The organism is Taklimakanibacter albus (assembly GCF_016595235.1).
Classification (GTDB): Bacteria; Pseudomonadota; Alphaproteobacteria; order Rhizobiales; family Aestuariivirgaceae; genus Taklimakanibacter; species Taklimakanibacter albus.
Genome location: NZ_JAENHL010000008.1, coordinates 1,336,131 through 1,392,077, shown reverse-complemented (window position 1 = coordinate 1,392,077; position 55,947 = coordinate 1,336,131). Strand labels below are relative to the sequence as shown.

53 protein-coding genes, 1 tRNA gene and 2 pseudogenes (2 of these 56 running past the window's edge) are annotated in these 55,947 nt (G+C 61.4%); 38 read left to right on the top strand and 18 right to left on the bottom strand.

Translation table 11 applies throughout. From position 1 onward, the window contains the following. A protein-coding gene (locus JHL16_RS29630) for an LLM class flavin-dependent oxidoreductase (protein ID WP_200188474.1) crosses the window boundary here: on the bottom strand, nucleotides 1-777 show its 5' portion. 300 nt of this gene lie to the left of the window's left edge; only the first 777 of its 1,077 coding nucleotides appear in the window; the start codon lies at nucleotides 775-777; its stop codon lies off the left edge, out of view. Further along, nucleotides 774-1,967, bottom strand: coding sequence for an acyl-CoA dehydrogenase family protein (locus JHL16_RS29625; RefSeq protein ID WP_200188473.1), 1,194 nt, complete (start codon nucleotides 1,965-1,967; stop codon nucleotides 774-776). Before JHL16_RS29625 ends, JHL16_RS29630 begins: the two co-directional genes overlap by 4 nt. A 224-nt stretch (nucleotides 1,968-2,191) precedes the next feature. Between JHL16_RS29625 and JHL16_RS29620 the strand changes: the two genes are divergently transcribed. The 7 genes and pseudogenes from JHL16_RS29620 (at nucleotide 2,192) to JHL16_RS29595 (ending at nucleotide 7,758) form a co-directional block, all read left to right on the top strand. After that, nucleotides 2,192-2,995, top strand: a complete 804-nt coding sequence (locus JHL16_RS29620; protein ID WP_420884575.1) for a MetQ/NlpA family ABC transporter substrate-binding protein — start codon at nucleotides 2,192-2,194, stop codon at nucleotides 2,993-2,995. Nucleotides 2,996-3,068: 73 nt separating this feature from the next. Next, a pseudogene (locus JHL16_RS29615) lies at nucleotides 3,069-3,809 on the top strand (methionine ABC transporter ATP-binding protein); the annotation flags it as partial. Between the two features lie 34 nt (nucleotides 3,810-3,843). Then, entirely contained in the window at nucleotides 3,844-4,497 is a 654-nt protein-coding gene (locus JHL16_RS29610; protein WP_200188471.1) for a methionine ABC transporter permease, read from the top strand. A gap of 62 nt (nucleotides 4,498-4,559) precedes the next feature. Then, complete coding sequence (locus tag JHL16_RS29605; RefSeq protein ID WP_200188470.1) at nucleotides 4,560-5,036, top strand: pyridoxamine 5'-phosphate oxidase family protein; 477 nt, start codon at nucleotides 4,560-4,562, stop codon at nucleotides 5,034-5,036. 75 nt (nucleotides 5,037-5,111) lie between these two features. Further along, nucleotides 5,112-6,362, top strand: a complete 1,251-nt coding sequence (locus JHL16_RS29600) for a putative DNA modification/repair radical SAM protein (protein ID WP_200188469.1) — start codon at nucleotides 5,112-5,114, stop codon at nucleotides 6,360-6,362. A gap of 14 nt (nucleotides 6,363-6,376) precedes the next feature. Next, nucleotides 6,377-7,174, top strand: coding sequence for a TIGR03915 family putative DNA repair protein (locus tag JHL16_RS35135; RefSeq protein WP_246771204.1), 798 nt, complete (start codon nucleotides 6,377-6,379; stop codon nucleotides 7,172-7,174). A gap of 5 nt (nucleotides 7,175-7,179) precedes the next feature. Then, nucleotides 7,180-7,758 (top strand): UdgX family uracil-DNA binding protein, encoded by a 579-nt coding sequence (locus JHL16_RS29595; protein WP_348647295.1) that lies wholly within the window; start codon nucleotides 7,180-7,182, stop codon nucleotides 7,756-7,758. 25 nt (nucleotides 7,759-7,783) lie between these two features. On the opposite strand, the gene JHL16_RS29590 is transcribed toward JHL16_RS29595, so the two are convergent. Beyond that, nucleotides 7,784-8,092: a hypothetical protein gene (locus JHL16_RS29590; RefSeq protein ID WP_200188467.1), complete on the bottom strand. Its 309-nt coding sequence runs from the start codon at nucleotides 8,090-8,092 to the stop codon at nucleotides 7,784-7,786. 21 nt (nucleotides 8,093-8,113) lie between these two features. Continuing rightward, nucleotides 8,114-8,893: a Crp/Fnr family transcriptional regulator gene (locus JHL16_RS29585; RefSeq protein ID WP_200188466.1), complete on the bottom strand. Its 780-nt coding sequence runs from the start codon at nucleotides 8,891-8,893 to the stop codon at nucleotides 8,114-8,116. 192 nt (nucleotides 8,894-9,085) lie between these two features. On the opposite strand from JHL16_RS29585, the pseudogene JHL16_RS29580 reads away from it, so the two are divergent. The 4 genes and pseudogenes from JHL16_RS29580 to JHL16_RS29565 all read left to right on the top strand — a co-directional run bounded on the left by JHL16_RS29580 (nucleotide 9,086) and on the right by JHL16_RS29565 (nucleotide 12,368). Then, nucleotides 9,086-9,801: pseudogene (locus JHL16_RS29580) on the top strand (DJ-1/PfpI family protein). Nucleotides 9,802-9,908: 107 nt separating this feature from the next. Then, complete coding sequence (locus JHL16_RS29575; protein WP_246771203.1) at nucleotides 9,909-10,688, top strand: glycoside hydrolase family 25 protein; 780 nt, start codon at nucleotides 9,909-9,911, stop codon at nucleotides 10,686-10,688. 94 nt (nucleotides 10,689-10,782) lie between these two features. Beyond that, complete coding sequence (locus JHL16_RS29570) at nucleotides 10,783-11,178, top strand: CopG family transcriptional regulator (protein WP_200188464.1); 396 nt, start codon at nucleotides 10,783-10,785, stop codon at nucleotides 11,176-11,178. A gap of 20 nt (nucleotides 11,179-11,198) precedes the next feature. Beyond that, on the top strand, nucleotides 11,199-12,368 hold the full coding sequence (locus JHL16_RS29565; RefSeq protein ID WP_200188463.1) for an extracellular catalytic domain type 1 short-chain-length polyhydroxyalkanoate depolymerase: 1,170 nt from the start codon (nucleotides 11,199-11,201) through the stop codon (nucleotides 12,366-12,368). Nucleotides 12,369-12,392: 24 nt separating this feature from the next. Here the strand turns inward: JHL16_RS29565 and JHL16_RS29560 are convergent, their stop codons facing one another. The 5 genes from JHL16_RS29560 to JHL16_RS29540 form a co-directional block, all read right to left on the bottom strand. Beyond that, nucleotides 12,393-13,916 carry an N-acetylmuramic acid 6-phosphate etherase family protein gene (locus JHL16_RS29560; protein WP_200188462.1) on the bottom strand — a complete coding sequence of 508 codons (1,524 nt, stop codon included), beginning with the start codon at nucleotides 13,914-13,916 and terminating at the stop codon, nucleotides 12,393-12,395. A gap of 169 nt (nucleotides 13,917-14,085) precedes the next feature. After that, entirely contained in the window at nucleotides 14,086-14,694 is a 609-nt protein-coding gene (locus JHL16_RS29555) for a hypothetical protein (RefSeq protein ID WP_200188461.1), read from the bottom strand. Between the two features lie 103 nt (nucleotides 14,695-14,797). Then, complete coding sequence (locus tag JHL16_RS29550) at nucleotides 14,798-15,070, bottom strand: hypothetical protein (RefSeq protein WP_200188460.1); 273 nt, start codon at nucleotides 15,068-15,070, stop codon at nucleotides 14,798-14,800. 472 nt (nucleotides 15,071-15,542) lie between these two features. Then, entirely contained in the window at nucleotides 15,543-15,809 is a 267-nt protein-coding gene (locus tag JHL16_RS29545; protein ID WP_200188459.1) for a DUF1488 family protein, read from the bottom strand. A gap of 930 nt (nucleotides 15,810-16,739) precedes the next feature. After that, nucleotides 16,740-17,003, bottom strand: coding sequence for a hypothetical protein (locus JHL16_RS29540; RefSeq protein ID WP_200188458.1), 264 nt, complete (start codon nucleotides 17,001-17,003; stop codon nucleotides 16,740-16,742). 209 nt (nucleotides 17,004-17,212) lie between these two features. On the opposite strand from JHL16_RS29540, the gene JHL16_RS29535 reads away from it, so the two are divergent. From JHL16_RS29535 to JHL16_RS29525, 3 genes are all read left to right on the top strand, one after another. After that, the gene (locus JHL16_RS29535; RefSeq protein ID WP_200188457.1) at nucleotides 17,213-17,890 is read left to right on the top strand and encodes a Crp/Fnr family transcriptional regulator; all 678 of its coding nucleotides are present in this window, start codon (nucleotides 17,213-17,215) and stop codon (nucleotides 17,888-17,890) included. A 504-nt stretch (nucleotides 17,891-18,394) separates the two neighbouring features. After that, nucleotides 18,395-18,751: a response regulator gene (locus JHL16_RS29530; RefSeq protein ID WP_348647327.1), complete on the top strand. Its 357-nt coding sequence runs from the start codon at nucleotides 18,395-18,397 to the stop codon at nucleotides 18,749-18,751. Between the two features lie 72 nt (nucleotides 18,752-18,823). Beyond that, on the top strand, nucleotides 18,824-19,936 hold the full coding sequence (locus tag JHL16_RS29525; protein WP_348647293.1) for a sensor histidine kinase: 1,113 nt from the start codon (nucleotides 18,824-18,826) through the stop codon (nucleotides 19,934-19,936). Nucleotides 19,937-20,216: 280 nt separating this feature from the next. Here the strand turns inward: JHL16_RS29525 and JHL16_RS29520 are convergent, their stop codons facing one another. Continuing rightward, on the bottom strand, nucleotides 20,217-21,023 hold the full coding sequence (locus tag JHL16_RS29520; protein ID WP_200188454.1) for a transglutaminase-like domain-containing protein: 807 nt from the start codon (nucleotides 21,021-21,023) through the stop codon (nucleotides 20,217-20,219). Further along, nucleotides 21,020-21,907 carry a transglutaminase family protein gene (locus JHL16_RS29515; RefSeq protein ID WP_200188453.1) on the bottom strand — a complete coding sequence of 296 codons (888 nt, stop codon included), beginning with the start codon at nucleotides 21,905-21,907 and terminating at the stop codon, nucleotides 21,020-21,022. Before JHL16_RS29515 ends, JHL16_RS29520 begins: the two co-directional genes overlap by 4 nt. A 534-nt stretch (nucleotides 21,908-22,441) precedes the next feature. On the opposite strand from JHL16_RS29515, the gene JHL16_RS29510 reads away from it, so the two are divergent. Further along, nucleotides 22,442-22,894, top strand: coding sequence for a DUF421 domain-containing protein (locus JHL16_RS29510; protein ID WP_246771202.1), 453 nt, complete (start codon nucleotides 22,442-22,444; stop codon nucleotides 22,892-22,894). Between the two features lie 208 nt (nucleotides 22,895-23,102). On the opposite strand, the gene JHL16_RS29505 is transcribed toward JHL16_RS29510, so the two are convergent. Then, nucleotides 23,103-23,178: transfer RNA gene (locus tag JHL16_RS29505), tRNA-Phe, on the bottom strand. A gap of 563 nt (nucleotides 23,179-23,741) precedes the next feature. Between JHL16_RS29505 and JHL16_RS29500 the strand changes: the two genes are divergently transcribed. The 9 genes from JHL16_RS29500 (at nucleotide 23,742) to JHL16_RS29460 (ending at nucleotide 33,071) form a co-directional block, all read left to right on the top strand. Next, a complete protein-coding gene (locus JHL16_RS29500) occupies nucleotides 23,742-25,271 on the top strand; it encodes an extracellular solute-binding protein (protein WP_137854182.1) in 1,530 nt (509 codons plus the stop codon). 126 nt (nucleotides 25,272-25,397) lie between these two features. Next, entirely contained in the window at nucleotides 25,398-26,396 is a 999-nt protein-coding gene (locus JHL16_RS29495; protein WP_200188452.1) for a carbohydrate ABC transporter permease, read from the top strand. Between the two features lie 4 nt (nucleotides 26,397-26,400). Then, nucleotides 26,401-27,279 carry a carbohydrate ABC transporter permease gene (locus tag JHL16_RS29490; protein WP_200188451.1) on the top strand — a complete coding sequence of 293 codons (879 nt, stop codon included), beginning with the start codon at nucleotides 26,401-26,403 and terminating at the stop codon, nucleotides 27,277-27,279. 12 nt (nucleotides 27,280-27,291) lie between these two features. After that, nucleotides 27,292-28,380, top strand: a complete 1,089-nt coding sequence (locus tag JHL16_RS29485) for an ABC transporter ATP-binding protein (RefSeq protein ID WP_200188450.1) — start codon at nucleotides 27,292-27,294, stop codon at nucleotides 28,378-28,380. A 263-nt stretch (nucleotides 28,381-28,643) separates the two neighbouring features. Then, complete coding sequence (locus JHL16_RS29480; protein WP_200188449.1) at nucleotides 28,644-29,243, top strand: transglutaminase domain-containing protein; 600 nt, start codon at nucleotides 28,644-28,646, stop codon at nucleotides 29,241-29,243. A gap of 9 nt (nucleotides 29,244-29,252) precedes the next feature. After that, nucleotides 29,253-30,818: an FGGY-family carbohydrate kinase gene (locus JHL16_RS29475; RefSeq protein ID WP_200188448.1), complete on the top strand. Its 1,566-nt coding sequence runs from the start codon at nucleotides 29,253-29,255 to the stop codon at nucleotides 30,816-30,818. A 27-nt stretch (nucleotides 30,819-30,845) separates the two neighbouring features. Further along, nucleotides 30,846-31,397 carry a VOC family protein gene (locus tag JHL16_RS29470; protein WP_137854176.1) on the top strand — a complete coding sequence of 184 codons (552 nt, stop codon included), beginning with the start codon at nucleotides 30,846-30,848 and terminating at the stop codon, nucleotides 31,395-31,397. 95 nt (nucleotides 31,398-31,492) lie between these two features. Then, a complete protein-coding gene (locus tag JHL16_RS29465; protein ID WP_200188447.1) occupies nucleotides 31,493-32,356 on the top strand; it encodes a class II fructose-bisphosphate aldolase in 864 nt (287 codons plus the stop codon). A gap of 1 nt (nucleotide 32,357) precedes the next feature. After that, nucleotides 32,358-33,071, top strand: coding sequence for an HAD-IA family hydrolase (locus JHL16_RS29460; RefSeq protein WP_200188446.1), 714 nt, complete (start codon nucleotides 32,358-32,360; stop codon nucleotides 33,069-33,071). Nucleotides 33,072-33,271: 200 nt separating this feature from the next. Here the strand turns inward: JHL16_RS29460 and JHL16_RS29455 are convergent, their stop codons facing one another. Beyond that, nucleotides 33,272-34,165, bottom strand: coding sequence for a MurR/RpiR family transcriptional regulator (locus tag JHL16_RS29455; RefSeq protein ID WP_171028160.1), 894 nt, complete (start codon nucleotides 34,163-34,165; stop codon nucleotides 33,272-33,274). 335 nt (nucleotides 34,166-34,500) lie between these two features. Between JHL16_RS29455 and JHL16_RS29450 the strand changes: the two genes are divergently transcribed. The 5 genes from JHL16_RS29450 to gph are packed head-to-tail and all read left to right on the top strand — an operon-like array spanning nucleotide 34,501 to nucleotide 39,673. Then, nucleotides 34,501-35,484, top strand: coding sequence for a thiamine pyrophosphate-dependent dehydrogenase E1 component subunit alpha (locus JHL16_RS29450; RefSeq protein WP_200188445.1), 984 nt, complete (start codon nucleotides 34,501-34,503; stop codon nucleotides 35,482-35,484). Between the two features lie 29 nt (nucleotides 35,485-35,513). Next, complete coding sequence (locus tag JHL16_RS29445; protein WP_200188444.1) at nucleotides 35,514-36,515, top strand: alpha-ketoacid dehydrogenase subunit beta; 1,002 nt, start codon at nucleotides 35,514-35,516, stop codon at nucleotides 36,513-36,515. Between the two features lie 18 nt (nucleotides 36,516-36,533). After that, entirely contained in the window at nucleotides 36,534-37,751 is a 1,218-nt protein-coding gene (locus JHL16_RS29440; protein ID WP_200188443.1) for a transaldolase family protein, read from the top strand. Between the two features lie 21 nt (nucleotides 37,752-37,772). Continuing rightward, nucleotides 37,773-39,008: an acetoin dehydrogenase dihydrolipoyllysine-residue acetyltransferase subunit gene (locus JHL16_RS29435; protein WP_200188442.1), complete on the top strand. Its 1,236-nt coding sequence runs from the start codon at nucleotides 37,773-37,775 to the stop codon at nucleotides 39,006-39,008. Beyond that, entirely contained in the window at nucleotides 39,008-39,673 is a 666-nt protein-coding gene (gene gph, locus JHL16_RS29430; protein WP_200188441.1) for a phosphoglycolate phosphatase, read from the top strand. The genes JHL16_RS29435 and gph overlap by 1 nt, the downstream gene beginning before the upstream one ends. Nucleotides 39,674-39,727: 54 nt before the next feature. Here the strand turns inward: gph and JHL16_RS29425 are convergent, their stop codons facing one another. The 4 genes from JHL16_RS29425 to JHL16_RS29410 all read right to left on the bottom strand — a co-directional run bounded on the left by JHL16_RS29425 (nucleotide 39,728) and on the right by JHL16_RS29410 (nucleotide 45,262). After that, a complete protein-coding gene (locus JHL16_RS29425) occupies nucleotides 39,728-41,347 on the bottom strand; it encodes an MFS transporter (RefSeq protein WP_246771201.1) in 1,620 nt (539 codons plus the stop codon). A gap of 218 nt (nucleotides 41,348-41,565) precedes the next feature. Further along, entirely contained in the window at nucleotides 41,566-43,572 is a 2,007-nt protein-coding gene (locus JHL16_RS29420; RefSeq protein ID WP_200188439.1) for an AsmA family protein, read from the bottom strand. Nucleotides 43,573-43,644: 72 nt separating this feature from the next. Next, on the bottom strand, nucleotides 43,645-44,265 hold the full coding sequence (locus tag JHL16_RS29415; protein ID WP_200188438.1) for a hypothetical protein: 621 nt from the start codon (nucleotides 44,263-44,265) through the stop codon (nucleotides 43,645-43,647). A gap of 7 nt (nucleotides 44,266-44,272) precedes the next feature. Beyond that, a complete protein-coding gene (locus JHL16_RS29410; protein ID WP_200188437.1) occupies nucleotides 44,273-45,262 on the bottom strand; it encodes a sugar-binding transcriptional regulator in 990 nt (329 codons plus the stop codon). A 403-nt stretch (nucleotides 45,263-45,665) separates the two neighbouring features. Here JHL16_RS29410 and JHL16_RS29405 point away from each other — a divergent pair, with 403 nt between their 5' ends. The 5 genes from JHL16_RS29405 (at nucleotide 45,666) to JHL16_RS29385 (ending at nucleotide 50,232) form a co-directional block, all read left to right on the top strand. After that, complete coding sequence (locus JHL16_RS29405; RefSeq protein ID WP_200188436.1) at nucleotides 45,666-47,243, top strand: ABC transporter substrate-binding protein; 1,578 nt, start codon at nucleotides 45,666-45,668, stop codon at nucleotides 47,241-47,243. A gap of 129 nt (nucleotides 47,244-47,372) precedes the next feature. After that, nucleotides 47,373-48,308, top strand: a complete 936-nt coding sequence (locus JHL16_RS29400) for a carbohydrate ABC transporter permease (RefSeq protein ID WP_200188435.1) — start codon at nucleotides 47,373-47,375, stop codon at nucleotides 48,306-48,308. Between the two features lie 3 nt (nucleotides 48,309-48,311). After that, nucleotides 48,312-49,157, top strand: coding sequence for a carbohydrate ABC transporter permease (locus tag JHL16_RS29395; protein ID WP_200188434.1), 846 nt, complete (start codon nucleotides 48,312-48,314; stop codon nucleotides 49,155-49,157). A gap of 8 nt (nucleotides 49,158-49,165) precedes the next feature. Beyond that, nucleotides 49,166-49,993 carry a hypothetical protein gene (locus tag JHL16_RS29390; RefSeq protein ID WP_200188433.1) on the top strand — a complete coding sequence of 276 codons (828 nt, stop codon included), beginning with the start codon at nucleotides 49,166-49,168 and terminating at the stop codon, nucleotides 49,991-49,993. An 8-nt stretch (nucleotides 49,994-50,001) separates the two neighbouring features. Beyond that, on the top strand, nucleotides 50,002-50,232 hold the full coding sequence (locus JHL16_RS29385) for an AbrB/MazE/SpoVT family DNA-binding domain-containing protein (RefSeq protein ID WP_200188432.1): 231 nt from the start codon (nucleotides 50,002-50,004) through the stop codon (nucleotides 50,230-50,232). Between the two features lie 12 nt (nucleotides 50,233-50,244). On the opposite strand, the gene JHL16_RS29380 is transcribed toward JHL16_RS29385, so the two are convergent. Then, nucleotides 50,245-51,294, bottom strand: a complete 1,050-nt coding sequence (locus JHL16_RS29380; RefSeq protein WP_200188431.1) for an ABC transporter ATP-binding protein — start codon at nucleotides 51,292-51,294, stop codon at nucleotides 50,245-50,247. 271 nt (nucleotides 51,295-51,565) lie between these two features. Between JHL16_RS29380 and JHL16_RS29375 the strand changes: the two genes are divergently transcribed. The 4 genes in view from JHL16_RS29375 to JHL16_RS29360 are tightly spaced (at most 3 nt apart) and all read left to right on the top strand, a layout consistent with a single transcriptional unit that may run on beyond the window. After that, nucleotides 51,566-52,915, top strand: a complete 1,350-nt coding sequence (locus tag JHL16_RS29375; protein WP_200188430.1) for an NAD(P)H-dependent oxidoreductase — start codon at nucleotides 51,566-51,568, stop codon at nucleotides 52,913-52,915. Further along, nucleotides 52,912-53,937: a thiamine pyrophosphate-dependent dehydrogenase E1 component subunit alpha gene (locus tag JHL16_RS29370; RefSeq protein ID WP_200188429.1), complete on the top strand. Its 1,026-nt coding sequence runs from the start codon at nucleotides 52,912-52,914 to the stop codon at nucleotides 53,935-53,937. The genes JHL16_RS29375 and JHL16_RS29370 overlap by 4 nt, the downstream gene beginning before the upstream one ends. Further along, nucleotides 53,937-54,929 (top strand): alpha-ketoacid dehydrogenase subunit beta, encoded by a 993-nt coding sequence (locus JHL16_RS29365; RefSeq protein ID WP_200188428.1) that lies wholly within the window; start codon nucleotides 53,937-53,939, stop codon nucleotides 54,927-54,929. The genes JHL16_RS29370 and JHL16_RS29365 overlap by 1 nt, the downstream gene beginning before the upstream one ends. A 3-nt stretch (nucleotides 54,930-54,932) precedes the next feature. Beyond that, nucleotides 54,933-55,947: the 5' portion of a dihydrolipoamide acetyltransferase family protein gene (locus JHL16_RS29360; RefSeq protein ID WP_200188427.1), read on the top strand. 233 nt of this gene lie beyond the right edge of the window; only the first 1,015 of its 1,248 coding nucleotides appear in the window; the start codon lies at nucleotides 54,933-54,935; its stop codon lies beyond the right edge, outside the window.

Sequence of the window (55,947 nt, the reverse complement as noted above, 5' to 3'; positions counted from 1 at the left end):
CTTGAAGCCTGAGCGTTCGATGACGGCGCGGGCACGGGCCAGCGTATCGTCGGCGCGTGCCCATGCCTTTTCTTCCGTGTCGGCGAGAATGGGCCGGAATGAGATGCTGAAGCGGATGCTGCGGCCGAGCGCTGCCGCTTCGGCGCGCACGCGCGCCGTCAGCTCCTTCACCTGCTCGAGCGATTCACCCCACAGCGCATAAATGTCGGCATGCCGGGCCGCAACCTTGATCGCGGCGTCGGAGGCGCCGCCGAAATAGACCGGCAGATGCGGCCGCTGCACCGGCTTGATGGTGCTGAATGTCCGCTCGCTGCGATAGAAGCGGCCGTTGTGATCGAAGGGGTGCTCCGCGGTCCACACCCGTTTGATGACCTCCAGATATTCATCGGTGCGCGCGTAGCGTTCCTCCTTGCCGAGGAAGTCGCCATCCTGGCGCTGTTCCGCATCATCGCCGCCGGTGATGATATGGATGCCGGCACGGCCATGAGTGAGATGATCGAGCGTGGCGAACTGGCGCGCCGTGACCGAGGGCGCCGTGAAGCCGGGCCGGTGCGCCACCATCAGCTTGAGCCTGCGGGTGACGGCCGCGATATGCTGGGAAACCAGCAGGCTGTCCGGTATCGTCGCATGATAGGCGACGAGCACACGGTCGAAGCCGCTCGCCTCATGCGCCTTGGCCGAGGTCTCGATGAAATCGACATCGATGGCGCCGCCGCGTGCAACGATGGTTTCCGAGGCCTCGCGCATTTCGACAAGCCCGATGAACTCGATACTCATGATCTCGCATCCTGGAGCGCGCCGCGGCCGGCGGCGATCCGCACCGAATCCTCTTGCGGCGAGTGCACGCGGCCGCAGAGCACATCGCGATAGTGGCGCTCGAGCGGGTTGTTCAGGCTGAGACCGGGATTGCCGGTCGCCTTGAGCGCCGCCTCGACCGCGCTGATGGCATTGCCGGTGACGGTCACTTTGATCGCGCCGGCCTCCTGCGGATCGGGTATCTCGCCGGCGTCGGCTTCGGCGGCGGCGGTGCGGATGAGGCGGCTATTGATGGCGAGCAGCGTTGCGATCTCGCCGGCGATCTCCTGAAAACGCGGCAGCGTCGCGAGCGGCTTGCCGAGATTGGCCGGCACGCGCTCGCGCAGGAAATCCAGGAACCAGCTCTGCGCCGAGCGGGCGATGCCGTCATAGACGGCCGCGATCAGCAGGCTGCTCCATATGGCCTGCTGGGAATCGCGCGCCGGAAGCTCATGGGCCGGCCGCAGCTCGCCGACATTTTCCGCCGGAATGAACACGTCCTGGAAGATCACGTCGTGGCTGGCGGTGGCGCGCATGCCGTGATGCCGCCAAGTCTCGACGATACGGATGCCCGGTGACGCGGCACGCACGAGCGCGGTGCCGATGCGCGGCTGTGGTTCATCCGTCGCCGCCCATACGGCAAGCCAGCTCAGGAGAGGAATGCCGGTCGAAAATATCTTGTGGCCGGAAAGCCGCCAGCCATTTTCGGCGGGTTTGAGCACCGTGGCGGGAATGCCGCCGCGCATCGGTGTGCCGAGCTCGGGCTCCACCCGCAGCGCATTGATGAGCGACAGCCCCATGATGGCGTCCTTGCGGATCCGCTCGATGATCTGGCCGGAGAAGCCACGCGTACCGATCGTGCCATGTTGCAGATAATGCATGGCGAGGATCAAAGCCGACGCGGGCTCCGCCTCGGCGATGCGGCCGATGACATCGCTCGCAGCACTGAGACCATAGCCATAGCCGCCGGCAAGGCGGGGAATGACGAGACGCAGGAGGCCCGCATCGGCGATCCGCGCGAGATTGGCGGCGGGAGGCTCGCCGGTCCTGTCATGCTCGGCCGCGCTCGCGGCGAGTTGTGGGAGAATGCCCTCGACGCGCGCGCGGATCGCATCGAGCGCGCTCTGATGCGGGCGGTCATTGACTCGTCTGGATTCGAACGGCAGCAGCATGGCCGGGATCATGACATGCGGGCGACCCGCGCCGGGCTTCGGAATTCTAATCTACGATGTGAGAAAATCTTCAGCGGCGGATGGTCGGACCAGGGCAGGCGGGTGAGATTTTCTTACGTAATGCGTAAGAAAAAATGGGTCGGCAGCTCTTTCCTCAGCCGCTAGTGCTCCCCACATATCTCAACCTTCGCTGGTCATCAGGACCAATCTCAGGAGTTACTGTCGTGTCTCTTCATTTTTCCCGCCGTGCGCTGCTGGCGGCTGCGCTGGCCATTTCCTCTCTCACTCTCGTCGATCGCGCCATCGCCGATCAGTCAATTCGCGTCGGCATCATGAGCGCCGAGGACGAGGATGTCTGGGCCGTCGTGTCGCAGGAAGCGGCGAAGAAGGGACTGACCATCGAGCTCGTCGTCTTCAACGACTATACTCAGCCCAACGAGGCTTTGGAGAACAACGAGCTCGATGCCAATGCTTTCCAGCACAAGCCCTATCTCGACAACCAGATCAAGACGCGCGGCTATCACATTGCGCCGGTGGGTTACACTGCCGTGTGGCCGATAGGCCTCTATTCGAAGAAGCACAAATCCCTGGCCGAGCTGCCCGACAAGGCAGTCGTCGGCGTGCCGAACGATCCGAGCAATGAAGGCCGGGCACTCCGCCTTCTGGAGGCGCAAGGCCTCATCAAGCTGAAGCCGGAAGCGGGGATCCTGGCGACGCCGGTGGATATCGTCGAGAATCCCAAGCAGCTCGAGATCCAGGAGCTCGATGCCGGCATCGTCGGCCGCTCGATCGATGATCTCGACGCCGCGGTCGTCAACACCGACTGGGCCATCAAGTCCAATCTGACGCCCGCGGACCGCGTCGCGACGGAAGCGGTCGACGACAATCCCTATCGTAACTTCATCGCCGTCAAGCAGGGCCGCGAGAACGAAGACTGGGTGAAGACGCTCGTTGCCGCCTATCAGAATGACACGGTGAAGGAGACCTTGGCGAAGGTTTATAAGGGTACGGCCTTGCCGGCCTGGTGAAACCTTCATTAATCGAATTGCTCTCGATCATGCGCCCGAATGGGCGCATGATTGTTTTCCGGATACCGATATCATGAACAATCCAACCATGCTGCGCTTGTCCGGCGTGACCAAGAAGTTCGGCGCCTATGCGGCGATCGAGGATATCTCGCTGGATGTGCGGCGCGGCGAGATCCTGGGTGTCATCGGCCGCAGCGGCGCCGGCAAGTCGACGCTGATCCGTTGCATCAACGGGCTGGAGAAGCCGGATACGGGCTCGATCGAAGTGCTCGACAGTGACGACGTGTTGCGGGACATCGTGCCGCTTGATGAAAGCGAGCTGCAGAAAGTGCGCCGGCGCATCGGCATGATCTTCCAGCATTTCAATCTGCTCTCGGCCAAGACGGTCGCGGATAATGTCGCCTTGCCGCTGAAGATCGCCGGCAGGAGCCGCGCTGAGCGGAAAGCCCGCGTCGAAGACCTGCTGCGGCTGGTCGGACTCGATGCCAAGGCGGATGCCTATCCGGCGCAATTGTCGGGCGGGCAGAAGCAGCGGGTCGGCATTGCCCGCGCCCTTGCCGCGTCACCGGCGCTGCTCCTCTCCGATGAGGCCACCTCGGCGCTCGATCCCGAAACCACCACCGCGATCTTAAGCCTTCTCAAGGATATCAACCGCAGGCTTGGTTTGACCATCCTGCTCATCACCCATGAGATGAGTGTGATCCGCGCCGTCACCGACCGGGTGATCGTGCTGGATCATGGCCGCATCATCGAGCAGGGGCCGACCGAGCGCGTCTTCGCGGCGCCTGAGGCCGACCTCACCAGACGTTTGCTCGCCGCGGCGCAGCTTGGCCTGGAGTAAGACTGAAATGATCGATCTTCCTTATCAGGCACTCCTCGTCTCGCTCGGACAGACGCTCACGATGACTTTCGTCGCGGGCGCCATCAGCTTCGTGCTGGGTCTGCCGCTGGGCCTCGTGCTCGTCGGCACCGCCGCTGGCGGCATCTGGGAGAACCTTTGGGTCAACAAGATATTGGGCTCGGTCGTCAATGCGGTGCGCTCGCTCCCCTTCATCATCCTGCTCGTCGCCTTGATTCCCTTGACGCGGCTGATCGTCGGCACGTCGATCGGCACCGCCGCCGCCATCGTCCCGCTCGCGATCTCGGCCATTCCCTATTTCGGGCGCGTCGCCGAGGTGGCGCTGCGCGAGGTCGATCGCGGCCTGATCGATGCGGTCAAGGCGATGGGCGGCAGCCGCTGGACCATCGTGCGCGAGGTCCTCGTGCCCGAAGCCCTGCCGAGCCTCGTTTCCGGCTTCACGGTGACGCTCGTCCTGCTGATCGGTGCGTCCGCGATGGCGGGGGCGGTGGGTGCCGGCGGCCTCGGCGATCTCGCCATCCGTTATGGCTATCAGCGCTTTCAGACCGAAGTGATGATCGCCGTCATCGTCGTGCTGATCGCCCTGGTTTCTCTCATTCAGGCAATCGGTGACCGGGTCGCGCGGTATTTCGATCACCGGTAACAGGAACCTGTCCGCGCGCCAAGGGTTAGACCTTACACACTCTTCAGTCTGCGAGGTCGAACATGGCGAAGGAACGGGAACTCAGGGAAAAACTTTGGCGCGCGCTCAAGTCGGACAGGACGGTCATGCTGGGGCTCGCGGGCGAGGACAGCGCCCGTCCGATGACGGCGCAGATCGAGAGCGAGGGCGGCCCGATCTGGTTCTTCACCGCCAAAGACACCGAGATCATGCACCGGCTGGCCGAGGATCACGAGGCACTGGCCACTTTCGCCTCCAAATCGCATGATCTCTTCGCCACATTGCATGGTTCCCTGCGTGAAGATACCGATCCCAAAGTCATCGAGCGGTTGTGGAACCCGTTCGTCGCGGCCTGGTTCGAAGGGAAGGATGATCCCAAGCTGGCGCTTCTGCGTTTCGACGCGGAACGCGCCGAGGTCTGGATCGATGCATCGAGCCTGATGGCCGGCATCAAGATGCTGCTCGGCTTCGATCCGAAACAGGAGTATCGCGACAAAGCGGGTGAAGTGACGCTCGGCTGACGATGCCGCGGGCGAATTACGGTTGCTCATCCAATAAGTCTTGAAAAGAACAAAAAGAGAACATAGACTGACGCAATGCCGTTGTCCCTGCTGCGTAAGCTCGAAATCCTCGCCGATGCCGCGAAATATGATGCGTCCTGCGCCTCATCGGGCGGCGCCAAGCGCAATGCCCGCGACGGCGGCATCGGGTCGACGACTGGTGCCGGCATTTGCCATGCCTATACGCCTGATGGCCGCTGCGTTTCCTTGCTCAAGATCCTGCTCACCAATTTTTGCCGCTATGACTGCGCCTATTGCGTGAGCCGCCGCTCCAGCAATGTCGAGCGCGCGAGGCTCTCCGTCGCCGAGGTGGTGCAGCTGACGCTCGATCTCTACCGGCGCAACTGTATCGAGGGCCTGTTCCTCTCATCGGGCATCGCCCGCAGCGAGGACGACACGATGAGCGATCTCGTGGCGGTGGCGAAAACGCTGCGCCTCGAGCACGGCTTCAAGGGGTACATCCATCTGAAGACCATTCCCGGCGCCGATGAGCGTTTGATCGGCGAGGCGGGGCTTTATGCCGACCGGCTGTCCCTCAATATGGAGCTGCCGACCGAAGCCGCGCTCAAGGCCTATGCGCCCGAGAAGGACGTCGGGGCGATGAAGAAGGGGCTCGCCACGACGCGCAGCTGCATCGAGGCAGCGCTTGGCGAAGCGAAGCCGGCGCGCGGCAGGATCGGTCGCGCCGCCCCGCGCCGTTTTGCGCCGGCAGGCCAGTCGACGCAGGTCATCGTCGGTGCCGACCGGAGCAGCGACATCACCATCCTGCGCAACAGTACGGCGCTTTATTCGTCCTATGACCTGAAGCGCGTCTATTATTCGGCCTTCAGCCCGACCGGGCATCCCTCTGCCGCGCTGCCCGACATCGCGACACCGCTTTTGCGCGAGCATCGCCTTTATCAAGCCGATTGGCTGTTGCGCTTTTACGGCTTCGATCTACGTGATCTCGAGCAGGCGACGCCCGAGGGCATGCTCAGCCTCGAAATCGACCCCAAGCTCGCCTGGGCGTTGGCGCATCGCGGCGACTTTCCGCTCGATGTGAACAAGGCGCCGCGCGAGAGGCTGCTGCGCGTGCCGGGGTTTGGCGTGCGTGCCGTGGACCGCATCATCGCGGCGCGCCGCTTGGCAGCGCTCGGCCTTGCCGATATCGCGCGTCTTGCCGGTGCGATCGGCAGAGCGCGGCCCTTCATCGTGACGAGGGACTGGCGCCCTGGAAGTCTTCTCGATGATGGCGCGCTCCGGCGCAAGCTTACGCCGCCGGCGAAGCAGCTCGAGTTGTTCAGTTGATGTATTGGGCGCCCATGCCGATCGATGCCCATGCGGTGCAGTTCCGTGCCATGGCGCGGCGCTGCCTGACGCTCGACATCGCGCCGGCCGGGGTGAGCTTTGCCTCGCCCGACGCGGCGCCCTTATTCGATCGCGTGCCCGAGGTGGACGCGCCAGCCTCTTTCTCGGTGCCCAAGGCCTATGCCGAATTGCTCAAACTTGCCATTTGCCATCAGGCGCCCGATCGCTTCAGTCTCCTTTATGACGTGTTGTGGCGCATTCGTCATGGCGAGGCGTCGCTTGCCGACAATCCGGCCGACGCGGCGGTGGCGCGGCTCAACGACTATGCGCACAATGTCCGTCGCGACATCCATAAGATGCACGCGTTTCTCAGATTCCGCGAGCAGCGGGTCGACGACCGGACGGTCTTCACCAGCTGGTTCGAGCCCAAGCATTTCATCTTGCGCCAGGCCATACCTTTCTTCGTCGATCGCTTCAGCACTATGGAGTGGTTTATCGCGACGCCCATCGGCACGGCGGCGTGGAACGGATCGGAGCTCGTTTATGGGCCGCCGGCGGAGCGCGCCCCGCAGCCCGCCGATGCCGTGCTGGATGAGACTTGGCTCACTTATTACCGCACCACCTTCAATCCGGCGCGCTTGCGGCTGAAGGCGATGGCCGCCGAAATGCCGCGGCATTATTGGGCCAACATGCCGGAGACCCGGCTCATCCCGGCCATGGTCTCAGGTTCCGGCCGCAGGCTCCAGGACATGGCGGCGCGGGCGCCGGATCCGGTGCCGGGAAGATCGCAGCGCGTCCGGCCGCGCCCGTGACTCCCGTGGCCGACGCGGTCTCGGCGCTCAAGGAAGAGATCGCGCATTGCCGCCGCTGTCCCTTGCATTGCGCCGCGACCCAGGCCGTGCCCGGCGAGGGGCCGGCTGATGCCGCGATCATGCTTGTGGGCGAGCAGCCGGGCGATGCCGAGGATCTTGCCGGAAGGCCTTTCGTTGGACCGGCGGGGCAGCTGCTCGACCGTGCTCTGGCGGAGGCCGGGCTCGACCGTGACCGGCTATATCTCACCAATGCGGTCAAGCATTTCAAATATGAGCCGCGCGGCAAGCGCCGCATCCATCAGAAGCCCAATGCCGGAGAAGTGCAGAGCTGCAAATGGTGGCTCAACCGCGAGATCGCGCTCGTCCGGCCGCGCCTGATCGTGGCGCTGGGCGCCACCGCTGCCGGTGCGCTTTCAGGCCGCGCGGTTTCGGTGACCAAGGAGCGCGGCCCGATGTCGTTTGGCGAGGCGCAAGGCTTCGTGACGGTGCATCCGTCCTTCCTGCTGCGCCTGCCGGATGAAAGCGCCCGGGAGCGCGAATATCGGAACTTCGTCTCTGACCTGGGGCGGGTGAGGAAAGAGTGACCGGCATGCGCGTGTCGTCGCCAGCCTAGCGCAGGCGTTCTCCCAGTTCGGCGAAGAGGGCGATCACCAATGCGGTGAACCACAGCAAGCTGGCAGCGGCCGCCATTGGCGCGAAGAGCATCGCTCCGGTCAGGGGCGATGCGGCTGCGCCCAGTGCTGTAAGGCCGATCGGAAGGAGGATCGAAGTCCCCAACAGGAGCAACACTTCGATGATCGGAAGAAGTCTTCCGGCGCGTGATACGTGAAGGAGAGGGATCAGCCATAGAAAGACGAATAATATGATTCCCGCTATGACCAGGGCGTCTTTACCCGGTGCGGTTCCAATAGTGTCCATTGCAATGCTCCCACGGCCCCCTCAGAAATTTTTTTGTCTGTTGGAGTTATCCTGCACTGAAGTGGCCGCTTGGGTCAAATGTATCAGGTCCGGCGGTCGCCGCGGATGTCCGGCCACGTCCATCATCGTATGAAAGCCGTTGGCCAGGCGCAGTTTGTTGGCCAGGTCGCGGCCCAGCAATTGATGGATGACCCCGGCAACCTGATTATCCGATTTGCACAGCTTGATGAGCCGCGCGCGGGAAATGGCCAGGACGCGGGATGGTTGCTCGACGATCACCGATGCGGTGGCCGGGTGTCCGGTCAGAAAGGCAACCTCGCCTGCAAAGGAGCCGCTTTCCAGATGCGCCACCGTTTTGCCGCCCACATCGACGCCGAAACGGCCCGAGAAGAGAAAGTAAAGCTCATTGACCTCTTGGCTTTCGCGCATCAGATGCGCCCCTGCGGAGAGCTCGCGCCACTGGCTGGCGTCGAGCAGCCGCGATATTTGCACATCGTCGAGCCCGGTCAGCACGCGCCTCAGTACTGATTTCTCTTCTTGCGGCAACCGCAGCCGCAAGCGGTCGCGGAGCAGCCAGAAGAGTTGATAGGCATTGATTGCAATGAAGATTACGCTCCAGGCGATGCCTGTATAGAGATCGGAACTCACCAATACGAAATAGACGACCTCCAAGGCGAGGCCGATGACGGCAAAGACGCGTAACCAGAAGATGCTCGTCAGATAGTATGAAACGGCGATAACAACATAGGCGACATGCCCTGGAATATCAGGGATGCTCACATACTGGGAAAGGGAATCCATGCGCCCGCCCCTTTATGTTTGTGTCTCGATCGTCGTTGAACGGAAACTCTATTCATTGCCGGGACGTGGCGTGGTGAGAAAACTCACTTTGATATCAAATCTGAATCAGGTGACCCATTGTGGAGCTTCCCGCTTCGCGCGATGATCTCCCCCGCACCGTGCCTGCGCATCTGACCCTGGAGGGAATGTGGCATGTCCGAATTCAATGTCGGTTTCGTGATTTTCCCCGCTATCAACCAGCTCGACTTCACGGGGCCATTCGAGGTCTTGAGCCGGCTTACGACGCCCGCTTCGCTCACCGTCCCGGCAAAATTCACTCAATCGAAAACCCATATCGTCGCAAAGAACATGCTTCCCGTTCTGAGCGACCGCGGTCTCGGCATCATGCCACCTGCACATTCGCGGATTGTCCGCCGCTCGATCTGATCTGCGTGCCGGGCGGCGCCGGGATCGTGCAGGCGCTTGCGGATGAGGAGACGGTCGACTTCATTCGCCGCCAGGGTGCCGGCGCCCAATTCGTGACCTCCGTATGTGTCGGCGCCTTTCTTCTGGGCGCGGCCGGATTCCTGAAGGGACGCCGGGCGACGACCCATTGGGCTTATGTCGATCTGTTGTCTTTTGTCGGCGCTAGGCACGAAAAGGCACGTATCGTGCGCGACGGCAATGTCTTCACCTCGGGTGGCGTCTCGGCGGGAATTGATTTCGCCTTGTCCATTGTCGCCGAAATTGCCGGACCGGACGTCGCCCGGGCGATACAGCTCGGCATCGAATACGATCCCGCCCCGCCTTTCGATGCCGGCCATCCTGACAAGGCATCCGAGGCGGCGGTAGCGCTGATGGCTCACCGAAACAAGACGGCCCATGCCGGCCTTCGGCAGGCGGTCGAAACCCTGGGCTATGCATATTGATTGCCCATAAGCTTCAACTTTGCCGGGATTCGATCTAATCTCCATCGAGTCGGGTTTGACGTTAGGAAAAGGTCGGGGCTTAGCCGATGATGCTTGATCGACGCCGCATGGCCGTTTTGGCCGTCGCCGTGGGAGTGCTTGCTGCGAGCTTGGGCGCGGGGCCGGCGCTTTCTCGCCCGCTCTCGGACAAGAAGCCGCATAAAGGCGTTGCCGCGGCCCACAAGATGCCGGTTCAGGGCATCGACGTCTCCTATTACCAGGGCGACATCGACTGGCGAAAAGTCCGCGATGCGGGAATCCATTTCGCGTACATCAAGGCGACCGAAGGCGGTGACCGCGTCGATGAGAAGTTCCTCGACAATTGGCGCGCGGCGAAAAAAGCCGGCGTCGCCCGCGGCGCCTATCATTTCATGTATTGGTGCAGGCCCGCGAGCGAGCAGGCTGCGTGGTACAAGTCGCATGTGCCGGAAGACGACGATGCGTTGCCGCCAGTGCTCGATGTGGAGTGGACCACTCATTCCAAGACCTGCGCGCGCCGCATTCCGCGCGCCGCCGCCATCGCCAAGATCAAGGTCATGCTCAAGGCGCTGGAGGCGCATAGCGGCAAGCGGCCGGTCATCTATACCGACCCGAAATTTCACCGCGAGGTGCTGGAAGGCGAGTTCACCGATTATCACTTCTGGCTGCGCTCGGTGGCGGCGAAGCCGGAAGAGATATACAGCGCGCGCAACTGGGCGTTCTGGCAGTTCACCACAACGGGACGGGTGAGCGGAGTCGCTGGGCCGGTCGACCGCAACAGCTTCAACGGCACGCGCGCCGATTGGAAACGCGTGCTGAAAGAGCGATGTCTCTGTGGGACCGCAACATCGACGTCCTTGAACGAGTGATGCCCGGATCCGCTATGACCGAAATGACTTTCTCCTTGAAATCGTCCAAACCTACTCCATATACCATCCAGATGGATGGTAGGAGGATGGCGGATTGGACAAATTTCCCGATAGTGAAAAGCTGACGCTCAATATCGGCTATGTCGATCTGGGGAAAATCGACCTTCTTGTTCGGGAAGGGTTTTACTCTAACCGATCCGACTTCATCCGGACGGCGATCCGCAACCAGCTGTCAGCGCAGGCAACCGAGGTCGAGCGTGTTGTCGTGCGCCAGATCTTTGATGTGGGCTTGCGTGATTTCAGCAGCGCTGAACTCATATCCAAGCGGAAGGCAGGAGAGCGCCTGTCCATAAATGTCGTCGGACTGGCAAGAATAGCGAGCGATGTGACGGGAGAACTGGCCGCCGCAACCATCGAATCCATCACTGTGCTGGGCTCCCTGCAGGCCAGTGCCGAAGTCAAGACGGCCCTTGCCGGACGTATCCGCTAATTCAGAAGGAAAAGATCGTCATGAAAGATGCAACGGCCATCGGCCGGGCGTTGGATGCCGTCAGGTCGTCAAATCCCCTGGAGGCAACCCGTCTGATTCAGGAAGCGCTTCGTGGATCGGGGCGCCCGGAAGCTCACGCATCAGAGCCGCCATTATTGACCTTCCGCGCCGCCGAAACCAAACGACGCGGTTCTGCAGAATTACACCCGAGCAAGTCAGAATGGCTCGCGGGACTCGGCAAGACGATCGCGGCTCTGCGCGCCTTCAAATCGCCGATCGATATCAAGTCTCATATCCCCGGCGTCAGTATTCCCGAAAGCCCCAACTTCGCGAAACGCCACTTCGCCTGTGCCAGCGGGCAGCGCGACTTCCGGCTGTTCGTCCCGGCCTGCGTCAAACCCCGCGGCCTGATCGTGATGCTACATGGATGCCGGCAAACCGGGGAAGACTTTGCCGTCGGCACCAATATGAATGCGCTGGCCGAAGCACATGATCTCCTGGTTGCCTATCCGCGTCAGACTTCGGCAGCCAATACGATGTCCTGCTGGAATTGGTTTCGTCCGCAAGATCAGGCGCGCCTGGGTGGCGAAGCGGGCATTATCGCGGGGCTCACCCGGGAGGTGTGCGCAGAATTCGAAGTCCCACCCGATAACGTATTTGTGGCGGGTCTGTCCGCCGGTGGCGCCATGGCCGCCGTCTTGGGATCCACCTATCCCGATCTCTATTCGGCAGTCGGCATACATTCCGGCCTGCCTTACAAATCCGCGCATGATGTCAACAGCGCCTTTGCGGCAATGCGGGGACAAAATAGAAATCGACCCCACGCATCCGAGGGGGACGGCTTTCGGCCAAGGCTGATTGTTTTACACGGCAGCGCCGATCAGACGGTTGATGCGGCGAACGCCACGCTTCTATGGAACGACGCGGTGCGATCGAAAGGTCAGGGCGAGGTTCTCGAACTGACTGTCTCGGCCGGAGGACGCACGGCCGACCGGCGAATATTCTCCGCATCCGCCACCAATGCCTCATCCGTGGAGCAGTGGATTATCCACGGGTTGGGGCATGCCTGGAGCGGCGGAAATCCAAACGGCTCCTATACAGATGGCGATGGTCCCGATGCCTCCGCGGAGATGATCCGTTTCTTTCTGGCCGGGGGGGCGTCACGCGCAAACAAAGAAGATGATGCGTGAGGAAGGATTTGTTGATCGCAACAGCTACGTCGGCGCGCTGACCAATCTCCTCATGGTCATATGGACGATCGATTCATTCGGACTTAGCTCGTTCTTGCACGCGAACTGGGCGCGGACAATCTCGTCATAAGTAAAATCGCCATAGCCGCGCCGGCCCAAGAGGATCTGCGTGTAGCGCGCAGCCCGGTCGATCAGCTTGCCGTTGGAGGGGTAAACCCAGGTCATCAGATTGCTTTCGAAACGGCCGAGCCGGCCCATGACCAGCGTCGAGTGCATGTTCAACAAGAGCTTCAGCGTCAGGTGATCCAAGAGCGCGACGGAACCCGGGAGATCGAAACGCTCGTCCAGCCCGGCGAACTTCAGTTGCAGGCGGGGTCCGGCGGTGGCGATCTGAAAGATATGATGCCGGCTATGCTCGATCATCCGCCGGCGGATATCCAGAGCCTGGCGGCTGAAATCAAACCCCAGCAAATATTCCAGGGTCGTTTTGGCATGGATGTCGGGCCATTCGAGGGGCCGCGGGTCGCGGGCCAGGAGATGGCGCCAGCTTTCCTCAGGCTTATCCGTGGAAGGGATCATCAGATAGGTGAGAGAATGGCGGTCGGTCGGATATTTGGGGCTATCGAACGGCGCCAGGTTGAAGGTAGGCGCCCGCTCGGTGGTGTCGGTGAGAACCGTGATGGCGTAGTCATCGCTGGTATAGATCGTGCGGTTATTGTCGCGATAGGTGTCCGCCTCAGCGATGACAAAGGGCTCCAGGGGCACGACATCCTGCCGGGCGAGGAAGTCGATCCATTGTTCGAGCACCGCGAAGGCGCCGTCGACATCTCGGCCGAATTCCAAGGCCAGTCCGATCACCAGCATCAGAACGGTGCTGGCCTGCATACGCGTACTGCCCGTCAAAGCCATCGGCCCGACATCAAGACTTAAAGAGTGGATGCGGGAATTGGTCAAAACCCGGCGCGAACGTTCCACCCGGTCGACGAGAATCTGCCGCGTATTGCAATAGAGGAACTGCGGCGGTCGGGTAGAGATCTCGGCCGCCTTTTCCACCGCGCCGATCACGTAAGGGGTTTCCCCGCCTTCCGTCGAACCGATCAAAAGGTCGTTGGGACCGAAACCGAGCTCGAGCAAGTGACGGGCGCCATAGTCGGGAAAGTCTTCGAAGCCTTCCAGGGAATGAACCAGGGCGACGTCGCCTCCAGCCATGAGAGAGCACACCTGCGTCGAGGCCGGATGTCTTTTCCGCCACAGGAATTCAAGCGATAGTGAAAGCCGTCCCGTGGCCCCGCAGCCGACCAGGAAGATCCGGTCGCCTTGCTCCAAGGCAGCGGCCACGGCGTGAAAGAAATCGCGCGCCTCCCGGCGCAGCCTGGTGATCCGGCGCAGCGCGTCCAGGTCCACTTCGCGTAAGACATTGAGGCCGCGGGCCACATCCTCTTTCGCCCAATCGGACAGATGGGTGGTCTTGGGATGCGGGGACTCGGTCGGCAAGTCGCCGAGCTGGAACTTTTCCTTTTGCTCTAAGAACTCGTCCGCCGTGGTCATGGGAAGTGCTCTATGCGGCCAGCGCGCGACTCAAAGACTGCGAGCGGCCGGCCATGTCCGACAATGGCACCCGGCGCGGGCCTTATGCAAGCTGCGAGGAGGGTGGTGCGGCGTTCCCCGCTCAGAGGAAAGGTGGCCCGACCTTCGGGCCACTTCGATTTGTCGCGGATCAAACTTCCTGGCGACCGACAATCCGTCCGGTGCGCGAATTCAGGAATACCTTGAACGTATCGCCGTTGCGGCGACCCAGATATGTGAATGTCCCGCCGCCGCATTCGATGGCTCGAACGCGGTTATAGCCGCTGTCGTCGACAATGCTGCGGCCTTCCCTGCAGCTGACCCTGTATGACTGAACGCCGTAGGTCTCGCCCGCCCAATAGGGCTGCGCATAGTAAAAGCCGCCGAAATAGAAGCGGAATTGCGAATTCTTGCTGCGCCGGCGATCATGCCGGTTGGAATCATATTTCCAGTTGCGGTTATCGTTCTGGGCCGACCGCCTCTTGTGCATCCGCATCGTTTCGGGCTGATCGCCGTCATTGTAACCCTGGCTGTTATTGTGCCGCAGCTTCTTGCGTATCTGCATATCGCCGGGCTGATCTTCGCCTTGGTCGTAACCCTGGTTATTCTGCGAGCGCTGCTTGCCGGAGTTGCGCGGTCCCTGATCGCCGCACTCCTGCTGATCGACGCAGTCATTGAGACCTCTGTAGTTTTTGCTGTTGTCCTGGGCGGCGGCCATGCCGGCGCCTGCAAACGCCATGAGGGCGATCGACGACGCCATGGCGGCATTTCGAAACATCATAGACATGCTATTTCCTTTCAAAACTTGGAGTGGATGTAATCCGGTAAGGCCGGACTACATCCATCGTGATGACGCGAAGCGATTACAGCTTCACGCTGTCGAATGTGCCGGCTTGGCAGCTTTTCAGAAATTCGCCGGACTGGAGGGACTTGCCCGTGCTGTCCATGGGCTTTTGCTTCGCAACGGTCATGGCTTCGATAAAGGGCTTGGCTTCCTTGCCATCCATCTTACCGTCGCTGTTGACGTCGGCCTTCTTCCAGGTCGCCTGGCAATCGGCTTGTGACATCTTCGCCATGGCCAAAGGCGCAAAGGAGATGCTGGCAACGAGCATGCTCGCTGCTAAGAACGTTTTCATGTATCCTGCTGGGTTGTGGCGCCAATGGGGTCAGATGCGCCGAATGGAAAGACCCTGTGACGTGAATTGCCGGCGAGCTGGAAGGTTCCTGCCAGGCACATATATATTTCTGGGCGTGATCTTTTCGAGATGAACGATGATGCACAGCCTACGCCTTATGAGCGAAATTGAACATCGCGCCGGGTGAAAACGGTGCAGCCTGTCGTCGGCAAGTCTCAAAATTCGCCTCGTATTATCATCCCACTGGCATGCACCTCCGGGAGCCGAACATGGACACCAACACTTTGCTCATCATAGTCCTTATCCTAGTATTGCTCGGCGGAGGCGGCTGGTATGGTCGCGGACGCTGGTACTGACGAATAAGGTCCAGACGAATAACAAGTAGATTCCCGCATCGGGTAATCGGACGCATCGAGCTTCACGACCGGTGCTCGCCAATGGCGGCGTGCCGTTCGATCGAACCTGAGCAGGATCAGGAAAAATGGGCGGCCGTTAATGTGTAGGAACCCTCACGGTGTCGTCCATAGGCCCGGGCTGCCACCGCGTATATGCGATCGCGATGACGATCGAATACCGCGAGAAGGGCCGCTCCGCCTCTCCGCGCCATGGCATCCAGGCCGCAAAGCGCCTCTTCCTCGATGAAGAACGGCCGTTCCAGCGCTCCGTCATAACCCGAGAATCGAACGCATCGGCGCGTCGCATCGTATCGGCGGCTGAGATTGGGGAATGCGATCGTCATTTTTCACCTGACCTTCATGGGCTTGCCGGCGCTGGTTTCAAAAGCCTGGTATGGGTCCCGTCGTTCTGAACTGGGCGCCAGTTGAGCTCAAACGGGTCAAAAGTACGGGGATGCGGCGTCCATCGCTGATCTGCAGTGTATGCTCGCTGTCCATGTAGGTTTCGCGCAGAAGATCGCCATCTCCCAGTAGGAACCCGTCTCCGACCTGAGTTCCGTGTGCTTGCCGGATCGGAAGATGGTAACGCATCGCGCCGACTTCTCCCGTGCTGGCGTGGAGAGTGCCGAGACCCGAAAGGGTGGGGAGCAGGCGCTTCAGCGATCTCCTCTGCCTGCCCATCCTGACCAAGGGATGAAGCGCAATTTCCGCTTTCGACGGGCTCGCGCGCCGCTGATAGCCGGGAAATTTCATTCCCCGATGCGAGCCGCCGGTGCCGCTCGTGGGTGGGTGAACCATTCTACCAACTGCCAAAAATAATGGCGGCGATGGCGATGGCCAGCGCCATTATGGCGAAGATCGTGATGTCATTGGCCTGCAGATTGAGCCAAGCGAGCGCCTGTTTCATTTAGGGTGATCCTTCTTCAATAGATATGGTCATGCTTGCGGGCACCTACAACGTAAAGTACGCGAGGGCGGAACAAACGATGGGTTTGTTGGCGTTGGTGTCGGCCATCAGCTGGCTAGCGATCCAACGATCAGTATTGCACAGCCAGGAACACCGGCAGATGCGATAGTCCGAATGGAACTCTTATAGAGCCAGGTTCCCGGGACAATTCCGTAGGCCGCCAAATGACGTCAACCGACAAATGGATCATGAAAGAGCATATCCTGCGCAAACGCGCATCCAGCTCTCCAGTTTTTATTCTCTCATGGATATTGGTGTTCGTGATCTTGGGTCTTGCATTTGGGTATTTCTGGGCATTCTGACATCGCTAGGCGAGGAATTGCCAAGGCATATTCCGCCGTAACCTCATCTCAGCGGGTCCGCGGCATTCAATAAGTCGAAAGGATGCTGCAAGGCGGACTCGTTTACTGAGAGCGTCGAAATCCTCCTCGCCCGTCTGTGCCAGCCCGACAATTCGAGCCGCCGCAAGTTCACGCTCGCTGTCCTCGACGATGCCCGCCTCCCGACAGGCGCACTCCAGAACCGCGGCCAGGAAGGTCAGTTCCCGAGGCTCGAAATATGGCTTGTACATGTGATGTCTCCTGGGGGCTTTAGCCCGTGGTGATCTCAAAGCCCAAGCACCAGCCTAACTCTTGGCACACGGACACATCGCAAGCTGTGCCACATTGCTCACATCACAGTTATGTAATCTCGCCGACGCTCGTATGTCGTGCGCTGCACCAATCGGAGAAACCTGTATAATAGGCTGTTTCACCCTCAGCAGCTGAGGCAAGGGACCGCATGGCACGTAAGCGGCAATCATTTGATCCCAAATCCTTTCTGGCCAGGATTGGCGAGGGCCGGACTATTGCCAATTATCCCAAGGATCAGACCATATTCCGGCAAGGCGACCCGGCCAATGCCGTCTTCTACATTCAGAAGGGCAAGGTCAAAGTCACTGTCGTTTCAGAGCAGGGCAAGGAAGCCATCGTTGCGTTTCTGGGAGTGGACGAGTTTTTCGGGGAAGCATGTCTTGCCGGCCAGGCACAACGTATAACGACGGTGACCGCGATCGCTGACTCGGTCATCATGCGCCTCGAAAAGGCGGATCTTGTCGACGTGATCCACAAGGAGCCGGCCTTCTCGGAGATGTTCATTGCCCATTTGCTGGCGCGGACCATCCGCGTGGAAGCCGACCTTGTCGATCAGTTGTTCAATTCCAGTGAGAAGCGGCTTGCACGACTTCTTCTGCTCTTGGCGAATTTCGGCAAAGAGGGGAAACCGGAGCCGATCATCGCAAAGATCAGTCAGGAGACGCTGGCCGAGATGATCGGCACCACCCGATCGCGGGTCAGCTTCTTCATGAACCGGTTTCGCAAGCTCGGTTTCATCGATTATAACGGCCATATCGAGGTTCATAGCTCGCTATTGAACGTCATCCTGCACGATCAGCCGGAGATCAAGAATGTGTTGGAGTAGGCGCCCAGGGAATCAGACGATGGCGTGCTAACTATTTGAATTATAAGGTTTAGTAGCGCGCAGCGCCGGAATCGAACCAACGATATGCAGATTTTCATCTATGATTAGCCGAGTTCCAGCTTTCCCTCTAAGCTTCATGATGTTGGGCGGAACTTTTTTACTACCAATTTCATGCCTTATGCCCCCAAAATCCCGTCCTCGCTGCTACCTGTTTGCTGCCTAGAATTCAGGATGCAGAAGCGTGGAGCGAAAGAAACGTACAAAGACCATGGTCGAAAGCATCAAAGCTTGCACGGCGAGTTCAAACGACGTCGCGATATTCTAACCAAGTTACAAGCGATTAGGGGGATAGCCAGCACCGCGTCTTGCTTACGCCTGGATGGTTCTACTTTGATTGTTTGATAGCCGTTTTCCGCCCGAATGGAACTATTCCTTCTGTAGCGCTTTAATCGCGGTTAGGCTTGCTCAAGGCGGTGCGCGGTGGTGGCCTCTCGATTGAAAATTGTGATCTTGCTGGTCGAAGACGAGCCCATAATTCGTATGGGCGTTGCCGATCACTTGGAAAGTATCGGCTATAAGGTCGTTGAAGCAGGAAATGGTGGTCAGGCAATACGAATACTTTCCGAGCGGCGAGATGTGCATGTTTTAGTAACCGATATTCACATGCCGGGAGAGATCAACGGGATAGACCTGGCTTTATGGACCCGGGATAACCTCCCATCCACCAAGATCATGGTGATGTCTGGTGCTCAATCCGATGCGCCGCGCCTGCGTCCTTTGGGTGACGAAGGTTACATATATTCCAAGCCAATCTCTAATGCTTCTCTGACAAAGCGTATCCGCGAATTGGTCGAAAAATGAAGTTCAATGTATCGGAGCTTCTGCAAAAGTGCGTCAGCGAGTCATGGGCGGGGCATTGTAGAGGACCACAGCGTGACTGAGTCAAATGATAGGGCTGCCCCGGTTGAGACGCTTCTTACGACGCCAGATTTGGCCGGTGCTCTGGAAAGCGAGCAGTTCAGGCAGTTTCTTGACCAGATACCTATCGCAATCGTCGTAGCGGAAATGAAAGCTGACGAACGTATCGTCTATTCTAACCCGGAGTTCGAGAAGCTGACCGGACAGACCAGCGCCGCCATTCAGAGCCAATCATGGTCTGCCCTTCATGGCGAGAGTATCGGCGAGAAACCTGGTCTGAAGCTGAGCGATGCGTTGGCAAATGCCAGCGAATATGTGGGCACCTTCCGAATTGAGCGGACTGAGAGTGAGCCATCATTGGTCGACGCATACTCCAACGTAATCGTTGACGACGATGGAACACCTGCATTCAGGCTTGCCGCGCTTGTTGACGTAACTGCCCACGATCAGCCCGCGCGTGATGAGCTTGAGAAGCAACTTCGTGATAAGGACACGCTTCTTCGGGAAATTCAGCATCGCGTTAAAAATAATCTTCAGATGATAACGGCGTTGATTCGACTTGAAGCTCGCAACGCGTCCAGTAGGGCGAATAGCAAGCCCTTCGATCGGCTTGCGGGTCGAATTGAATCGCTGCAACTTTTGTACAAATCCCTTTCGGAAGGCGACCAGCGCCAGGAGATCGACCTCGGCACTTATCTGAGCCAGATCGCCTCAAATGTGATGAGAACGCATGCCACCGAAGGCATACGCCTTGACTTGAAAGTTGATGCGTATCCGGTCTCGGTCAATGTAGCGATGCCCACAGGTCTAGTTGTGAATGAATTGCTGACCAATTCCCTGAAACATGCATTTGAAGGGCGGGATGGCGGCACTATCACCTTGCATTGTCTCACAGATGAGGTCGGCTGTCGCGTCCTTGTTGCTGATGACGGGGTTGGACTCCCTGCTGGCAAGGAATGGCCTGAAAAAGGTAAGCTTGGGGCGCTTATTATCCAGTCGCTCCGTGAGAACGCTAAAGCTCGTATCGAGGTCTCTTCGAACGCGCGAGATGGAACGCGTGTGACAGTCGTGTTCACGCGTGCCGCTGCTGCGGATAAGCACTCAATTCACGCATCCGCGCTGAATTAAGGGTGTCCACGGTGACCGCGATAGCCGACTGGGTCATCATGCGCCTCGAAAAGGCGGATATTGTCAATGTGATCCATGAGAAGCCGGCATTCTGCAAGCTCGGTTTCATGACTATAACGGCCATATCGAAGTTCATAGCTCGCGATTGAACGTCATCCTGCACGACCAGCCGGAGATCAAGATGTGATGGAGCACGTGCCCGGGGAATCAACAAGGGCGTGCTAACTATTTGAATTTTTAGATATAGCGGTGGGATTGGATGCAGGGTGATGTGAGCGGCTCAAAGAGCCTCGTCCGTCCACACTTTAAAACTCACCAGCGTGTTAGGCCCGAAGGTGAGTGTTATCGGCACATCCGCCGCATCGCGCCCCTGAGCGATGAGGACGCGCCCGATCCTCGGTACATTGTTGCGCGGGTCAAATGTGTACCAGCGTCCATCGAGATAGGCCTCGAACCAGCCTGCGAAGTCCATTGGTGCATTCGGCGGCGGCACGCCAATATCGCCCAGATAACCGGTGCAATACCGTGCCGGGATATTCATGCAGCGGCAGAATGCGATGGCGAGATGCGCGAAGTCGCGACACACACCTTTGCCTGCGTTGAAGACGTCGAAGGCCGTCATGGTCGAGCGCGCATGCTCATAGCCGAAGGTGATGTGATCATGGACGAAATCGCAAATCGCCTGGACGCGCTCCCATCCGGGCTTCGTTTTCTCGAATAGTTTCCATGCCGCACCCGACAACTGGTCGGTCTCGCAATACCGACTTCCGAGAAGGTAGACCAAGGTGTCGGCCGGCAGGTCTTCAACATTGTGCTGCTTGGCGGACAGAGCGGTGATATCAGGCCGTCCGCTGTCGCGTACCAGGCCGTCGGCCATGAGCTGCATGCGTCCCGCCGGTGCCACGATACGACTGCACCAATTACCAAACCCATCGCGATAGGGCGTCACCGGCACGGATGGTGTGGTGGTCAGATGATCCGGCGTGATCACGTCGGACGCCCGGGTGAAGTGAACGCCTAAGACCATGATCATCGGTGTCGGTTGTGGAAAATCGTAGATCAGTTCGTAACCGACGCGAATCTTCATGAAGCTTCCTCTTTGCCCGCGACCTCTTCGTCGCGGATCAGGCGAACATGTACGTCCATACCAAGGTGGTCGGCAGCAGCTCCGAAATAGGTGCCATGTAATGGTAACGCATGATGAGGGTCATGCGCCACAGCAACGGTAACGAGGGCGGCCGGGCCGGCAGTGCCGTTGGTCGGGTCGAAATCGACCCAACCAACGCCAGGCAGATAGACTTGAGCCCAGGCATGCGTTGCTCCACTGGCCGGATGGTCCATCGGGGCAGCAAGATAGCCCGAAGCGAAACGCGCGGCGAAGCCGAGGCTGCGCACGCCTTCGATCATCAGCATCGCAAAGTCGCGACAACTGCCTTGGCCTTTATGCAGCGTTTCCTGTGGCGTCTGGATACCTTTTTCTTCGCGGCGCCGATAGCGCAAGCCATCACGAATGCCGCGTGTCATCGCGACCAGAAGCTCGAAGTTCCCGATGCGGGCGTCGGTCGGCAGGAATCCGGACGCCCAGACGTCGATCATGTCGCAAGGATCGGAATAATAGCGTTCCATGAAGGTTGAAAGCTGGGATATCTCGGTCGCGGCATATGTGACCGGAAATACTCCGCTAGGCATGGCCTCGAGGCTTAAATTCGCTTGTGGTGAGCGTTCTATATCGACGACGCTTTCAAATCGTAGTTCCGCCGCGTTGGCCGAAAACCGCGCTACCCCGACCTGATTACCAAAAATGTCTTCAATGAAATCTAGGCTCGAGGGTGCCGGGCTGATCGCAAGATGAGTCGTTTTGACTTTCTGGTCATCGGTATCACGTGGCCGGAACATCAGGCGGTGTTCGCCGAAGGCGACGGGCTGGCGATAGCGATAGGTGGTCACGTGCCGGATCGTCAGAAAAGCCATTTGATCTCGCAACTGTTTCGCCCCTCTGTAATAGGCCTTTTGGCTCGCGATACAAGCGCTGGACGGCGTGGCGGCTGCACAGGAATTCATCAGCTTGCTGATTGACGGATCCCTTGAGCAACTGGCGTCAGAACACCTGCAGCCAATTCCCATGGCGCACCCGCGCCGGACTCTCAAATGGAACTTTTTACCTTGCCTGCCGCTTGAAAGACCGTGCGACAGACATCTTCAAATCTTGTGAGCCAGACCGCGGCGCTTCTGTCGCCCAGGGTCATAGACGCGAATGGGCGGATCGCTCAGAGCGAAGGATCGAGCAGCGCTGACGAATGAGAGGAAGACCAGTGCACGATGTGTGACACGGTGAGAATCCATTTTAATTCTTCTGATGAAAGACCATGAGGCTGATCGATGAGCTTCAGGTAATAACCCGCGACGGAAGGGGCCATTGAGGTGGAGAAGATATTCACAATAGATTGGGCCGAGCTTTGGATCCCAACTCATTCTATCGCTGAAATGATGCTCAGGGGGTCGCTGATGTATCTGGGCCTTTTCGTCCTGATGCGGTTTTTCATGAAGCGGCAGGCTGGATCATTCAGCCTTTCCGACCTTCTGCTGATCGTCCTGATTGCGGATGCGGCTCAGAACGCTTTTTCAAAGGAATACCAGTCACTCACTGAAGGTCTCATACTCGTCTTGACTATTGTTGCCTGGGATTTTGTGATCGATTGGCTTGCCTACAAATCACCGATTTTCAATAGGCTCATCAGCCCACCGCCCCTGTTGCTCGTGCAAGAAGGTAAGATGCTGAGACAAAATCTGCGGCAGGAGCTAATTACGCCCGAGGAGATAATGAGCCAACTTCGACAGCAAGGCGTCGGGGACCTTACGGATGTGAAGCGCGCCTACATAGAAGCGGACGGGCAGATTAGCGTCATCAAAAATGATGGCGCTGCGTCGGGTAAAAAGCGCAAGAAGCCGGCCGGCTGACTTGTTGTCTGGATCAAACGCACGCCCTCCAGAGACGTATTGGCTTGAGGCGATCTCTCAGAACAGGAGTGGGTGTTCGGGCTGCTCGGCGATCGCGGCTAGACGATGGCTTCCAAGCCCGACATGCGTTTTTGCCGCCCAGGAATGGCGCAGCGAGCGTGCGAAAGAATAAGCGCGTGCTATAACTTATTGAACAACTTGGGAAAAATGGTGCCCAGGGGCGGAATTGAACCACCGACACGCGGATTTTCAGTCCGCTGCTCTACCAACTGAGCTACCTGGGCGCCGAGGCCTCGCGGGAGCGGAGGCCGATATGAAGCGGGCCGGTTTATAGGCGAGGGTTTTTGCCTTGTCCAGTTTCAAAATCTCGCGTCGTCCGAAGCTCAAATCGTGTTGAAAAACCGGCTCCGCAACGCGGGTCTTCACGGCCGGCCGCTCCTCATCATGTCGCGGCGCGGCAGGCTTCGGGCCCGATAGCGGCCGGTCGATTCGTGGCGCCGCTCGGAAACGGTGCCGCGCAATTATGCGTGAGTTTAAGCTGGATCAGGAAGTGCACGCCAATTCTTGAAAATATTTGATCAAAAAAATCGTTGATAATCAATGTGATGAAATTTTCACCCTCCGAAATCGAGAAAAATAGGAAAAAGGAAAAAAATAATTTACACGATGGGATGTTTGCGGCTAGGTTTTCCTCGACGGGACAAAACCTCGTCACAGCACCATCGCGGGGTCATGTCGTCGTCGACCGGCCGCGCGATGGCGCAAAGGGGCGTCACTCGAATGCGCCCGAGGAACCGAAAACAGAACGCCGGAACCAGGTTCATAAGCTGCCGGATGGGAGGAATTCATGTTTTACGTGCCGAAAGACGCCGTCTTCAGCCGTGTAAGTCGCCGAAAATTTCTCGAGCTTGGCGGCGGTGCCGCCACGGCGCTGGGCGCCGGGTCGCTGACGCTCGGTCTCGGATCGACGGTCACCCGCAGCCGGGTCCAGGCTGCCTCGTCGGATGCCGCCAAATGGAAGCAATATGCCGGCTCCAAGCTCGTTTTCATGTCGGAGAACACGCCGCCGTCCTTTGCCATCCGTGACAATATAAAGGCCTTCACGGATCTGACCGGCATCGATGTCACCATCCTCACCGACGACCTGCCGGTCGTGCAGCAGAAAGTCGGCATCGATCTGCGCGGCGGCAAGTCGGACTATGTTCTCAACTATGTCCAGGACAAGCCGATCGGCGCCCCCTTCGCCGACTTCTATGCCGATCTTACCCCGATGTTCGGCGACGATACGTTGCCGCAGGATCCCGATGGCTATGGCGACGATGCCTGGTTCGAGAACTTCCTGTCGGCCTGCGGGCGCTTCTACAGCGAAGGCAAGATCATTGCCTTGCCCTATGACGCCGCCATCGCCTGCACCTTCTATCGCCAGGATCTCTTCGAGGCGAACAGCAAGGATTTCGAAGCCGAATTTGGCTATCGCCTCGAATTCACCAAGGACACGACCTGGAAGCAGGTGATCGATATCGCCACCTTCTTCAAGAAAGCGAAGGAGGCCGGCAAGGACGTGCCCTATGGCTATGCCCAGCATCAAGGGTCATTCGCCTGGACGACGCAGCTCGACATCCAGCGCATGCTCTTCGCCAATGGCCGCTGGATCGACTGGCCGGTCGACGACAAGCTCGGCTCCAAGACTCCCGGCAAGACGAACTGGGGCGACGAGCAGTCGATCGTGACCATGACCAAGTTCAAGGAGCTGGCGGATGTGTCGCATCCCGACAACCTCGCCAACGGCACCCTCGAGCTGAACACCGTCTACCAGTCCGGCAATATCGCGATGCAGGTCCAGTATCATGAATTTGCCGCCTCGATCGAGGACGAGACGAAATCGCGCGCGGCCGGGGGCAAGACCGCCTATGCCGTCTGTCCGAAAGGCGAGGCGAGCTGGATCAAGAATGGCGGCGAGGCCGTCAACGGCACCAATTGCGGCATCGGCGGCATCGGCATCAACGGCAATGCGTCCGAGGATCTGAAGCGCGCCGCTTATATCTTCGCCATCTGGTCGGTGTCGCGCGAGAACCAGTTCAACGTGCTGAAGGGCCTCGGCGGCACGCCGACCCGCAAGTCCGTGCTGGCCATGGATGAGGTGAAGAAGGCCACCGTGCGCCCGACCACCATGCCGAACGCGCTTACCTTCGATCCGGTCTACAACTACGGCATCAAGGACCCGCATTTCGTGCTTGGGCCTAAGATTCCGCAGGCCAACGAGTATCACTCGATCCTCGCCGCCGAGGTGCAGAAATGCGCATCCGGGGAGCAGTCGCCGGAGGATACTTGCAAGTCGCTCCAGTCGCAGCTCGACGAGCTGAACGGCGCGGGCTAAGTTTCCTCGACTGTGCCGGCCCGGCGGCCACATGGTCGCCGGGCCGGGCTCTCGGTCCGATGCTCAAGCAAGGACCTCTTGTCGCCGCGACCCGCCGCGCCGGTGACGGCTGCCGATACGAGATCGATGACAGACATTACGCTTTCACCCGAAAACTCCCTGCGGCATGGCGAAAGCCTCTTCCGCGTCCGCCAGCTCCAGGACAATGTCGAGGCGCGCCCGGCGCCCTCGCGCATCGCCGAGCCGGCCAGGCTCAATCCGCTGCCGTCCAAGGCTTATTTCTTCTGGCTGATGGCGCCGGCCATCATCCTGCTCGCCTGCATCTCGATCTATCCGTTCTTCTGGATGATCTATATGAGCCTCCACGAGGTGGATATCGGCTCGGCCACCTGGAACAACTTCGAGAACTTCACCAAGCTCTTCACCGACACGCGTTACCTCAAGGGCTGGGCGCTGCTCTTCCAATACAGCCTGATGTGTCTCGCCTTGCAGATCGGCATCGGCGTGTTCCTCGCCGTCGTGCTCAATGGCGCGCGCTTCGAGAAGGTCCTGGTGACCGCGCTGCTGATGCCGATGATGATGGCGCCGATCGTGGCCGGGCTCGTCTGGTACTTCCTCTATAACGGCACCTTCGGCTGGTATCATTGGCTGTTCCAGAGCCTGGGGCTGCTCGATGCCAAATCGATCCTCGCCAGTCCCAATACGGCGATGCTCGGCATCGTGCTCGTCGATGTATGGCAGTGGACACCGCTCATCACGCTCATCACGCTTGCTGGCCTCAAGCGCGTGCCGCAGGACCAGCTCGAGGCCAATATGGTCGACGGCGCCTCGCCCTTGCGCAATTTCTTCTCGGTGACGCTCCCCAATCTCTATCCCGTGCTGCTGATCGCGGTGATGCTGCGCTTCATGGACAATTTCCGCTTCATCGACTCGGCCCTCGTCCTCACCGGCGGCGGTCCCGGCAATGCCACCAAGATCCTGCCGATCTATCTGTTCGAAGTGTCCTTCAAGTTCTTCAAGCTCGGCCGCGGGGCGGCGATCGCCCTGACGCTTCTCGTCGTCACCATCATCTTAGGCATGATCCTGGTGAAGGTCTTCGATCGCCAGCAGACGAGGAAAATCTGAAATCATGGCCTCTCGTGACGTAGTCCAATATGAAACGCCGCTCACCCGGGGCTTCCGCTGGTTTTCGGGTGTGTTCATCGCGCTCTATCTCGTCTGGACGCTGCTGCCGATCCTCGTGATGTTCGTGTCCTCGTTCAAGGACCTGCTCGAGGCCTTCAAGATCCCGGCGGTCGGCGACTGGTCCGGCGTCGGCGTCTTCTTCGACTTCACCCCGACGCTGAAGCACTATCGCGATCTCTTCGTCAATCTCGACTTCAGCCGCTACATGGCGAACAGCCTGGTGGCCGCCGGCGGCTCGGCGGTGATCTCGGTGATCCTGGGCTCGATGGCCGCCTATTCGCTCTCGCGCATCGACTTCCGCGGCAAGAGCGACCTGTTCTTCTGGATCATCTCGACCCGCATGGCGCCGGTGGTCGCGGTGATGGTGCCGCTTTATGCGATCTTCCGCTCGCTCGATCTGGTCGGCACCTTGCCGGGCCTGATCCTCGCTTACACGACCTTCAACCTTCCCTTCGCCATCTGGATCCTCAAAGGCTTCTTCGACAACGTCCCTTACGCGATCGAGGAGGCCCAGATGGTTGACGGCGCCACGCGCTTCCAGGCCTTCGTGGCGATCCTGCCGCTGGTGGCACCCGGCATCGGCGCGTTCATCGTGCTGTGCATTCTCTTCGCCTGGAACGACTTCCTCTTTGCCGCGATCATCGGCTCGGGCGGCGCCAAGACGCTGCCGGTCGCCACGCGCGAACTCGTCCAGCCGCAGAATATCCAGTGGGGTTCGATCATGGCGGCGGGCGTCGTCACCACGCTGCCCATGATGCTCCTGGGGTTAGTCATCAGAAGATATCTCGTCACCGGCCTGACCATGGGCGCGGTCAAGGAATAATCGGAGAATACCATGGCCAGAGTAACGTTCCGCAATGTGTGGAAGAAATACGGCGACTTCGCCGCGGTGAAGGACTTGAACATCGATTGTCCGGACGGGACCTTCCTGTCGATCCTCGGTCCCTCGGGATGCGGCAAGTCTTCGACCATGCGCATGGTGGCGGGCCTCGAGCATATCAGCGCCGGCGATATCCTGTTCGACGACAAGCGCATCAACGACCTGGCGCCCAAGGATCGCGACGTCGCCATGGTTTTCGAGAACTACGCCCTCTATCCGCATAAGTCGGTCTTCGAGAACATGGCCAATCCCTTGAAGCTCAGGGGCCAGGACACGGGCCGCATCAAGGACCGCGTCACCCAGGCGGCGCAGCTCCTGGAGATCGGCCACTTGCTGGAACGCCGCCCGCAGGAGCTGTCGGGCGGCCAGAAGCAGCGTGTCGCCATTGGCCGCGCCATCGTGCGCGAGCCCAAGCTCTTCCTCTTCGACGAGCCGATCGCCCATCTCGACGCCAAGCTGAGGGCGCATATGCGCGGCGAGATCAAGCACATGCAGCGCACCCTCGGCACCACGATGGTCTATGTCACGCATGACCAGCTGGAAGCCATGTCGATGGCCGATCAGATCGCCGTCATGCATGAGGGCGAATTGCAGCAGCTGGGCTCTCCGCGCGAGGTCTACAACAAGCCGGTCAATGCCTGGGTGGCGGGTTTCGTCGGCGAGCCGGCAATGAATTTTCTCACCTGCGAGCTCTCGCGCGAGGCCGACCGGCTTTCGCTCTCCCATCCCAATTTTTCGCTGGCCCTCAAGCCTGATCAGGCCGGATGCCTGAACGGGACCACCGGCACCGTGCGCATGGGCGTCAGGCCGGACGCGCTCGCCATTTCGATGACGCGGCCGGCGGAGCCGGTGATCACCGGCGAGGTCTTCGTCACCGAGCTCTTGGGCGGCGACATGATCGTCGAGGTGCAACTCGCCGATGCGCGCATCAGGGTCAAGACGGCGCCCGAATTCGCCGGCTCTCCGGGCGAGGCTTGCTACCTTTCGGTCAATCGCGACAAATGGCACGCTTTCGACACTGGGACGGGCAGGGCCTATTTCTAACCTTCGTCTTCAGAAGGAAATTTTCAGGGGCTGCGATTGTGGGCGACTTCCTAACAGCAGTGGCAAATCTGCTTCCTAAAATATCAGCCGAAATCGTGAAAAGAATTTGCATGAATAGGTGAATCCTGCTGGACGCTGCATTGCCCTTCGTGCATAGTCTTCTCAAACACAGCCAATAAAAAAATTGCTTTCAGGGAGGCGCGTATCATGGGCAGGAACTGCCGGATATTCTGCAGGACAATCGCCGTGGCACCAGCACGGCCATGAGCGCATCCTATCCGGGGGATCTCGATGCCTTCCTCGCCCGTCATGCGGGCGGTGCCGCGCCGCCTTCGGTTCCGGCGATCTATCATGCGGTGCGCAATCTTAGCTACGCCTCCGACGGCAACCGCGATCCCGCCATCGTCCTGAAGAACGGCAGGGGAGCGTGCACCGGCAAGCATATCCTGCTGCGTGATCTTTTGCGCCGCGTCGGCCGCGGTGCCGAGGTGGAATTCGCCGCCGGCGATTTCGCCGCCGGCATGCCGGTTGTAGCCTCGATGCCGAAGGCGCTCGCCGACTGGGTGCGCTCGGGCGGCATTCGCGATTTTCATTGCTATGTGGTGTGGGATGACGACGGGCGTGAAGTGACGCTCGACGCGACCTGGCCCGACAGCTTGGCGCCGCTCGGCTTCCCGGTGAATGCCGGCTGGGACGGAACCGGCGACACACGCATCGCGCTCACCCCCGACGGCCACAAGTCACGTGCCGAGGATGTGATCGAACACAAGGCAAGGCTCGTGGCGACCTTGTCCGAACAACAAAGAAAAGATCGCAGGGGTTTTCTCGAGCTCCTGACGAAATGGATGCCAGAGGAAGCTTAGGGAGGAAACATGCCAGCGGGACGCGTCAACGCGTTTGTCGGCATCGATGCCGGTACGACCGGCTGCACGGTGATGATTTTCGACGAACGTGGCAATGCCTTGGGGCACGGATATGAGGAATATCCCTGTGTCTCTCCCAATCCGGGCTGGAGCGAGCAGGACGTCGAGCTCGTCTGGGCCGGCATCTGCGCGGCGTCGCGCCAGGCAGTGGCCAAGGCCGGCCTGCCGGCCGAGGCCTATCGCTCGGTCGGCCTGTCGAGCCAGCGCGGCACCTTCTGCGCCCTCGATGCCGACAAGAGGCCGCTTGCCAATTCGATTGTGTGGAATTGCGGACGCGCGCTCAAATATCGCGACATCTTCGCCAAGGAAATCTCGCCGGAGGAGCATCAGGTCCATACCGGCATGCAGCTGAGCCCATTATGGGCGGCGGCGAAGATCGCGTGGCTGCGCGACAATGAGCCGACCCTGTTCGACAGGACGCGCTGGTTCGCCAACGGCCAGGAATATTTCCTGCATCGGCTCGGCGCCGAGGAATGGGTCACCGATCCGGCCTCGCTGACGCTCAACGGCATGATGGATATCCGTAAGCTCGACTGGAGCGACCGTATCCTGGCGCTGTGCGGCATTGGACGCGACCGGCTTCCGCCGGTGGGCATACCGTCGGGCCAGGCCGGCGTGTTGTCCAAGGCGGCGGCCGAGGCGACCGGATTGCCGGCCGGCATCACTCTGTGCCGGGGCGCCGGCGATCAGCAATGCGCCGCCATCGGCGCCGGCGTGATCCGGCAGGGCATGGCCGAATTCACGGTTGGTACGTCGGGCGTTATGGTGGCGCATCTCGACAGCCTCGACCGCATCAAGGGGCGCAATCTGTGGTGGGGCGGCCACGGCGTGCCCGGCGCCTGGGACATCGAGGGCGCCGCATTCAGCCTCGGCGCCTGCCTCAAATGGTGGCGCAACAATCTCGGCCGCAACGAGCTCGATGAGAGTTCGCGCCAGGGCCGCAGTCCTTATTCGGTCATGGTCGAGCAGGCGGGCAAGTCGCCGCCCGGCGCCAAGGGCGCCATCTTCCATTCCTTCCTGACGAGCCAGGTCACGCCCTATTATGACGCGGCCTCGCGTGGCGGCTTCCTTGGTCTCGGCCTCTATCATGAGCGTCAGGACATGATCCGCGCTCTGCTCGAGGGCTGCGCGCATGAAATGCGGATGGTGGTCGATTCCTTCGAAAGCGACATCGACGGCGGTATCACCGATTTCCGCCTGACCGGCGGCGGGACGAAATCGGACGGCTTTGTGCAGATCATGACTGACATCATCGGCAAGCCGGCGCGCGTCACGCGGGAGCGCGAATGCACGGTGCTGGGCGCGGCAATACTCGGGGCCTATGGCTCGGGCGCCTTTGCGTCGATCGACGAAGCGGTCGACGCCATGGTCCAGGTCGAGGCCGAATTCGAGCCGAATGGCAAGACTGGCAATCTCTACAACGACCAGCACCAGATCTATCGCGGCTTCTACGAGGCGATCGCCGCCGCCGGACAATATCAGCAGCTCGCCGATTTCGTGGCGCGCCATTACTGAAAAATCGCAATTGAAGAGGAGATAACAATGCCAATTCCGGGAATGCGCGGCATGGAGCATATCGGCTTCACGGTGCCCGATATCAACGAAGCCTGCGACTTCTTCGAGAAGATTCTGGGCGCCGAGGTCCTGTTCACCGCGGCCACCAACTTCAAGGCCGACGGCGACTGGATGAAGGTTCATCTGAATGTCGACCCGCGCTGCGTCATCACCGAATTCCGCTATCTGCGCTGCGGCAATGGCACCAATCTGGAGGTCTTCCAATATCAGGCGCCAGACCAGAATCCCCTGCCGCCCAAGAACAGCGATATCGGCGGACACCATCTCGCCTTCTATGTCGACGACATGGCGGCGGCGGTCGACTTCCTGAAGAAGAACGGCGTCAAGGTGCTGGGCGAGCCGACCTCCTATACCGATGGACCCAATCTCGGTTTGACCTGGTGCTACTTCATGGCGCCCTGGGGCCAGCAGCTCGAAATCGTCTCGGCGCCCAAGGGCACCGTCTATGATGATGAGGCGAAGAAGTCCGGCAGGACGCGGCTGTTCCATCCCAAATATCTGGACGAGACGAAGATCTGATCCCTCGGCCTTCTCGTCTCCATACATAAACAAAACGGCCGGGAAGCGTGATCGCTTCCCGGCGTGTAAATTCTTCACAGTCAAGGAGAGGTCCAATGCCCCTCATTTCGATGCGCCCAATGCTCAAAGAGGCGCAGGCCGGCCGTTACGGCGTCGCCGCCTATAACATGATCGATTACAACAGCGCGCGCTCGATCATCGAAGGTGCCGCCGAGCTCAAGGCGCCGGTCATCGTCCAGGTTTCGGTCAAGACGGTGCGCCATTGGGGTTATGCGCCGATCGCCTCCTGGGTCGGCATGCTCGCCGCAAGCGTCGACATACCGGTCGCCCTTCATCTCGACCATTGCAGCGATAGCGACGTCATCAAGCGCTGCATCGATGCCGGCTGGACGTCGGTGATGTTCGACGGATCGGCCTTGCCCTTCGAGCAGAATCTGGCGCGCTCGCTGGACATCTATCGTCTGACCGAGGCGGCCGGCATCGGCCTCGAGGCCGAGATGGGCGCCATCGGCGGCACCGAGGACGACAAATTTGTCGCCGAGGACAAGGCGCTGCTCGCCGATCTTGCCGACTGCGTGGCCTTCTGCAAGGAAATGCCGCGGCTTGCGGTCTTCGCGCCGGCGATCGGCACCGCGCATGGCTTCTACAAGGGCGAGCCCAAGATCGCCTATGACCTGTTGCGCGACATCACGGCGCGGATCGATATCCCGATCGCGCTGCATGGCGGCACCGGCCTCGCCCAGGAGCAATTCGACCGCTGCATCGCCGGCGGCTGCGCCAAGGTCAATATCTCGACCATGCACAAGCGCTGCTATATCGACGGCTTCGCCGATCTGAAGGTCGAGAAGCCGAAGCTCGGCGAGCCCCTGCCGTTCATCGTCAGCCAATATGAAGCCATGAAGCGCGACGTGATGGCGATGGTGCGCGCCTTCGGATCGGCCGGCAAGGCGGGAGCATGAAATGAGCATGCTCGCGGCGCTGATCTTCGACTGCGACGGCGTGCTCGTCGATACCGAGCGCGACGGTCATCGCGTCGCCTTCAACCGCGCCTTCGCCGATCAGGGCGTTGCCGCGCAATGGTCGGTCGAGCGTTATGCCGAGCTTCTGTCCGTCGCCGGCGGCAAGGAGCGCATGATCCGCCATTTCGACGAAACCGGCTGGCCCGGCGCGGCGGCGGACCGGGAAGCGCTGATCAAGGCGCTGCACAAGCGCAAGACCGACCTGTTCATGGAGCTGATCGAGGCCGGGAGCTTGCCCTTGCGCCCAGGCATTGCGCGGCTTGTCGACGAGGCGATCGCCGCGGATATTCGCCTTGCCGTGTGCTCGACCTCCAATGAGCGTGCGGTGACAGCCCTGGTCAAGGTGATGCTGGGCGCGGAGCGGGCCCGGCACATCGCCATCTTCGCTGGCGATGTGGTTGCCGCCAAGAAGCCGGATCCGGCGATCTACAATCTGGCGGCCAGCACGCTGGTGCTCGATCCTGGCCGCTGTGTCGTCGTGGAAGACAGCCATATCGGCCTCACCGCCGCCAAGGCCGCCGGCATGCGCTGCATCGTCACGCGCTCGGCCTTCACGGCCGAAGAGGATTTCCGCCTCGCCGATATCGTCGTGCCGGATCTCGATGTCGGCATCGGCCTGGCGCAATGCCGGGCGTTGGTGGCGCGCAGCGTCTGAGTCTCCCTCCGCCGCCGAAGGCGGGGAGGGTGGCGCGCGGAACGCGCGACGGGTGGGGCATCTCCGCAATGGAGATCTATCAGACAAGAAATGATGAGCACGTGTCGGTGGAGAAACCCCACCCGTCCGCCCTGCGGGCGTCCACCCTCCCCGCGCTTCGCGCGGGCGGAGGGAGAATATCGCGCACCACTTCAGGCGGATCAGCGCTCGCTGCCGCGCTGGCGATAGTGCTTCTCGAGGGCGAGGCCGGTGGCCTTGAGCTGTTTCGATGTCTTGGCGCCGAGGCGGAACAGCAGGCCCAGATAGAGCAGGTCGATCAGGAACAGCTGGCTGATGCGGCCCTCGAGGAAGTCGCCATAAAGCGGTATCGAGGGCGTCGATGAGTTCCATGTCGTCAGCGTGACATGCGCGGCTTTGGCGACGGGCGAGGCGGCGTCGCTGGTGATGGCGATGGTCGTGGCGCCGTTCTCGCGCGCGATCTCGAGCGCCACGGCGACGGTCTCGGTCGTGCCGGTATGCGACACACCCACCATGACGTCGGACGGCGTCATATTGGCGGCCCCGATGGTCTGCGTGTAGCCGTCGCGATACGCCATCGCATCGAGCCCGGCTTTGATGAAGAGATGCGCCGCCTCATCGCAGATGGAGGCCGCGCCCCCGACGCCGACAAAGAGGATCTTGCGTGCCGCGCACAGCGCCTCGACCGCGCGCTCGAGCCTGGCGCCGTCCAGCATGCGCTGCGTGCCTTGCAGGCTGGCGGCCAGAAGCGAGGCGAGATTGCCGCTGGTGGTGACCAGCGAGTCGTTTTCATCGATCTCGACGGGAACATTGGCGAAGGCGTTGCGATGGCGCGAGCCCTCGGCGAGCGACAGCTTGAGATCGGGATAGCCTTGATAGCCGAGTGCCCGGCTGACCCGGCTGATCGTCGCTTCGCTGACGCCGAGCAATTGCCCAAGTTCGGTGATCGAGGCATTGAGCCGGCTGCCGGAATGCTCGCGCAGATAGTCGGCGACCACGCGCTCCGATTTCCTCAGATTTCCATAGCGCTCCTGGATGCGGTGAAGCAGGTCGTCATTGGATGTCGTTGACGTCAAGTTTGAGTCGGTCATGCCGCTGGAACAGTAACGAGTTTGGTCGGCCCGCAACTTAGCGCCATGGCGCTGAGAAAGCAATTTTCCTCCATAGAACCCCACATGTTTTGTGGAGACGAAGGGTTTTGAAGTAAATTATTATTTAAAATCAAGTGGTTGATTGAATTTTTCATATGCCGGATGCATTTGCAGGTTGTGGAGCGACCATCTTCACCTCAATCAGTAAGAAGAATTCTGTGCAAAAAATTTTCTCGACAAGTTAGGCGCTTCAGTTGTAGGAGAGATCGAACCAACCATATGTTTTCGCACAGAAACGATAGAGCGGGGAGAGCGTGTCGATGGACGAGGCGGTCAAGAGAAACGCGCCATCACGTGAATTTCTGGAGAAAATTTTCCGCACAGCTTACAAAATCCGGGTCTTTGAGACGGAAGGAATCAAGCTTTACCGGCAAGGGCTGATCCGCGGTTATTTCCACCCTTATCTCGGCCAGGAAGGCATCGCGACCGGTGTATGCGCGGCCTTGCGGGAGGGCGACTACATCGCCTCGACCCATCGCGGACATGGCCATTGCATCGCCTGGGGGGCGGATGTGAAGCGCATGGTGGCCGAGCTTCTGCAGAAGGAGACCGGCTATTGCCGCGGCTATGGCGGCTCGATGCATATCGCTGACATCGGCAAGGGCAATCTCGGCGCCAATGGCATTGTCGGCGCCGGCACGCCGCTCGGCGTCGGCGCGGCGCTCGCCGCCCAGATCCGCGGCTCGGATGCGGTGACGGTCACCTTCACCACCGATGGCGCCTCCAACAACGGCACCTTCCTCGAATCCCTCAATCTCGCCGCCATCTGGAATCTGAACTTCATCCTCGTCATCGAGAACAATCAATATGCCGTCTCGACGCCGATCGAAGAGGCGACGCGCGACACCGATCTCTACAAGCGCGGCCTGAGCATCGGCGTCGAAAGCCATCAGGTCGACGGCAACGATCCCTTGGCCGTCTATCATCTCACCCGCGAGGCGGTGGAGACATGCCGTGCCGGCAAGGGGCCGGTTCTCATCGAGGCCAAGACCTTCCGCCATATGGGCCACCATGTGAACGATCCCGGCAAATACATGCCGGAAGAGCGCCTCGCTTTTTACAAGGCGCGCGATCCGATCGACCGGGCGCGTGCCGCGCTCGTCGAGATGTCAGGCGTCGACAAGGCCGACATCGATGCGATCGAAGCGGAGATTGCCGCCGAATTCGCCGAGGCCGTCGATTTTGCGAAGGAGAGCCGCGAAATCACCGCCGCCGAATTCCGGCAATTCGTGGCCGCTTACTAAAATACTCAAGCCTTGGAGGAATCGTGACAATGCGAGAGATCATGTATCGCGAGGCCTTGCGCGAGGCCATCGACGAGGAGATGCAGCGCAACAGCGACGTCTTCATCATCGGCGAGGGCATCGCCGAACGCGGCGGCTCCTACAAGGTGACCGAAGGCCTGTTGGCGAAATACGGCCCCCGCCGCGTGCGTGATACGCCGATCGCCGAAGCCGGCATGATCGGTGTCGGCGTCGGTGCGGCGATCGCCGGCGCCCGTCCGATCGTCGAGATCCTTTATGTCGATTTCGCCATGCTCGGCATGGACATGCTCGTCAATCAGGCGGCCAAGTTCCGGTTGATGACGGGCGGCGACGGCCGCGTGCCCTTCGTAATGCGCACGCAAGGCGGCGCCGGCGGTGGCGTCGCGGCCCAGCATTCGCAGAGCCTCGAGGCGTTGTTCTACCACATACCGGGCCTCAAGGTGGTGATGCCCTCGGCGCCCGCCGACGCCAAGGGCCTGCTCAAATACGCCTTGCGCCAGGACGATCCGGTGATGTTCCTCGAGCACAAGCATCTCTACATGACAAAAGGGCCGGTGCCGGAGGGCGAGCATATCGTCGAGTTCGGCAAGGCCGACATCAAACGCCCGGGCCGTGACGTGACCGTCATCGCCTGGTCGAACATGGTCCCGCGCGCATTGGAGGCCGCCGCCGCGCTGGCCGAGGAAGGGATCGAAGCGGAGGTCGTCGATCCGCGCACCCTCGTGCCGCTCGACACCGAGACGATCCTCGCTTCCGTCGCCCGGACCAATCGCGTGGTCATCGTGCAGGAGGCGGTGCGCCGCGGCGGCGTCGCCTCGGACATCGCCTCGATCATCCAGGAGGAGGCGTTCTACGAGCTCGACGCGCCGATCGAGATCGTGGCTGGCCTCAATATACCGATCCCCTTCAATCTGGAGCTCGAGAAAGCGAGCGTGCCGCAGAAGGACGACGTGATCAGGGCGGCGCGGCGCGCGCTCCATATCCAGCCCATGGCCATCGCCGCGAAGTGACCGCACGAGGAGGACGAGATGACGCCGCATATTCTCGAAAGGCTCGCCGCCACCAATCCCGACAGTGAGATCTGGTGGGATTCATCGCCGCTCGTCTATCCGGGCTGGAAGGCGGATCTCCTGCGCAGCGCGCCGGGCGGAAAACAGGAGCTGTGGACAGCGCAGCTCACACGTCTGTTCGATGAAGATGCGGCGCGCCAGGGGGTGATGGGCTTTCGCGGCGTGACCACCAATCCACCCTTGTCGCTGCAGGCCATTCAAGCCGATCCCGGTTTCTGGATGGCCGAGATCGGCCGCATCGCCGCCGAGCGCTCGACGAGTGATGTCGAGACGGTTTATTGGGCGCTTTATCTCGAGATCGTGCGTCGCGGCGCCATGATGATCGCACCGGTCCATGAGAAATCGGGTGGCAGATACGGCTTCCTCTCCGGTCAGGTCGATCCGCGGCATGTGACCAATGGCCAGCGCATGCTGGAGCAGGGGCTCGAGCTTGCCGCATTGGGGCCCAATGTCATGGTCAAGATTCCGGGCTCGCAGGAAGGTTATCAGGTCATCGAGGAACTGACGGCGCGCGGCATCGCCACCAACAACACGACGTCCTTCACCGTTGCCCAATATGTCGCCTGCATGAATGCGGTGTCGCGGGGGCTGGCGCGCGCCAAGGCCGCCGGTATCGACCTCACCCGCTGGCGCTCTGTCATCACCCATATGTCCGCCCGTCTCGGCAATATCGGCGACCTCAAGATGCAGGCCGAGGCGCGCGGCATCGCCCTTTCACCGGAAGATATCATGCTTGGCGAGCTCGCGGTGATGAAGCGCGCTTATCATCTCGGCAAGCAGATGGGCCATCCGAGCAAGATGCTGCAATGCTCGATGCGCGTGATCGATCCGGGACCAGGCCACCCGGCATCGAGCTGGCATATCGAAAAGCTTGCCGGCGGCGACTTCGTCTATACCTGCCCGCCGGGCTACATCGCGCAGCTCATGCAGGTCGAGGATCGCTTCAGGCCCTTCGATCCCGACGCCATCCACGAAGAGGCGCCGCCGGACGTGCTCGGCAAGCTGATGCGCGTTCCCTATTTCCGCCAGGCCTATGAGCCGGACGGCATGAAGCCGGAGGAATTCAGCCAGTTCGGCGCCTTCGTCGCGACGGCCGCGGAATTCGCCGCCGCCACCCGCAAGACGGTGGATTTCGTCGCGCGCGCTGTCGAGCAGTCCGCGCGCCGCGCCGCGTAGCGCAATTCAGGAGACAGTCTTATGGCCGAAGCAATACTCGTTCCTCAGGTCGGGCAGGATTTGACCGAGGCCAAGATCGTCGCCTTGCATGTGAAGCTCGGCGACAAGGTGAAGAAGGGCGATCTTGTCGCCGAAGTGGAGTCCGAAAAGGCGAGCTTCGAGGTCGAGGCCTTCGCCGAGGGAACCGTCATTCATTTGCCTTACAAGCTCGGCGATATCGCGACCGTGCTCGCCCCTTTGCTGCTTCTGGGCGAGCCTGGCGAAGCGGTTGCCGACGCACGGGATGCTGCGCCGGCGGTCGTGGGCCCGACGGCCGCTATGCCGGTGGCGCCGCAATCGGCACCGGGTGATGGCATTCTCAGGTCTTCGCCATTGGCGCGCCGGCTCGCCGCCCGGAACGGGCTCGATCTGCGCCGCTTTGCCGGCAGCGGTCCGAAGGGAGCGATCATCCGCCGTGACATCGAAACACGGATGGCGGCGCCCGCCTTCGGAACGGCAGCGCTGGCGTTCCGCGGTCTGAAAGCCGGCACCGGCGATCCGGTCGTCTTCATTCACGGCTTTGGTTCGGACCTGTCGTCCTGGCGGCCGTTCCTGAGCCATCTGACGCTCGCCAATCCGATGCAAGGGCTCGATCTGCCGGCGCATGGCGCCTCGCCGCCGCTGGATGACGCCGATTTCGAGAGCACCGTGGCCCATGTCGCGCAGGCCCTGACGGAGCAGGGGCTGGACAATGTCCATCTCGTCGGCCATTCGCTCGGCGCGGCTGTCGCGGCGGCGATCACCCTGCACGGCAAGCCGCGCGTACGGTCGCTGACGCTGATCGCGCCCGCTGGTCTCGGCCCCCGCATCGACGGCGATTTCATTGCCGGCTTCCTGGCCGCGCAATCGGAAGCGGCGCTCAGCCTCTGGCTCGGCGGCCTCTTTCACGATCGCGCGAGTCTGCCGCAGGCCATGATCCGGGCGACGCTGGCGGCGCGGGCGGACGGCCAGCTTGCCGCCGGCCAGAAGCGCGCCGCGGCGCGGCTGTTCGAAGGATCGACGCAGCTTTTCTCCATTCGCGAGGCGCTCGCACTCTATGCCGGTCCATGCCGCGTCATTGTCGGTATCGAGGATGCCATCATCCCGGCCGCGCAGGCGACGGGCCTGCCCGGCCATGTGGCGCTCCACCGGCTCGCCGGCGTCGGCCATCTGCCGCAGGTCGAGGCGGCGCCTCTCGTCGGCAGGCTGGTCATGGAGACGGTCAGGGCCGCCGGCTGATGGGCATCGTCATTTTCGATCTCGACGGCACGCTGGTCGACAGCGCGCCCGATCTCGCCGATGCGCTCGACGATCTCCTCGTCGAGAATGGCCGCGAGCCCTTGGGCCTCGCGGTCGGGCGCGCCTTGATCGGCCATGGCATGGACAATCTGGTGCGCCAGGGCCTGGCGCGGCGCGGCATGACTGTCAGCGATGATGCGCTGCGCCCGTTCGCCGATCGTTTCCGTGCGATCTATGCGACGCGATTGTCGCGCCGGACCCGCCCCTATGACGGTGTGGAAACGGCGCTCGACAGGCTTGCCGCTCAAGGCTGGCGGCTTGCCGTCTGTACCAACAAGCTCGAACCTTATGCCCGCCGGATTCTCGCCGATCTCGGCCTCGCCGCACGCTTCTCGGTGGTTTCAGGCCCCGACACGTTCGGTGTCGCGAAACCCGATCCTCGCCAGCTTCTGCGCACGATCGAGGCCGCCGGCGCCGGCGGCATGCCGGCGGTGATGGTCGGTGATTCCGAAGTGGATGTGGCGCTCGCCAAGGCCGCGCGCGTGCCGATCATCGCCGTGACCTATGGCTATGCCAAGACGCCTTTGGCCGATCTTGCGCCCGACGCCCTTGCCGGGCGTTTCGACGAGGTGCCGGCGCTGGTCGAGCGGCTGGCGCGCTCCTGAAACGGAACCGGGCGGCATGAGCCGCCCGGACCGATCTTGCCGATGTGACTTGCGTCAGGTCTTCGAGATATCGACGTCCTTGGTCTCGCGCAGGAAGATGAAGCCGATGACCGCCGTCATCAACGCCACCACGATCGGATACCAAAGGCCCGCATAGATATTGCCGGCCGCCGCCACGATGGCGGTGGCGAGCAGCGGCAGCATGCCGCCGAACCAGCCATTGCCGATGTGATAGGGCAGCGACATCGAGGTGTAGCGGATCTTGGTCGGGAACAACTCGACCAGGAAGGCGGCGATCGGGCCGTAGACCATCGTCACATAGACGACCATGATGACGAGGATCAACTCGGCCATGAACCAGTTGACCTTGGAGAGGTCAGCCGATGCCTGGTAGCCGAGTTCCTTGAGCTTGGCGCCCCAGGTCTCCTGGCGCACCGCGAGATCCTTCTTGGCCGGATCCGTCGAGGTGATCGTCGCCCAGCCCGGCATCTCGGTCGTGCCCACCATCACCTTAACGGGCTCGCCCGGCGTGTTGACGGAGGTGAAGGACAGACCTTGCTTGGTCAGGTAGTCCTTGACGCTGTCGCAGTCGCTGAATTTCGACCACGGTCCCACGAAGATGTGGAAGTTGCAGGTCGAGCTGTCAGCCGACACCGTGATCGGGTTCTTCGCGTTGAATTCCTCCAGCGCCGGGTTGACATAATGCGTCAGAGCCTGGAACAGCGGGAAATAAGTCAATGCCGCGATTACGCAGCCGACCAGGATGATCTTGAGTCGGCCGATCCTGTCGGAGAGCTTGCCGAAGAAGATGAACAGCGGCGTGCCGATGAGCAGCGACACCGCGATCAGCCCGTAGGCCGCGAGGAAGTCGAGCTTGAGCGGGCCGATCAGGAAGAACAGCGCATAGAACTGGCCGGTGTACCAGACGACGCCCTGTCCCGCCGTGGCGCCCAGAAGCGCCAGTAGCACATATTTGTTGTTGGGATAACGCAGGAATGAATCGGTGAGCGGCGAGGTCGAGCCTTTGCCCTCTTCCTTCATCTTGGTGAAGATCGGCGATTCATTGAGCTTCAGCCGGATATAGACGGAGAAGGCGAGCAGCACGACCGACACCAGGAACGGCAGGCGCCAGCCCCATTCCTTGAACACCGCCGCATCCATGCCCCACCGGCACAGGCCGATGACGAGGAGCGACAGGAAGAAGCCCAAGGTCGCGGTGGTCTGGATCCAGCTCGTTGCATAACCGCGCCGGCCATGCTGGGCATGTTCGGCCACATAAGTTGCGGCACCGCCATATTCGCCCCCGAGCGCCAGGCCTTGCAGGAGGCGCAGGAGCACGAGCAGCAAGGGCGCGAGCCAGCCGACCGAGGCGAAGGTCGGCAAGAGGCCGACCGCGAAGGTCGAGATGCCCATCACCAGGATGGTGACGAGGAAGGTATATTTGCGCCCGACGAGATCGCCGATGCGGCCGAAGAAGATGGCGCCGAAGGGACGCACCAGGAAGCCCGCGGCATAGGTGGCGAAGGCCGAGAGCAGGGCTGCCGTGTCGTTGCCGGGCGGGAAGAACAGCGAGGCGAAGAACGGCGCCAGCGTGGCGTAGAGATAGAAGTCGTACCATTCGAAGACGGTACCGGCGGATGATGCAGTGACGACGAATCTCTCGTCCTGCGTCATGCCCTTTCCGCGACCGGAAAGTGTAGCTTCGGCGTGGGCCATATTGTTTCCTCTCCCGTTTTGGGTCTGAATCTCCGCCGCAATCCATCCCCCGATGGAATCGTGGCTGGGCGGAGCTGACCCTGAGTCGTAGGGATGAGGAGGGCGTGTCGCTAGATCAACCTTCGTCGTGAGTCTTTAGTCGTACAACGGAAGTCGATGATCTACGGGCCGATGCCTTAGTTGTTCCCAAACAGGCCTTTCAGGAGCTTCTGACCTTGTTGTTCAACGGCATTACCGATCTCTTGGCCGGCCTGATCATTGCCCAGCGCCTTGCCGATCTCGTCGGCGACCTTGCCCTTGACCTGCTGCTTGATGGCTTCGCCCTTTTCCTTGAGGCTCGCCGTCGTGCCTTCGCCGATGATCTTGCGCAGCGTGTCGTAGGCGGCCTGCGGATTGTCGAGGATTCCGGCGATGTCGGGATAGATCTTCGGGTTCGACCACGGCCCCTTGACGATGATCGGAACCGCGAGGCCGGCGAGGTCGACAGTCTGCGCCGCGGCTAATGTCAGCGTCGGATTGACCTTGAGATTGAGGGTCTGGCGCGGCAGATCGACGAGGCCGCCGCCGCTCACGCTGAGAACCGGGCTGGTGAAATTGAGGTCATTGGTCGTGGCGATGCCGTTCACCACCGTGAAACCGGCGCTCAGCGCATCGAAAGGCGTCTTCGCATCGGGCCCCTGGCGCCAGCCGGTCAGGATATTGGTGCCCACGTCTTTGACCATCGCCTCGATGTCGATGCCGCGCACCGCGCCATTGGCGAAGCTGAAGGACGCGGTGCCGTTGAGCGATGAAACGAGCTCCTGCTGCGAGCGGCCGCGGCCGGAAAGATTGAGCATGGCGCCGGCGACGCCCTCGAAGCGGTCGAGCCCGGCATAGTCCTTGAGCAACCGCAAGCCGTCGAAGCCTTTCGCCTCGAGCGTCATCTGCACCGCCGGCATCTTGGCGGCACCATCGAGCACCAGGCGGCCCTTGGCCTTGCCTCCATAAAGCGCGATCTGGCCCAGCGTCGCGTCGAGCTTGCCGCTTTTGAGCGTGGCGTCGATGGCGATCTTGCCGGTGGTGAGCGTGCGGTAGAGGAGCTTGTTGGCGCTGAGCTTGAGCTTGGCGTCCACTACGCCGAGCCCGGCGAGGGCGATCGGCGCAGTGCTCCATCCGGTCTGGCCGGCCACGGCTTCGGGTGACGCCGCTTGTGGCGGCAGATAGCGGTTCACATCGATCGTATCGAAAGCGAGAGTGGCGTTGACCTGGGGGCGTGTGCCGAGATCGAGCGCCACATCGCCTTGCGCGGCGAGTCCGTCGAGCGTGATCCTGGCCTTTCTGAGTTTGAGGCTCTTGCCGGCGAAGGCGATCTGCCCGTTGATCTTGGCGGGGCCGAAGCCCGGCCCGTCCGGCACCTGGATCTTGGCCCAGCGGCCGAGTTCGCGCAGCGAACTGGACGCCGCCGTGATGGTACCGTCGAGGGCGAGCCCATCCTGCATGGCGGCGAGGCCCGAGAAGGCGAAGTCGAGCCGCTTGCTCTTGACCGCGAGCGACAAAGCCGAGCCGGCGGCGGCGAGCTCGGTGGGCGTCTTGGCCGAGAAAGCGAGGTCGATATCATCGCCCAGCGCCTTGAGCGATCCCTTGACCGCGACGGGGCCGGTGAGCGAGCCGAGCGTGATGGTCAGGTCGACATTCTCGGCCATGAAGGCCTTGCCGGAACGCTCGTCGAGGAAGCGTACATCGCCGTCCTCGATGGTAACGGGGGCGATCGAGCCGGTCTGGATGCCGGGGCCGCTACCGCCGCCATTCTCCTCGGGCCTGGCCATGATCCAGTTCGGCCGCCCTTCGCCATCGATGATCAGCGACAGTTTCGGGCGGATGAGATGCAGTTCCTTGATGTCGAGCCGCCGGTCGAACAGCGAGGCGACCTCGACGCGGATGCGCATCTCGTCCATTTGCGCCACCTGGCCCTCATACATGTCGGGCGGGGTGGAGAGCCGCACGTCCTTCAGCGTCACCGCGAAATCCGGCCAGAAGACGAGTCTCGGCGCTTCGCCGATGGTCAGCGTGCGGCCGGTCTCGGCCTTCACCGCCTGCTTGAGCTGGCCGGCAATGAAATCATGCGGAATGACGAATGGGAGGGCGAGCACAGCCGCAACAAGGAGCGTCAGCAAGGCGCCGCCGAACATCAGAATCCGTTTCATGGGAACCTCTCCCCCAGGACGACGGATTGAGCGTAACTGATTCGGTATACGAATGGTTAAAGCGGAGAGAGCTCAAGCCTTATTGCGGGGAAGCTTACCTTGGTCGGCAAAAGCCTTGCGCAGCCAGAGCACGCCCGGCGCCGCCCAATTGGGCTCGCGGCCGCAGACCAGGTCGAAGAAGCCGACCGCGGTCTCGGGATCCTCATGGGTGTTCTCGCGGAAGGAGCTCCAGAAGCCCGGATCATCCGCCACCTCGGCCGGCATCGGCTCGTCATCGCCGAGTTCCTTGAGGATGGCGGCGGCGACCGACAGGCAGAAGCTCGTATAGGCATAACCTTCCGGCCAGCGCGCCAGCGGATGGTCGATGCCGCCCGGCAGCGACGGCAGTTCTTCTTCCTTGCTCGCCTTGAGCGGCGCCGCGACGATGAGCTCGCGCAGCATGAGCCCTGCCGCATAGATCACATAGTCGTTGCGGTTGACATCGGCGAGATGCTTCGACTGGTCGAATTTCTGCCGCCAGCGCGCGAAAGCCTCGGCGAGTGCCGCATGATCGACCTTGGCGGAGAGACCGGTGCCCTTGAACAGAAGGTCGAGATTGCGCTGGAACGACCAGACGATGGTGCGGAAGCGCCGCGCCTCGTGGCTGAGATCGTCGACTTTCAGGACTTCCGGTTTGAGGGGGGTGAGCATCATGGCGCCGTCACGTCTTTCGGATCAGCAATTCGCGGGCGGTGGCTTCATTGGTGATCAGCACGTTGCAGTCGATCAGTCGGATCGCGCCCAAGAGCGAGTCGACCTTCTCATTGCCGCCCGAGGCGATCATGCGTTTGGGCACGTCGCGCAGCTGGTCGATCGGGATCGACATCACCCGCTTGTTGAGCGGATGATCGACCAGCCGGCCTTCGCGGTCATAGAAATTGAACAGGATATCGCCGACGGCGCCGAGCCTGATCAGGCTCGTCCGGTCCTCGTCGGACAGAAAGTCGAAGCGGAAAGCGGTCGAATCGGGCGCCATGGTGCCGACGCTCAGTATCGCCAGATCGAGCCTCTCGGCGCGGCGCAGCACGTCGCGCAGGCCGCATTTCTCGATCAGCGTCTCCTTGGTCTCGGGTGAATCGACCACGGCCGGCGCGGTGAGGAGATAGCAGTCGGCGCCCACCATGCGGGCGACCTGCCAGGCGAATTCCGACGGATTATAGCGGCGCGCCTGCACGATGCCGCCGAGCAGCGAGATCACCTGCACATTTTCGAGCTCGCGCGGGGCCAGCGTCTGCAGCGATTCATAAAGCGTGGCGCCCCAGCCAACGCCGATCGACATGTCGTCGGTCAGATTGTCGGTGATATACATGCCGGCGGCGACGCCGATCGCCTTGGTGGTGAGGGCCGGATTGGAGGGCTCGGGCACCACCATCGCCTCCTTGAAGCCGAAGGCCTGCTTCAGTTGGCCCTCGAGCTCGAGACATTCGGCGACGTCGCCCTCGATCCAGATCTTCACTTCGCGCTGGCGGATGGCTTCATTGATGTTGCGCACCACGGTGACGCGCCCGATGCCGAGCCGGTCGGCGATCTCATTCTGGGTCAGGCCCTCGACATAATACATCCAGGCGATGCGCATGCGGTTGCGCGCCACGCGCCCCGGGCTCGCTTCGGCGGCGGACTTGCCTCTTCTTGTTGGTGTCTTCTCGAGCATTCTGGCCTGTCGCTTTTCCTCGCTGGGAATAGCCTACCATAAAGTATCCGTCTCGGCTTTATGTTCACTTCGATGAAGATACATATTGTGATCTTAGTATACGATTGTATCTCATAATTGTCCAATTTCGAGGCTGTTTGGGGGAGGGAAGAGCTAGAATTCCTCTGGATATCGCGCGTTCATGCTGCAAAGCAGCATGGAATTTGTTCCGGATGAATTGCGAAACATTTGCATTCGCAATTGCAGTTTAGTACTCTCACGCTCAATCGAAGAATAAACGCCGTCATCGAACGGTAAATGGGAGGAGCCTGTGCCATCAGCCAGCATTGTCTTGCGCTCGTCCCCAGAAGCTCGTGCCGTCAAGCCGGCCTGATCAGGCCATTTCCAGGGAGGAGATAGAGTGATGTTGCATAAACCATCGGGCCGCCTGTCGCGCCGGTCCTTGCTGAAATCGACCGCCGCCTTTGGCGCCGCCGGCCTCGTGGGCGTGGGTGGGGTCAGCCTCTTCAATGTCCGGCGCAGCCTCGCCGCCGAGCTGCCCGATCCGGCGAGCGTGCTCGCCAGGATCAATGTCGGCAATTACGTGAAGAAGGACTATCGCGATCTCTACAAGCTCGCCGATGACGAGCAGCTGTGGGACCCCGCCAAGGACTGGATCCGCACCGTCGACTGGGAGCAGGTGCGCAAGGAATTCGCCGGCAAGACGGTGAAGTTCGCCATCGGCGCCGCCGACGCCGAATCCGCTGCCGATGGCCTCAAGCCGTTCCAGGAATTGTCCGGCATGACGGTCGAGCTGGTGCCGATCCCGGATGACTCGCTCTATGACAAGGTGGTCGCCGAATTCATCTCCGGCAATGCCAGCTTCGACGCGCTGCAGTTCTTCTCCCCCTGGCTCGGCGATTTCGCAGCGCCAGGCTTCCTCGCCAAGCTCGACGATTATGCGGCGAAGTGGAAGCTGCCGATCGACGACTTCTACGACACCTACAAGCTCAATTACGGCATGTGGGGCGGCAAGGGCCTCTATGGCATTCCCTTCGACTGCGACATCCAGCAGATTCATGTCCGCGCCAAATACTTCAAGGAAGTGACGGGCGGCGACGTCGACGCCAAGAGCACCATCAAGACCTATGACGATCTGATCCGCTTCTCGGCCGAGCTCAACAAGACCGACAAGGGCGTTGCCGGCGTCGGTTTCATGGCGGCGCGCGGCTTCTGGTCGACCTATACCTGGGAGCATCTCGCCGCCCAGTTCGGCGTCGATCTGTTCAACGACAAGTGGGAGCCGGTCTTCAATTCCGACGCCGGCGTCAAGGCGATCGAGACCATCCTGGCGCTGCAGAAAAACGCACCGGCCGGTGTCGCCGGCTGGGGCTGGGGCGAGAACCGTGCCGCCTGGCTCGGCGGCCAGCTCGCCAGCAACATCTCCTGGCAGGATTCCGGCACCCAGGCGACGCGTCCCGATCAGAGCAAGATCGTCGGCGACGTGATCACCATCTATGAGCCGCGCGTCGACGGCGGCCGTTTCGCGCCGCCCAATATTGCGGGCTCGACTTCGGTCGTCACGGCCTCGTCGAAGAATCCGGAAGGCGCCTTCCTGATGCTGGCCTTCCTCACCACCGCCTCGATCATGGCGATGAACGAGGCCAATGCCAATGGCGTGGCGCCGGGCTACCGCTCGGTGCTCACCAACCCCAATCTGCGCAAGGTCTCGCAGCCCGCCGAAGTGTGGTCGACCGAGCTCGATTATGCCTGGTGTGCCCCGCGTCTGCCCGGCATGTTCGAGATGGAGCAGGCGCTCGGCAACGAGATCAACAAGGCGGTCGTCGGCCAGTCGACGCCGAAGGAAGCGCTCGATGCCGGCGTCAAGGCCTGGCGCGAGATCATGGACAAGAACGGCTTCTATTCCGGAACGCCGCCCATGGATTTCGCCGCTGTCGCCGATGCCACCTGGGTCGGCAAGGGCAAGACGCCGCCGGTGTGATAGGTTCAGCCCATCACCCTCACCCTGAGGTGGCCGCGACCTTGCTCCGCCGAAGCGAAGCCTCGGCTTCGCGAAGGCGAGAGCGGCCCTCGAAGGTGAGGGTATTTGAAGAGAAGTATTTGAGAAGTAATGGCTGAAGCCATCGCAGCAAATCCGGGACGGGCGGCGCAGGTCGCCCGTTCTCCTCTTAAGCGCCGCCGCAGCCCGCTGCAGCGCAAGGCCTTCCCCTATTTGCTCGTCGCGCCGGCGGTGATCTATCTTCTCGGCATCACCTTCTATCCCGGCCTCTATGCGATCTATCAGAGCCTGTTCCGGGTGAAGTTCAACAGCTGGACCTTCATCGGGCTCGACAACTATTCCAAGCTCCTGGGCGACAATGAGTTCTGGGCCAGCCTGTGGAACACCTTCCTCATGGGCTCTGGCGCACTCCTCATCGAATTCGTCATCGCTTTGACGCTCGCGGCCTTCGCCTATCGCGATCCCTTCATCAGGAGCTGGCGCATCCTGTTCCTGCTGCCGATGCTGTTCATGCCCTCGGCGGTCTCCTTCCTGTGGAAGCTCGCCTTCAATGACGGCCGCGTCGTGTCGGACATTCTGATGCGCATCGGCTTCATCGAGCGGCCGCTTGATTTCCTGGGCGATGTCTGGCTCGCCCGTCTCTCCCTCATCATCACCGATGTCTGGCAGTGGACGCCGTTCCTGTTCGTCATCTTCGTCGCCGCCCTTCAGGGGCAGGATGCCGAGATCGAAGAGGCGGCGCGCCTCGACGGCGCCCGCTGGTCGCAGATTTTCTGGAACATCTCGCTGCCGATGCTCAAGCCCATCATCGCGGTGGCGCTGGTGCTGCGCGGCATCGACATCGTGACGATGTTTACCTCGATCTTCATCATCACCGGCGGCACGCCGGGCGGCGCCACCGAGACGATGAGCTATTTCATCTATCGCACCGGCTTCAAGCGTTTCGACTTCGGCTATGCCTCTGCCGCGTCCGTGCTGCTGCTGGCGCTCACCGTGATCATCGCCCAGACATTCGTGAAGCGGTTCTTCCGCTCAGGCAGGGATTAGGCCATGGCGAGACGCCGCAAATCAGGCAAGGCCGGGTCACTCGCATTGCGTTATCTCGTGCTCGGCTCCTGGGCGCTGTTCTGCGTCGTGCCGATCATCTGGTTCCTGACCATCGGTTTACGCCCGCGCACTGAGATCGTGCTGCCGCAGCCCCTCTATCTGCCGACCTTCACGCTCGATGCCTGGAACATGATCTGGTCGTCCTGGCCGATGGGCAGCTATTTGCGCAACTCGCTCATCGCCATTTTCGGCAGCGTCGTCATCGACCTCCTGCTCGCCATTCCCGCCGCCTATTCGCTGGCGCGTTACAAATACCGGTTCCGCGAGGATATCGGCTTCTACATCCTCTCCACCCGCATGATGGCGCCGGCCGTCGTCGCCATTCCGATCTTCTTCCTGTTCAAGACCTTCGGCCTGCTCGATTCGGTCTGGGCGCTGATGCTGATCTATGCGGCGATGAATCTGTCGCTCGTCACCTGGATCGTGCGCTCTTACATGCTCGACATTCCGCCCGAGATTGAGGACGCCGCGCGCACCGACGGCGCCTCGGATCTGCGCATCCTGGTGGCGATCATCGTGCCCATGTGCCTGCCGGGCATCATCACCGCCGGCGTCATCGCGGTGATCTTCGCCATCAACGAGTTCCTGTTCACGCTGCTCATCGCCTCGACGCAGAACGCCTATACGCTCTCGGTGGCTCTCGCCAACTTTACCGGCGGATCCGACGGCATCATATATAATGCCATCGCCATGGTCGCCTTCATCGCCTTCGTGCCGGTGCTGCTTCTGGTTGTGGCGATCCAGAAGCACCTCTCGCGCGGCTTGACGATGGGGGCCGTAAAGGGCTGAATGGGCCTATGACAACTGCTTCGCGCCATCAGGACACCCTTGCCTCGCATGCCGTCTGCGCTGCCGCTGGGGCACGTGACAGCCTGCGCACGGCGCAATTCTTCATGCGGGTGCTGTCCGGCGCCGAATATTGGGGCCATCCCGCCGAACAGACGCCTGCCGGGCCTGCCCGTCCACCGGTAGAAATGCGGCCCGGCGGTTATTTTCTGACGGCCTTGGTGTCGCGGCTGGCGCGCATTGCCGACCGGCTGACCACCTGGTCGGTCAATCTGTCGATCACGCTTTTCGCGCCGGAATGGCGCAAGCTGCCGTCGCCCTTCACCCATGGCATCATGAATGAGGTGGCGGCCGCCATCCGCGCCGACAGCTTCCTCGTCAATCCGCTGTTCAATGCCTACTTTTATCGCGCCACCATTCACATCCTCAGGCGTTACCGCACGCCGCCTTTCCTTGTGCTCGAGCATCGCGTCGATGCGGCGCGCCGCACCTTGCTCGCCGATATCGGCGCTGGCTTAAACGGTTCGGAGCCCGATTTCCTCGCCCATGCCATCATGGCGCTCGTCGATGTGGCGCCGATCGCCCGCTCCGGCAAACCGCGAGACGCTTCCGTCATCGCCAGGGGCGACGACCAGAATCTCACCGTCTATGCCATCGCCTGCGTGGCGCTCCTGTTCGCCGAGCAGGGCAAGCCCGCCGAGGAGCTCGACGAGGATCAGTTCTTCGCCATTGTCGGCGCCCTGATCGCGCCGCGCCTGCCCGCGATCGCCAGCCTCGTCGCCAAGCGCGACATCGCCGGCCTCGCCGCCGAGCTCACCGAAATCCGCGGAATGTATTGACGCTTGTCATGAGCGCGACCGTAGACGCCAAGGGACGGGTCACAATTCCAAAGTCGATGCGCGAACGCTTGGGCATCGTTCCGGGCGACAGGATCGATTTTGGCGTAGCCGCAAATGGGTCTGTCGTATTGGCGAAGGCTCGGCGCGAGCGGCAAATCGGTCGTTTCGCTAAACTGCGTGGCCACGCCGGCAAGGGCCTATCGACTGACGCTATCATGGCGCTCACCCGCGGTAAGTGAGCTGCCGGATACTCAGATCCTGTTCCCGCTCTCTCCATCGAACAGGAAGACACGCCCCGGTGCGAATTTGAAGGCGATCGGTGTGTCGACCTCTTGCCGGAAAACACGTGAGCCTTTGGCGACGACGAGCTGCTCGCCGGCCCAGGCCGTCACCAGGGTGACATCGCCGGTCGGCTCGAGCGAATAGAGCTTCGAGATGAGATGGCCGTCCTGGGTGGGGACGATCTCCATGTCTTCCGGCCTGACGCCGAGGACCACATTGGCGCGGCTGCCTTGGCCCGCACCCTTCACGCGTGTGTCGGGTCCGACGAAATCGCCGTTCTCAAGCGCCCCCGGAATGAGATTCATCGGCGGCGAGCCGATGAAGCCGGCGACGAACAGGTGGTTCGGATTGTTGTAGACCTCGTCCGGCGTGCCGAGCTGCTGGATCTTGCCTTTGTTCATCACTGCGATGCGGTCGGCGAGCGTCATCGCCTCGATCTGGTCATGCGTCACATAGACGGTCGTCGTCTCGAGCTGCCTTTGGATATGCTTGAGCTGGGCCCGCATGGTGAGGCGCAGCTTGGCGTCGAGATTGGAGAGCGGCTCGTCCATCAGGAAGACCTGCGGCTGGCGCACGATGGCGCGGGCGAGCGCGGCGCGCTGGCGCTGGCCGCCCGATAGCGCGCGCGGCTTGCGGTCGAGATATTGGCCGAGCTCGACCATGTCCGCCGCCTGGCGCACCAGCCGGTCGTGATCGCCGGCGGGGATACCGCGCATCTTCAGGGGAAAGCGGATATTCTCGTAGATCGACATGTTCGGATAGAGCGCATAGCTCTGGAACACCATCGCGACGTCGCGGTCGCGGGCGTCGACATCGGTCATGCTCTCGCCGTCGATGCTGATGTCGCCGCCGGTCGGATCCTCGAGGCCGGCGATCATCCGCATGGTCGTCGTCTTGCCGCAGCCCGAGGGACCGAGGAAGACCATGAATTCCTTGTCCCTGATGTCGAGATCGATGTTGTCCACGCCGATGAAATCGCCCCAGGACTTCGACACTCCGCGCAATTTGATCTCAGCCATGGCGTCCCTGCATCTGCTTCCCCGGCACTTTTATGGAAGCAAACACTATACGGTCATCCTGAAAATGCAACAGTTCAGAGTTGTGGATACATATGTTCCATATTCAGTTTTGGGCAGTAGAGCCATTAAACAGCGGGTTTCTTGAGAAATCTTATACTGCTCTGCACAATTTCCCTGCCGCAAAGCAGCAAAATCGTATTACATATTGACAATAGAGAGCATAAAAGTATCTATTCTCCCATCCAATAACCAGAATGCAGTGGGAGGCAGAATGGCTGTCGCAGCCCGTCAATTGCCAGGCAGCAGCTTTTCCGGCGCGCTCGCCGCCGATCTCGCGCGCCGGCAGGCGGCGCAGGGCCGTCCGATCCGGGTCGGCCTCATCGGCTCCGGTGAGATGGGAACCGACATCGTCACCCAATGCGACCAGATGGCGGGCATCACGGTTGCCGCCATTGCCGAGATCAACATCAAGGCCGCCGAGCGCGCGCTCGCCATTGCCGGCCGGCCGGCTGGCAGCCATGTCGTCGCTTCCGGCAAGCCCGCTTTCGACGCCGCCCTGAAGCAGGGCCTGACCGCGATCACCGAGGATGCACAGGCGGTTTGCACCAGCGATGCGATCGATGTCGTCATCGACGCGACCGGGCGCCCGGCGGTCGGCGCCGAGATCGGCCTCACCGCGATGGAGCATGGCAAGCATCTGGTGATGATGAATGTCGAGGCCGACGTCACCATCGGCGCCTATCTGCAGCGCGAGGCGAAACGGCTCGGCGTCGTTTATACGCTGGGCGCCGGTGATGAGCCGAGCTCCTGCATGGAGCTCATCAATTTCGTGTCGAGCCTCGGCTATCCGATCGTCGCCGCCGGCAAGGGCAAGAACAACCCGCTCAATATCGACGCGACGCCCGACGCCTATATGGACGAAGCCCGCCGGCGCAACATGAACCCGCGCATGCTGGTCGAGTTCGTCGATGGCTCGAAGACCATGGTCGAGATGGCGGCGATCGCCAATGCGACCGGTCTCGTGCCCGACTGCCCCGGCATGCATGGCCCGCAGGCGACCTTGCCGGAGCTCGAAAAAGTGCTGTGTCCCAAGGTCGATGGCGGCCTGCTGTCACGCAAAGGCGTCGTCGATTATTCGATCGGCAAAGGTGTCGCCCCCGGCGTCTTCGTCATCGCCGAGATGGCGCATCCGCGCTTGCGGGAGCGCATGCATGATCTGAAGCTCGGTGCCGGACCTTACTACACGTTCTATCGGCCCTATCATCTGACGAGTCTCGAAGTGCCGCTGTCCTGCGCCCGCGCCGTGCTCTACGGCACCGCCGACATGCAGCCGCTCGACCGGCCGGCGGCGGAAGTCTGCGCCGTCGCCAAGAAAGATTTGAAACCCGGCGACGCGCTCGACGCGATCGGCGAATATACCTATCGCGCCTGGATCATGACCTATGAGGGCGCGGCGGAGGCAAAGGCCGTCCCTTGCGGCCTTCTCGAGCAGGGCAAGGTCACCAGGCCCATCCGCAAAGGCGAATTGCTCACCGCCGACAATGTCGCGCTCGATCAGAGCTCGCGCATCGTAGGCCTGCGCCGCCGACAGGACGAGCTTCTGGCAAAGGCCTCCGCATGACCCAGGTGACCCAGGAAACCGTCGCGGTTTCGAATCTCCGCGATTTCTATCGGCATTTCGACACCACGGCGCTCCGCGATGCACTGCGCCGCATGTATCTGATCCGCCGTTTCGAGGAAGGCGCTGAAGAGGCTTATACGCGCGGCCTCATCCACGGCACCATGCATCTCTCGATCGGTCAGGAAGCCAGCGCCGTCGGCTCCTGCATGGATCTGCGCAAGACCGATTACATCACCTCCACCCATCGCGGCCACGGCCACTGCATCGCCAAGGGCGCCGACCCTAAGCTGATGTTCGCCGAGTTCTTCGGCAAGGAGGAGGGCTATTGCCGCGGCCGCGGCGGCTCGATGCATATCGCCGATGTCGAAAGCGGCAATCTCGGCGCCAATGGCATTGTCGGTGGCGGCCTGCCCATCGCGGTCGGCGCGGCGCTCGCCATCCGCAAGCAGAAGCGCGACGACGTCGCGGTGTGTTTCTTCGGCGACGGCGCCTCCAACGAAGGCGCCTTCCATGAGGCGCTCAATATGGCGGCGATCTGGAAGCTGCCGGTCCTCTTCATCTGCGAGAACAACAAATACGGCATGTCGGTATCGACCGAACGCTCGATGGCGGTCCGCAATGTCGCCGACCGGGCGCCTGCCTACAACATGCCGGGCGAGATCGTCGACGGCAACCGCATCGAGGATGTCTCCGAAGCCGTCATGCGGGCGACGGCGCGCGCCCGGAACGGCGATGGCCCCTCGTTGATCGAAACCAAGACTTATCGCATTCGCGGCCATTCGAAGAGCGACCGTAACCGCTACCGCACCAAGGAAGAGATCGAGGAGTGGAAGGCGCGTGACCCGATCGGCCATTTCGAGGCCAATCTCGAGGCCTTCGGAATCTTGCGCAAGGACGAGGCGGAGGCGATCCGTGTCGCCGCCGAGGTGGAGATCGCCGCGGCGGTCGAATTCGCCAAGGGCGGCACCGATCCGCTGCCGGCCGATCTGATGCGCGATGTCTATACCAAGGGAGCGGCCTGATGTCGGCGCGTGAGTTGAGTTATGCCGAAGCAGTGCGCGAGGCGCTCGCCCAGGCCATGGAGGCCGATGAGCGCGTCTTCCTCATGGGTGAGGATATCGGCGTCTATGGCGGCGCCTTCCAGGTGACGGGCGATCTCGTCCATCGCTTCGGCGAGGATCGTGTCATGGACACGCCGATCGCCGAACTGGGCGCCGCCGGTGTCGCCGTCGGTGCGGCGCTCGCCGGCTCGAAGCCGGTCTTTGAATTCCAGTTCTCCGATTTCGCCACGCTGGCGATGGAGCAGATCGTCAACCAGGCGGCCAAGATCCGCTTCATGCTTGGCGGCAAGGTTTCGGTGCCGCTGGTGATGCGTTTCCCGGCGGGCTCCGGCACTGGGGCCGCCGCCCAGCACAGCCAGTCGCTCGATGCCTGGTTCGCCCATGTGCCGGGCCTCAAGGTGGTGCAGCCGGCAACGCCGCATGACGCCAAGGGCCTGCTGCTGTCGGCGATCGACGATCCCGATCCGGTGATGGTCTTCGAGCACAAGCTTCTCTACAAGATGAAGGGCGAGGTTCCCGAGGAAGCCTATCGCGTTCCGATCGGCAAGGCGCTCGTTCGGCGCGAGGGCCGCCACGTCACCATCGTCGCCACCGCCATCATGGTGCATCGCGCCCTCGAGGCGGCCGAGATCCTGAGCGGCGAAGGCATCGATGTCGAGGTCATCGACCTGCGCACGCTGCGCCCGCTCGACACCCAGACGATCATCGAAAGCGTGAAGAAGACGACCCGTCTCGCCTGCGTCTATGAAGGCGTCAAGACGCTCGGTATCGGCGCCGAGATCAGCGCCATGATCGCCGAGAGCGAGGCCTTCGATTATCTCGATGCGCCGATCCTGCGTCTGGGCGGCGCCGAAGCGCCGATCCCCTATAATCCGGTGCTCGAAAAAGCGGCCGTGCCACAGACCGACGGCATCATCGCATCTGTGCGCCGCCTCGTGACGGGCCGGATCTGAATCATGCCCATCGAGGTCATCCTGCCGCGTGTCGATATGGACATGGCCACTGGCAAAATCAGCAAGTGGTATGTCACCGAAGGCGCGACCGTCGCCAAGGGCGCGCCGATCTTCGAGATCGAGACCGACAAGGCGGCGATGGAAGTGGAATCACCGGGCTCCGGCGTGATCCGCAACATCTCCGCAAGCGAGGGTGTCGATATTCCGGTCGGAACGCCGGTCGCCTTCATTTATGGGGAAGGCGAGACCGCCCAGACACTAGCGCCGGCTCCGGTGAAGCTCGCGCCGGCCGCGCAGAGTATCCAAGCCGCACCTGTCGCCCCGGTGATCGATACGACGCCGATGCCGCAATCGGGCCTGCCGCGCGCCACGCCGCTGGCGCGCCGCCTCGCGCGTGAACGCGGCCTGAAGCTGCCGGAGATCGCCGGCAGCGGTCCGCGTGGCCGCATCCAGGCCGAGGACGTGAAGAACTTCCGTGCCGTGCCGCCGCCGCCGCAAGCGGAGCTGCGGCCCGCTGCGCCGGAGGTCACCAGCCTCTATCAGTCGGGCAGCTACGACATCGAACCTATCAGCGGCATGCGTCGCATCATCGCCGAGAGGCTGGTGCAGTCGAAGCAGACGGTGCCGCATTTCTATCTGTCGCTCACCTGCGACCTGGGCGAGCTCCTGCATATCCGCGAAAAGCTTAATGACAGCGCGCCGCGCAATTCCGACAAGCAGCCGGCCTGGAAGCTGTCGATCAACGACTTCGTCATCAAGGCGCTGGCGCTGGCCTTGCAGCGCGTGCCCAACGCCAATGTCACCTGGACCGATGCCGGCATCCTGAAGCACCGCGCCAGCGATGTGGGTGTCGCGGTCGCCGTCGAAGGCGGGCTGTTCACGCCGGTGATCCGCGCCGCCGAGACGAAATCCCTCTCCGTCATCTCGCTCGAGATGAAGGAGCTGGCCGCCAGAGCGCGCGCCCGCCGGCTGACGCCGTCCGAATATCAGGGCGGCACGACTGCGGTTTCCAATCTCG

What these genes read in the sequence shown, in the direction of transcription:
- JHL16_RS35135 (WP_246771204.1), top strand. Translation starts at nt 6,377, where the DNA reads ATGCCGATCGATGCCCATGCGGTGCAGTTCCGTGCCATGGCGCGGCGC.
- JHL16_RS29545 (WP_200188459.1), bottom strand. Translation starts at nt 15,809, where the DNA reads ATGACGATCGCATTCCCCAATCTCAGCCGCCGATACGATGCGACGCGC.
- JHL16_RS29370 (WP_200188429.1), top strand. Translation starts at nt 52,912, where the DNA reads ATGACCCAGGTGACCCAGGAAACCGTCGCGGTTTCGAATCTCCGCGAT.
- JHL16_RS29565 (WP_200188463.1), top strand. Translation starts at nt 11,199, where the DNA reads ATGAAAGATGCAACGGCCATCGGCCGGGCGTTGGATGCCGTCAGGTCG.
- JHL16_RS29555 (WP_200188461.1), bottom strand. Translation starts at nt 14,694, where the DNA reads ATGGCGTCGTCGATCGCCCTCATGGCGTTTGCAGGCGCCGGCATGGCC.
- JHL16_RS29465 (WP_200188447.1), top strand. Translation starts at nt 31,493, where the DNA reads ATGCCCCTCATTTCGATGCGCCCAATGCTCAAAGAGGCGCAGGCCGGC.
- JHL16_RS29535 (WP_200188457.1), top strand. Translation starts at nt 17,213, where the DNA reads ATGGCACGTAAGCGGCAATCATTTGATCCCAAATCCTTTCTGGCCAGG.
- JHL16_RS29605 (WP_200188470.1), top strand. Translation starts at nt 4,560, where the DNA reads ATGGCGAAGGAACGGGAACTCAGGGAAAAACTTTGGCGCGCGCTCAAG.
- JHL16_RS29405 (WP_200188436.1), top strand. Translation starts at nt 45,666, where the DNA reads ATGTTGCATAAACCATCGGGCCGCCTGTCGCGCCGGTCCTTGCTGAAA.
- JHL16_RS29575 (WP_246771203.1), top strand. Translation starts at nt 9,909, where the DNA reads ATGGCCGTTTTGGCCGTCGCCGTGGGAGTGCTTGCTGCGAGCTTGGGC.
- JHL16_RS29600 (WP_200188469.1), top strand. Translation starts at nt 5,112, where the DNA reads ATGCCGTTGTCCCTGCTGCGTAAGCTCGAAATCCTCGCCGATGCCGCG.
- JHL16_RS29415 (WP_200188438.1), bottom strand. Translation starts at nt 44,265, where the DNA reads ATGATGCTCACCCCCCTCAAACCGGAAGTCCTGAAAGTCGACGATCTC.
- JHL16_RS29385 (WP_200188432.1), top strand. Translation starts at nt 50,002, where the DNA reads ATGAGCGCGACCGTAGACGCCAAGGGACGGGTCACAATTCCAAAGTCG.
- JHL16_RS29540 (WP_200188458.1), bottom strand. Translation starts at nt 17,003, where the DNA reads ATGTACAAGCCATATTTCGAGCCTCGGGAACTGACCTTCCTGGCCGCG.
- JHL16_RS29410 (WP_200188437.1), bottom strand. Translation starts at nt 45,262, where the DNA reads ATGCTCGAGAAGACACCAACAAGAAGAGGCAAGTCCGCCGCCGAAGCG.
- JHL16_RS29500 (WP_137854182.1), top strand. Translation starts at nt 23,742, where the DNA reads ATGTTTTACGTGCCGAAAGACGCCGTCTTCAGCCGTGTAAGTCGCCGA.
- JHL16_RS29550 (WP_200188460.1), bottom strand. Translation starts at nt 15,070, where the DNA reads ATGAAAACGTTCTTAGCAGCGAGCATGCTCGTTGCCAGCATCTCCTTT.
- JHL16_RS29475 (WP_200188448.1), top strand. Translation starts at nt 29,253, where the DNA reads ATGCCAGCGGGACGCGTCAACGCGTTTGTCGGCATCGATGCCGGTACG.
- JHL16_RS29435 (WP_200188442.1), top strand. Translation starts at nt 37,773, where the DNA reads ATGGCCGAAGCAATACTCGTTCCTCAGGTCGGGCAGGATTTGACCGAG.
- JHL16_RS29380 (WP_200188431.1), bottom strand. Translation starts at nt 51,294, where the DNA reads ATGGCTGAGATCAAATTGCGCGGAGTGTCGAAGTCCTGGGGCGATTTC.
- gph (WP_200188441.1), top strand. Translation starts at nt 39,008, where the DNA reads ATGGGCATCGTCATTTTCGATCTCGACGGCACGCTGGTCGACAGCGCG.
- JHL16_RS29395 (WP_200188434.1), top strand. Translation starts at nt 48,312, where the DNA reads ATGGCGAGACGCCGCAAATCAGGCAAGGCCGGGTCACTCGCATTGCGT.
- JHL16_RS29560 (WP_200188462.1), bottom strand. Translation starts at nt 13,916, where the DNA reads ATGACCACGGCGGACGAGTTCTTAGAGCAAAAGGAAAAGTTCCAGCTC.
- JHL16_RS29460 (WP_200188446.1), top strand. Translation starts at nt 32,358, where the DNA reads ATGAGCATGCTCGCGGCGCTGATCTTCGACTGCGACGGCGTGCTCGTC.
- JHL16_RS29440 (WP_200188443.1), top strand. Translation starts at nt 36,534, where the DNA reads ATGACGCCGCATATTCTCGAAAGGCTCGCCGCCACCAATCCCGACAGT.
- JHL16_RS29480 (WP_200188449.1), top strand. Translation starts at nt 28,644, where the DNA reads ATGAGCGCATCCTATCCGGGGGATCTCGATGCCTTCCTCGCCCGTCAT.
- JHL16_RS29365 (WP_200188428.1), top strand. Translation starts at nt 53,937, where the DNA reads ATGTCGGCGCGTGAGTTGAGTTATGCCGAAGCAGTGCGCGAGGCGCTC.
- JHL16_RS29515 (WP_200188453.1), bottom strand. Translation starts at nt 21,907, where the DNA reads ATGGCTTTTCTGACGATCCGGCACGTGACCACCTATCGCTATCGCCAG.
- JHL16_RS29445 (WP_200188444.1), top strand. Translation starts at nt 35,514, where the DNA reads ATGCGAGAGATCATGTATCGCGAGGCCTTGCGCGAGGCCATCGACGAG.
- JHL16_RS29485 (WP_200188450.1), top strand. Translation starts at nt 27,292, where the DNA reads ATGGCCAGAGTAACGTTCCGCAATGTGTGGAAGAAATACGGCGACTTC.
- JHL16_RS29375 (WP_200188430.1), top strand. Translation starts at nt 51,566, where the DNA reads ATGGCTGTCGCAGCCCGTCAATTGCCAGGCAGCAGCTTTTCCGGCGCG.
- JHL16_RS29625 (WP_200188473.1), bottom strand. Translation starts at nt 1,967, where the DNA reads ATGCTGCTGCCGTTCGAATCCAGACGAGTCAATGACCGCCCGCATCAG.
- JHL16_RS29520 (WP_200188454.1), bottom strand. Translation starts at nt 21,023, where the DNA reads ATGAAGATTCGCGTCGGTTACGAACTGATCTACGATTTTCCACAACCG.
- JHL16_RS29400 (WP_200188435.1), top strand. Translation starts at nt 47,373, where the DNA reads ATGGCTGAAGCCATCGCAGCAAATCCGGGACGGGCGGCGCAGGTCGCC.
- JHL16_RS29590 (WP_200188467.1), bottom strand. Translation starts at nt 8,092, where the DNA reads ATGGACACTATTGGAACCGCACCGGGTAAAGACGCCCTGGTCATAGCG.
- JHL16_RS29425 (WP_246771201.1), bottom strand. Translation starts at nt 41,347, where the DNA reads ATGACGCAGGACGAGAGATTCGTCGTCACTGCATCATCCGCCGGTACC.
- JHL16_RS29470 (WP_137854176.1), top strand. Translation starts at nt 30,846, where the DNA reads ATGCCAATTCCGGGAATGCGCGGCATGGAGCATATCGGCTTCACGGTG.
- JHL16_RS29490 (WP_200188451.1), top strand. Translation starts at nt 26,401, where the DNA reads ATGGCCTCTCGTGACGTAGTCCAATATGAAACGCCGCTCACCCGGGGC.
- JHL16_RS29450 (WP_200188445.1), top strand. Translation starts at nt 34,501, where the DNA reads ATGGACGAGGCGGTCAAGAGAAACGCGCCATCACGTGAATTTCTGGAG.
- JHL16_RS29390 (WP_200188433.1), top strand. Translation starts at nt 49,166, where the DNA reads ATGACAACTGCTTCGCGCCATCAGGACACCCTTGCCTCGCATGCCGTC.
- JHL16_RS29610 (WP_200188471.1), top strand. Translation starts at nt 3,844, where the DNA reads ATGATCGATCTTCCTTATCAGGCACTCCTCGTCTCGCTCGGACAGACG.
- JHL16_RS29495 (WP_200188452.1), top strand. Translation starts at nt 25,398, where the DNA reads ATGACAGACATTACGCTTTCACCCGAAAACTCCCTGCGGCATGGCGAA.
- JHL16_RS29510 (WP_246771202.1), top strand. Translation starts at nt 22,442, where the DNA reads ATGTATCTGGGCCTTTTCGTCCTGATGCGGTTTTTCATGAAGCGGCAG.
- JHL16_RS29420 (WP_200188439.1), bottom strand. Translation starts at nt 43,572, where the DNA reads ATGAAACGGATTCTGATGTTCGGCGGCGCCTTGCTGACGCTCCTTGTT.
- JHL16_RS29585 (WP_200188466.1), bottom strand. Translation starts at nt 8,893, where the DNA reads ATGGATTCCCTTTCCCAGTATGTGAGCATCCCTGATATTCCAGGGCAT.